The sequence below is a fragment of the Vibrio sp. 10N.222.52.B7 genome (assembly GCF_041474275.1).
GTDB classification, from domain to species: domain Bacteria; phylum Pseudomonadota; class Gammaproteobacteria; order Enterobacterales; family Vibrionaceae; genus Vibrio; species Vibrio crassostreae_C.
The window spans coordinates 1-56410 of record NZ_JBFRTU010000070.1 but is presented as its reverse complement, the minus strand read 5'-3'; the positions used below and the strand labels follow the sequence as shown (position 1 = coordinate 56410).

At 44.3% G+C, this 56410-nt stretch carries 43 protein-coding genes, 5 pseudogenes and 1 riboswitch; of the genes and pseudogenes, 28 read left to right on the top strand and 20 right to left on the bottom strand.

Annotation, left to right across the window (positions count from 1 at the left end; all coding sequences use genetic code 11):
• Positions 1 to 134: 134 nt before the first annotated feature.
• Both AB4512_RS17675 and AB4512_RS17670 read right to left on the bottom strand, forming a co-directional pair.
• A complete protein-coding gene (locus AB4512_RS17675; protein WP_372175273.1) occupies positions 135 to 2567 on the bottom strand; it encodes a putative bifunctional diguanylate cyclase/phosphodiesterase in 2433 nt (810 codons plus the stop codon).
• Positions 2568 to 2570: 3 nt separating this feature from the next.
• The gene (locus AB4512_RS17670; RefSeq protein WP_017060025.1) at positions 2571 to 3602 is read right to left on the bottom strand and encodes a PotD/PotF family extracellular solute-binding protein; all 1032 of its coding nucleotides are present in this window, start codon (positions 3600 to 3602) and stop codon (positions 2571 to 2573) included.
• Between the two features lie 575 nt (positions 3603 to 4177).
• Between AB4512_RS17670 and AB4512_RS17665 the strand changes: the two genes are divergently transcribed.
• From AB4512_RS17665 to AB4512_RS17640, 6 genes and pseudogenes are all read left to right on the top strand, one after another.
• A complete protein-coding gene (locus AB4512_RS17665; protein ID WP_372175272.1) occupies positions 4178 to 4978 on the top strand; it encodes a PhzF family phenazine biosynthesis protein in 801 nt (266 codons plus the stop codon).
• Between the two features lie 142 nt (positions 4979 to 5120).
• Entirely contained in the window at positions 5121 to 5624 is a 504-nt protein-coding gene (locus AB4512_RS17660) for a YgjV family protein (protein ID WP_333912547.1), read from the top strand.
• A 71-nt stretch (positions 5625 to 5695) separates the two neighbouring features.
• Positions 5696 to 6010 (top strand): annotated as a pseudogene (locus tag AB4512_RS17655) (cupin domain-containing protein).
• Between the two features lie 98 nt (positions 6011 to 6108).
• The gene (locus AB4512_RS17650) at positions 6109 to 6591 is read left to right on the top strand and encodes a GNAT family N-acetyltransferase (protein ID WP_372148879.1); all 483 of its coding nucleotides are present in this window, start codon (positions 6109 to 6111) and stop codon (positions 6589 to 6591) included.
• A gap of 165 nt (positions 6592 to 6756) precedes the next feature.
• On the top strand, positions 6757 to 7014 hold the full coding sequence (locus AB4512_RS17645) for a hypothetical protein (RefSeq protein ID WP_017060020.1): 258 nt from the start codon (positions 6757 to 6759) through the stop codon (positions 7012 to 7014).
• Between the two features lie 131 nt (positions 7015 to 7145).
• Positions 7146 to 7442, top strand: coding sequence for a hypothetical protein (locus AB4512_RS17640; protein WP_017064710.1), 297 nt, complete (start codon positions 7146 to 7148; stop codon positions 7440 to 7442).
• Positions 7443 to 7569: 127 nt separating this feature from the next.
• Here AB4512_RS17640 and AB4512_RS17635 read toward each other — a convergent pair whose 3' ends face one another.
• Positions 7570 to 8067, bottom strand: a complete 498-nt coding sequence (locus tag AB4512_RS17635) for a fasciclin domain-containing protein (protein ID WP_372175271.1) — start codon at positions 8065 to 8067, stop codon at positions 7570 to 7572.
• A 238-nt stretch (positions 8068 to 8305) separates the two neighbouring features.
• Here AB4512_RS17635 and AB4512_RS17630 point away from each other — a divergent pair, with 238 nt between their 5' ends.
• The 3 genes from AB4512_RS17630 to AB4512_RS17620 all read left to right on the top strand — a co-directional run bounded on the left by AB4512_RS17630 (position 8306) and on the right by AB4512_RS17620 (position 11238).
• Complete coding sequence (locus tag AB4512_RS17630; protein ID WP_372175270.1) at positions 8306 to 9289, top strand: DUF2860 family protein; 984 nt, start codon at positions 8306 to 8308, stop codon at positions 9287 to 9289.
• A gap of 166 nt (positions 9290 to 9455) precedes the next feature.
• The gene (locus tag AB4512_RS17625; RefSeq protein WP_372133041.1) at positions 9456 to 9950 is read left to right on the top strand and encodes a GNAT family N-acetyltransferase; all 495 of its coding nucleotides are present in this window, start codon (positions 9456 to 9458) and stop codon (positions 9948 to 9950) included.
• Between the two features lie 75 nt (positions 9951 to 10025).
• A riboswitch (purine riboswitch) is annotated at positions 10026 to 10125 on the top strand.
• Positions 10126 to 10215: 90 nt separating this feature from the next.
• A complete protein-coding gene (locus tag AB4512_RS17620) occupies positions 10216 to 11238 on the top strand; it encodes an adenosine deaminase (protein ID WP_136979512.1) in 1023 nt (340 codons plus the stop codon).
• 179 nt (positions 11239 to 11417) lie between these two features.
• Here AB4512_RS17620 and AB4512_RS17615 read toward each other — a convergent pair whose 3' ends face one another.
• Together AB4512_RS17615 and AB4512_RS17610 are read right to left on the bottom strand one after the other, a co-directional pair.
• Positions 11418 to 12080 (bottom strand): DUF2057 family protein, encoded by a 663-nt coding sequence (locus AB4512_RS17615; RefSeq protein ID WP_136979510.1) that lies wholly within the window; start codon positions 12078 to 12080, stop codon positions 11418 to 11420.
• A gap of 293 nt (positions 12081 to 12373) precedes the next feature.
• Positions 12374 to 13936: an arylsulfatase gene (locus AB4512_RS17610; RefSeq protein WP_017064704.1), complete on the bottom strand. Its 1563-nt coding sequence runs from the start codon at positions 13934 to 13936 to the stop codon at positions 12374 to 12376.
• Positions 13937 to 14282: 346 nt separating this feature from the next.
• On the opposite strand from AB4512_RS17610, the gene AB4512_RS17605 reads away from it, so the two are divergent.
• From AB4512_RS17605 to AB4512_RS17530, 16 genes and pseudogenes are all read left to right on the top strand, one after another.
• On the top strand, positions 14283 to 15830 hold the full coding sequence (locus tag AB4512_RS17605) for an arylsulfatase (protein ID WP_372175269.1): 1548 nt from the start codon (positions 14283 to 14285) through the stop codon (positions 15828 to 15830).
• A gap of 192 nt (positions 15831 to 16022) precedes the next feature.
• A complete protein-coding gene (locus tag AB4512_RS17600; RefSeq protein ID WP_372175268.1) occupies positions 16023 to 18431 on the top strand; it encodes a tetratricopeptide repeat protein in 2409 nt (802 codons plus the stop codon).
• 149 nt (positions 18432 to 18580) lie between these two features.
• A complete protein-coding gene (locus AB4512_RS17595) occupies positions 18581 to 19564 on the top strand; it encodes a MoxR family ATPase (RefSeq protein ID WP_017060007.1) in 984 nt (327 codons plus the stop codon).
• Between the two features lie 12 nt (positions 19565 to 19576).
• Positions 19577 to 20539 (top strand): DUF58 domain-containing protein, encoded by a 963-nt coding sequence (locus AB4512_RS17590; protein WP_372123008.1) that lies wholly within the window; start codon positions 19577 to 19579, stop codon positions 20537 to 20539.
• The gene (locus AB4512_RS17585) at positions 20540 to 21100 is read left to right on the top strand and encodes a DUF4381 domain-containing protein (RefSeq protein WP_372175267.1); all 561 of its coding nucleotides are present in this window, start codon (positions 20540 to 20542) and stop codon (positions 21098 to 21100) included. It begins immediately after the preceding gene.
• Complete coding sequence (locus AB4512_RS17580; RefSeq protein ID WP_372175266.1) at positions 21093 to 22172, top strand: VWA domain-containing protein; 1080 nt, start codon at positions 21093 to 21095, stop codon at positions 22170 to 22172. Before AB4512_RS17585 ends, AB4512_RS17580 begins: the two co-directional genes overlap by 8 nt.
• Positions 22165 to 23871 (top strand): VWA domain-containing protein, encoded by a 1707-nt coding sequence (locus AB4512_RS17575; RefSeq protein ID WP_372175265.1) that lies wholly within the window; start codon positions 22165 to 22167, stop codon positions 23869 to 23871. Before AB4512_RS17580 ends, AB4512_RS17575 begins: the two co-directional genes overlap by 8 nt.
• On the top strand, positions 23868 to 25250 hold the full coding sequence (locus tag AB4512_RS17570; RefSeq protein ID WP_372175264.1) for a BatD family protein: 1383 nt from the start codon (positions 23868 to 23870) through the stop codon (positions 25248 to 25250). Before AB4512_RS17575 ends, AB4512_RS17570 begins: the two co-directional genes overlap by 4 nt.
• 78 nt (positions 25251 to 25328) lie before the next feature.
• Complete coding sequence (locus AB4512_RS17565) at positions 25329 to 26234, top strand: LysR family transcriptional regulator (RefSeq protein ID WP_372112947.1); 906 nt, start codon at positions 25329 to 25331, stop codon at positions 26232 to 26234.
• A gap of 19 nt (positions 26235 to 26253) precedes the next feature.
• Positions 26254 to 26994 (top strand): lipid kinase YegS, encoded by a 741-nt coding sequence (yegS, locus tag AB4512_RS17560; RefSeq protein WP_108111935.1) that lies wholly within the window; start codon positions 26254 to 26256, stop codon positions 26992 to 26994.
• A pseudogene (tnpC, locus tag AB4512_RS17555) lies at positions 26895 to 27854 on the top strand (IS66 family transposase); the annotation flags it as partial. The gene yegS and the pseudogene tnpC, both read left to right, overlap by 100 nt.
• A 377-nt stretch (positions 27855 to 28231) precedes the next feature.
• A complete protein-coding gene (locus AB4512_RS17550) occupies positions 28232 to 28516 on the top strand; it encodes a hypothetical protein (RefSeq protein WP_017062010.1) in 285 nt (94 codons plus the stop codon).
• A 44-nt stretch (positions 28517 to 28560) separates the two neighbouring features.
• A pseudogene (locus AB4512_RS17545) lies at positions 28561 to 28683 on the top strand (carboxylesterase family protein); the annotation flags it as partial.
• Positions 28643 to 29278, top strand: a complete 636-nt coding sequence (locus tag AB4512_RS17540; protein ID WP_372175263.1) for a hypothetical protein — start codon at positions 28643 to 28645, stop codon at positions 29276 to 29278. The pseudogene AB4512_RS17545 and the gene AB4512_RS17540, both read left to right, overlap by 41 nt.
• 109 nt (positions 29279 to 29387) lie before the next feature.
• Positions 29388 to 31064 (top strand): amidohydrolase family protein, encoded by a 1677-nt coding sequence (locus AB4512_RS17535; RefSeq protein WP_102319826.1) that lies wholly within the window; start codon positions 29388 to 29390, stop codon positions 31062 to 31064.
• A gap of 92 nt (positions 31065 to 31156) precedes the next feature.
• Positions 31157 to 32140: a GTP-binding protein gene (locus tag AB4512_RS17530; protein ID WP_372175261.1), complete on the top strand. Its 984-nt coding sequence runs from the start codon at positions 31157 to 31159 to the stop codon at positions 32138 to 32140.
• 312 nt (positions 32141 to 32452) lie between these two features.
• Here AB4512_RS17530 and AB4512_RS17525 read toward each other — a convergent pair whose 3' ends face one another.
• The 3 genes from AB4512_RS17525 to AB4512_RS17515 form a co-directional block, all read right to left on the bottom strand.
• Positions 32453 to 33628 carry a threonine/serine exporter family protein gene (locus tag AB4512_RS17525; protein WP_372175260.1) on the bottom strand — a complete coding sequence of 392 codons (1176 nt, stop codon included), beginning with the start codon at positions 33626 to 33628 and terminating at the stop codon, positions 32453 to 32455.
• 754 nt (positions 33629 to 34382) lie between these two features.
• The gene (locus tag AB4512_RS17520) at positions 34383 to 36065 is read right to left on the bottom strand and encodes an alkaline phosphatase family protein (protein WP_017069461.1); all 1683 of its coding nucleotides are present in this window, start codon (positions 36063 to 36065) and stop codon (positions 34383 to 34385) included.
• A 165-nt stretch (positions 36066 to 36230) separates the two neighbouring features.
• On the bottom strand, positions 36231 to 37019 hold the full coding sequence (locus tag AB4512_RS17515; protein ID WP_017060470.1) for an SUMF1/EgtB/PvdO family nonheme iron enzyme: 789 nt from the start codon (positions 37017 to 37019) through the stop codon (positions 36231 to 36233).
• 137 nt (positions 37020 to 37156) lie between these two features.
• Here AB4512_RS17515 and AB4512_RS17510 point away from each other — a divergent pair, with 137 nt between their 5' ends.
• Positions 37157 to 38488, top strand: coding sequence for an anaerobic sulfatase maturase (locus AB4512_RS17510; protein WP_372175259.1), 1332 nt, complete (start codon positions 37157 to 37159; stop codon positions 38486 to 38488).
• A gap of 87 nt (positions 38489 to 38575) precedes the next feature.
• Positions 38576 to 39634, top strand: coding sequence for a HEAT repeat domain-containing protein (locus AB4512_RS17505; protein ID WP_017060468.1), 1059 nt, complete (start codon positions 38576 to 38578; stop codon positions 39632 to 39634).
• A 147-nt stretch (positions 39635 to 39781) separates the two neighbouring features.
• On the opposite strand, the pseudogene AB4512_RS17500 reads toward AB4512_RS17505, so the two are convergent.
• From AB4512_RS17500 to AB4512_RS17445, 12 genes and pseudogenes are all read right to left on the bottom strand, one after another.
• A pseudogene (locus tag AB4512_RS17500) lies at positions 39782 to 39994 on the bottom strand (gamma-glutamyltransferase); the annotation flags it as partial.
• Positions 39990 to 40267: pseudogene (locus tag AB4512_RS17495) on the bottom strand (gamma-glutamyltransferase); the annotation flags it as partial. The pseudogenes AB4512_RS17500 and AB4512_RS17495, both read right to left, overlap by 5 nt.
• A gap of 261 nt (positions 40268 to 40528) precedes the next feature.
• Complete coding sequence (locus AB4512_RS17490; RefSeq protein ID WP_372175258.1) at positions 40529 to 41620, bottom strand: sulfate ABC transporter permease; 1092 nt, start codon at positions 41618 to 41620, stop codon at positions 40529 to 40531.
• A gap of 1 nt (position 41621) precedes the next feature.
• A complete protein-coding gene (locus AB4512_RS17485) occupies positions 41622 to 42098 on the bottom strand; it encodes a hypothetical protein (protein WP_017060466.1) in 477 nt (158 codons plus the stop codon).
• Between the two features lie 10 nt (positions 42099 to 42108).
• Complete coding sequence (locus AB4512_RS17480; RefSeq protein WP_372175257.1) at positions 42109 to 45312, bottom strand: response regulator; 3204 nt, start codon at positions 45310 to 45312, stop codon at positions 42109 to 42111.
• 213 nt (positions 45313 to 45525) lie between these two features.
• On the bottom strand, positions 45526 to 45900 hold the full coding sequence (locus AB4512_RS17475; protein WP_017060464.1) for a hypothetical protein: 375 nt from the start codon (positions 45898 to 45900) through the stop codon (positions 45526 to 45528).
• Positions 45901 to 46008: 108 nt separating this feature from the next.
• Positions 46009 to 48147 (bottom strand): ATP-binding cassette domain-containing protein, encoded by a 2139-nt coding sequence (locus tag AB4512_RS17470; protein WP_102393126.1) that lies wholly within the window; start codon positions 48145 to 48147, stop codon positions 46009 to 46011.
• Positions 48144 to 49730: an ABC transporter transmembrane domain-containing protein gene (locus tag AB4512_RS17465; RefSeq protein WP_372154628.1), complete on the bottom strand. Its 1587-nt coding sequence runs from the start codon at positions 49728 to 49730 to the stop codon at positions 48144 to 48146. Before AB4512_RS17465 ends, AB4512_RS17470 begins: the two co-directional genes overlap by 4 nt.
• Positions 49720 to 51147, bottom strand: a complete 1428-nt coding sequence (locus AB4512_RS17460; protein WP_372175256.1) for a TolC family protein — start codon at positions 51145 to 51147, stop codon at positions 49720 to 49722. Before AB4512_RS17460 ends, AB4512_RS17465 begins: the two co-directional genes overlap by 11 nt.
• Positions 51122 to 53353, bottom strand: a complete 2232-nt coding sequence (locus AB4512_RS17455; protein ID WP_372175255.1) for a response regulator — start codon at positions 53351 to 53353, stop codon at positions 51122 to 51124. Before AB4512_RS17455 ends, AB4512_RS17460 begins: the two co-directional genes overlap by 26 nt.
• Positions 53354 to 53356: 3 nt before the next feature.
• A complete protein-coding gene (locus AB4512_RS17450; protein ID WP_017060459.1) occupies positions 53357 to 54706 on the bottom strand; it encodes an HlyD family type I secretion periplasmic adaptor subunit in 1350 nt (449 codons plus the stop codon).
• Between the two features lie 12 nt (positions 54707 to 54718).
• Complete coding sequence (locus AB4512_RS17445; protein ID WP_017060458.1) at positions 54719 to 55069, bottom strand: hypothetical protein; 351 nt, start codon at positions 55067 to 55069, stop codon at positions 54719 to 54721.
• A 190-nt stretch (positions 55070 to 55259) separates the two neighbouring features.
• Here AB4512_RS17445 and AB4512_RS17440 point away from each other — a divergent pair.
• Positions 55260 to 56410 (top strand): cadherin-like domain-containing protein (locus AB4512_RS17440; protein WP_372153484.1); only part of this gene is annotated, 1151 nt, incomplete at its 3' end.

Here is a 56410-nt window from a genome sequence, read left to right as displayed (position 1 = left end):
GCCCGATATCGATGCACTCCTGCCTTGGAACTTCAAACATTAGTAATATCGCCCTGTAGGTTCATGGGGCGTTTACGCTATAGTGGCTTTCCGCGCTTGAATAGGAAGAGAGGCTTTGAGGTTTAGGTTTAAGGTTACTGCTTTTGAGTGAGTGCAACGATTCGCTCGTTAGATCTCGAACTGCTAACAGACTGCGGGTTTAAAATTGCTTGCGGGTTATGGTTTCGAACAAACTCGATGAATTCCAGATAAGTGAGTGGCTGACTGAAGAAGTAGCCTTGTATTAGGTCACAGTTGGCTTTTCTGAGGTAATGATACTGTTCTATCGACTCAACACCTTCTCCGACGACTAGCGTGTCACAAGAGTGGCCTAAGTTAACCATAGATTCGACCATCTTGCGGTCGGCCTTGTCGTCTACCATGTTATCGATAAAGCTCTTATCAATTTTGAGCTCATCCACAGGGTAGTGGAGAAGTTGGTTAAACGCTGTGTAGCCCGTACCAAAATCGTCAAGGGAGACCTTTAAACCTAAGCTTCTGAGGCTCTCGATAGTCTGCACCGTAAGCTTGGTACTTTTCACGTAACTGGTCTCGGTAATCTCTATAATAATGTTGCCAGGTGGCACTTGATAACGTTCGAGTACTTTACGGATGTTGTCGGCAAAATTACGGTTGTAGAGCTCCATCGCCGAGATATTAATTGACAGAGTGCCCTTGTATTTATGAAGTTCTGAAAGCTCTTTATAGCTTTTGATCGCGGTGCCAATGACCCACATGTCGAGCCTGGCAATAAGGTTACTCTTTTCTGCAACTGGGATAAATTCTTCTGGTCCCGCATCGATATCGAATAAGGCTGGGCAACGAATCAGGCACTCCGCGCCATCTATCTCAAGTGTCTTGGCGTTAAAAATAGGCATAAAGCGAAGTTCAAAGTTGTCACTTTCGCAGCACTCTAAGAGTCTTTTCTCTACAACGTCATGGCGTTCCAAGGTATGTAACAACTCTTCGCCATAAACAATACGACTTTCGCCATCACTATGAGACTTCGCATTAGCTAACATTTCATCGATGCATCGGTGCCAAATCTCATCGAACTTTGGCGTGTCGAGCGGTAAAACACCTGTTGCGAGTGATAATCGAAACCCATAGTAGTCAAGGAAGGTGGTGCCGGTCAGCGTATTGTTGATGTTCTCAATTTCTTCGTTTATCACTTGGTTCTTACCCATCTCCAAGATCGCGATAAACTGATTCCCTCCCAGTCTGGCTAAAGAGTAATCACTGCAACTAAAGCCCAAAGAGGCTTGTTGGTTTTGTAGTGTCTCTTTCAGTGCTTTAGCTAAGCTTATCAGTACATTATCACCAACTTTTGCCCCGTAGAGATCGTTAATTTTACGAAAATCGATGATGTCCCAACAAACCACATAGCAGTGTGGGCTCATCGAGCTTTTTAGTCGTACATCAAGGTGTCTGATGAAAGAGCGTCGGTTAGCTAGCTTGGTGAGTTGGTCGAATTCGGCTTCGAACTTCAACTCTGTTAATGAGTCTATGTACGCGTTCTTTAAACCATCAATTTCACTTTGCCCTGATGAGCGTTTGAAGTATCTAAGTTTGAGCCCGCCGATCGATATCTCTTGAAGTAAGTCTTTAAGCGGGCGCACAAGTTGGTAACGCACCACTAAATGCACGATCAACATGATCGTAAAGAGAGTGCCAAAGCCACCTAACAAGGTTTGTTTAGTGATGATGGCTTTCTCATGGTTGAACTTTTGTTCTCGAATATTTACTTGCGCGATGAGATTTCGGCTGGTCATCTGCACATTGATATTATCTTGGGTTTGCTCAATTGATTTGATAACGAATTGGGTATTTCCGATGTTGGCAGCGTCAGAGGATGGCTCGATTAAGAACTGAATATTGTCATCGTCATTGTATTTGATTAATAAGCTAGAGAGTTGTATCAGAGGTCCGTCAGCAATCAAGATGTAGCGATTTAAACTGTTACTTGCACGTTTGTCTTGAGGAAGGAGGTAAGGGTCAATTGCTGCAACATACGAGTATCTGAGCTCTCCACTGATCGAGATATAAGAGAAGCCTTCGTAGGAGAGTTCCTTCTTGCTGATTAACGAGGTGTATATGTCGAAGACTCTTTCATAAATCTTGTCAGGGATTTTTAGCCCCTCGAAAGGATCGGCTCTGAGAGTCGAAAGCGTTAATTTGAACTTAGGGTCCACGATATAAACATTGCGTTGCCCAAATTGATTGACGTGATTCTGGCTTAATACTCGGAGTACTCGTTTTTCCAATAGCGATAGAGTCGTGTAGTCGCCAGGATTTTGAATGTAGCGGAGGAACTGCAACGAAGAACCGATATCTTTAACTAGTAAGGACAAGCCGAGCTGCTCGTATTCCGCCGCGACTAAAGCGGTGTTCACATCAGATTGCACCTTGTCCAAATACATGTGCTTAGCATGATTTGATGCGAAGTTGTACATCACGATTCCTGCTATCAGGAGCACAAATGTCAGCGTTGGTAAAAGTACAAAATAGAGCTTCTTCAATACTGGCATGAGTTATCTCAAACTGTCGACAATACGATTGCGAATTTGAATGCTACTCGGTTCTAACGGCTGATAAAGGTAGCTGCGATCTAATACTTCTTTATTCGGGAAAAGCTCGGGATCGTTTTGATACTCCTGAGAAGTGAGTGCTTTTGCTTTTGAACTTGGCGTTGCAAACCATGAATCCATTGCGTTTTGAGCGGCGATTTCGGGTTGCGATAAGAAGGAGAGAATCGTGGTTGCCTGTGGAGATCGCTCTCCGTTGTTAATTGCAGCCATACACTCTAACCATAAGGTTGTTCCTTCTAGAGGCACTGTGTAGGCCCAAGATGCCTCAGGTTCGGCATCATTAAGCACATAGCTGTCACCTGAGTATCCGTAGGCGAGGTCGATGTTGGCTAAGTGTTCGGGATGACGAATATAATCGACAACGTATTCATTACTTTCAAGGTGAGGCTTCTGTGCTTGTAGCGTTTTGTAAGCGACTCGAAGTTCTTGTTCGTTGTTGGTAAACGGCTCAAATTGATTCATCAGAAGCGCAGCACTCACCAAATCCGTAGGCTCATAATACATGCTGATTCGGCCGCTGGTTTTGGTTTCAGGGTCTAGAAGAGCGCCCCAAGACTTGGGAGTCTCAACTTTTCCGCTTCGGTATAAGATGCCGGATGTCCCCCAAGCGTAGGGGATTCCATATTCGCCACACCCATCCACCCATCTTGAGTCAAAGTTGCTTGAAAGGGATTGCTGCAAGTCGCTCAGGTTGTGGAATAAGTTCTGTTTAGCCAGCGCTTTCAGTTTCATACTTTCAATGACAACCAATTCAAACGCACCTCGTCGTTCACTCAATAGCACTTCATCACGAATGGACTCGTCAGAAAAATATTGCTGCTTTAGTGAGATGCCGTAGGTATCACTCAACTGGGTAACGACGCTGTCAGATAAAAATTCATCCCAATTGTAGAGATAAATATCATGCTGCTGGCCAAATACAGGGCTAGCCAAAAAGGATGTTGACGCAAGTATTGATACGCAAAACGCTTTCACTGACGGATTCCCTTTCGTACGTGATAACTAAATCGTAGCCCAAAATTTGCGACATGATTCAAATTTAGGCACTTAATTTAACTTCAACTTCATGCATTTCATGCAAATAGCAACTTGCTACTCCTACTTGATACCGAACCTTTATCGTGTGAGGCAAGGATGACTCCGTCGTATCGTATTCAACACAAGTACGTATTCCAGTTTATTGTCCGTGAATGGATTATTTAAATTAATATTCATCATAATATCCATTCTTACAAGTTATTATGCAAATATTAAGCATTAAATAATGATGCGGTGATTACCTTTTTCGGGTTTTCGCTCGCATTAATCGTCGTTATTCCTTTGTTTTGCCATCGCGATTTACTCTTATGTTCAATGTTCTTTTATCCCTAAAAACACTTCTATAACGTTTTGTTTATCATTTGTTTCGTTTCTCAATAAGTATCGATAAAGTTGTTGCTAAAGACTTGTAGCACAAGGTGATTGTGCTTATTGTGGGCAGCAATATCTAGGTTATGTCCCAACGAGCCATGATTGCCGGTTTGGGAAATGTTGTGCATTTAGGAGCCATTGTGGATTTAGAGATATATCAAGTAGATTCGTTTACAACTCAAGCGTTTAAAGGGAACCCTGCCGGGGTCTGTATCTCCAAAGAGTCGTTGGATGAGTCGTTAATGTTTTCAATCGCTGAAGAGATGGCGGTATCTGAAACGGCTTTTCTCGCGCTTAACACTATGACGCTTAAATGGTTCACTCCCGAAGTCGAAGTGAAGCTGTGTGGACATGGCACACTGGCAACGGTTCATGTGATGAAAGAACAAGGACTGCTTGAGACAGGTGATAAGGTCGTGTTTAACACCTTATCTGGGGAATTATCTGCCGCCGTTTGTGAATCGTCTATCGAGCTTGATTTTCCTAGTACACAGCTATCATTGCGTTCTGAACCCAACCTCACGCTGCTTGAACACCTAGGTATAGATCCGCATCAAGTAGTTTCATTCAGAGAATTTGACTCTAAGCAGTTAATCGAAGTTTCCAACGAACAAGTGTTATTGGAGCTTTCACCAAACTTTGATGCGTTAAAAGGCATTCAAGGTCGCGGTGTTGTGGTCACAGCATTGGCAGCAAATACGGAACTTGATTTTGTTTCTCGTTACTTTGCACCCTGGGTTGGGGTTAATGAAGATCCTGTGACTGGTTCGGCGCATTGCGCATTGACGCAGCACTGGGCAGAAAAGCTCAACAAAAGCAGTTTCAGTGCTTATCAGGCGTCTCGTCGTGGTGGTTATATGTCGACAGAGCTCTTAGCTAATGGGCGAATAAAGTTAATCGGTTCTGCGACCACTGTGATTAGTGGCGTGTTGAAGCTTTAGATCTCTATAGAAGCTTTAGGTCTCTATAGAAGTTTTAGAGCGCTGTTTGACCTGTATCGTTGGAACCGCCTAGTACGTTTTATTCGACTGTTCACAGTTAAAAGAGGCGGCTAGGGCGTAATGTATTATTGAAGGAATCACCGTGTCTGCCTTTTACCTTTCTCAAGTATTAGTCGCGATAGCCATTTGTTTTGATCTTCTGTCATTCCAATTCAAGGAAAGGAAGAAAATCGTCACTTGTCTGTTCTTTGCTGGCGTTCTTATTTCGAGTCACTTTATCCTGCTTGAACAATGGACAGCGGCGAGCTTAATGACGATTGCTACGATTCGCTATTTGACGAGCGTATTTTCTACCGCATCCAAATTCAAATATTTGTTCTGTTCGATGTCGGTGGTCGCAACCGCAGTGACTTACTCAGGACTGACTAGCATATTGAGTTGCTTTGCCTCCGTATTTCAAACCTTTGCTGCCTTCAATAAAGATGACCGTCGATTAAGAGAATTGATGATCATCGGAACCAGCTTTTGGTTGGTTCACAATTACTTAGTTGGCTCGCCAACAGCGGTTGTTATGGAGGCGCTGTTTATCTGCAGTAACTTGGTGGGTTATTACCGTTTTTATTTCAGAAAGAGTGCCGCTGCTTAGGTTTACAACTGAAGTTAAGGCCCAAATTATTAATCAATTCAATTCAATTCAATACTAGCTAGGAGAGCTTGATGCCAAACATTTACAATGATGTTCCTTCATCACTACCTAATGAGATATTCAATGACCTGATTGCCAACGACAGTGTTCGAATCGAAAGAATATTGTCGCATGGACACAGTTCACCAGACGAGGGTTAGTATGATCAAGATGAGAATGAATGGGTGATGGTGATCGATGGGCAAGGGGTGATTGAGTTTGAAGATGGTCGCATTGTTACCTTGTCTAAAGGGGATTATCTCAATATTTCCGCAGGTGAAAAACACAAGGTGCTGAGGGCGGATAAAGATGCGGTGACGATCTGGCTCGCTGTGTTTTATCGTTGATATCTTGCTCTAAAGCTGAGGCTGTTAGGTTATAAAGCTTGCTGATTCAGCTGTTTATTTTCACCTCAGAAAGGACTTAAGACAAAAAGGAGTATGTTGTGATTAGAATTCGAAACTATCAAGCGAATGATGACAAAGCACTGTGGGAGATCTTCTTTCATACCGTACGTAACGTGAATGTTCGAGATTATTCTCAACAGCAAGTCGAAGCTTGGGCACCCAGTAGCTTTGACTTTGCGTTATGGCAAAAGCGTATGAATGGGTTACAACCCTTTGTGGCTGAGCTCGATGGCTGCGTTGTTGGCTATACTGACCTGCAACCTAACGGCTTGATTGATCACTTTTTCTGTCACCACGAATATCAAGGGAAGGGTGTCGGGAAAGCGTTGATGGAACATGTTTTCACTGTGGGTCGAGTTCGTGGCGTATCGAGATATTTCTCTGAAGTAAGTATTACCGCAAGGCCTTTTTATGAGCACCTTGGCTTTAAGGTAGTAAATGAACAGGAAGTCGAAATGCGTGGCGTAAAGCTGACCAATTACGTGATGGAAAAGATAGTTGAAGATGGACAAGGCAGCTGAATAGGCGGACTCGTGTTCTTAGGGATACAGAAACCGAGTTTGAAATATTAATGAACCTTATTAAGGATAACTTTTCCTGATCTATTGATATTGTCGATGAGTTCAAATTGTGTGCAAGATAATTTGTCTAATCTAAACATTGAATGAATACAAGGAGTGTTGTTCATGAGTCATGTGAGTAGATCTAAACTATATACATTGGTGTCGATGTTGTCCTTCGCTGTTGGCGTTCTTGCCTTAGATGCTGGGGTGTCGGGGCTATTTCCTCTCTTTGTTGTCGTCATCTCATTCTTTTCATTTGTCATCAACTCGTTTCTTTGTTTGTTCGGAGGTAAACGCGAAGATGGCTTTGATGCCTATCAAAAAGCAAATCAGACTCGGTCGCGAGCACTGGTCAAAGGCTTAGAAGACTCGAACAAATAAACCTATGCCTTCAGACGAACGGTAATCTCATTTTTGACACAGTTTTCACCTGCTTTTTGTTCTCTTATTCAAGAAAAATCATCTCTTTAGAGATAATATTCACTTCAACTAATATCAGTGAAGGAAGTAAAGTGGGTATTGAAGCTTTAGCGTTTGTGATGGACGCATTAATCACCGCATGTTGTATGTACATCGCCTCTAAAATGTCTTTCGTGGTCGCAGATTTTAAATCCCTTCTTACTATTGCTGTTATCGTTGCTCTGGTGTCATTGATTCCAACAGTAGGTTGGGTGTTAGGGTTGATTCTGTTTGTGTTCCTACTCGGGAAAGCGACGCACTCTAGTATTGGTGACTGCATCTGGGTAGTGGTCTTCACGAAGGTGGTATCGATGGCGGCCTTTCTGATATTCGGGCGCTTGTTTATGTAATCCGGGTTCTTGCTTATATAAAGGCAGGTTCGGCTAGTTTGATACCGATCTTAACTTGGTATTTAAACGTCAAAAGGGTGTGAGCCTGTCACACCCTCTAAGAACCTTTGATTTGTGTTCATCTTTATTATTTAGGCAGTAATACAGCATCAATCACATGGATAACACCATTGCTTGCTTCAATATCTGCCATCACGACCTGCGCTTTGTTGACCATCACGTTGCCGTGATCAATTCCTACCATTACCGCTTCGCCTTGCACTGTTACGGCACTATCAAGTTTCATCACTTCAGACGCCATTATTTTCCCTGGCACCACATGATAGGTCAGTACTGCAATCAGCTTGTCTTTGTTTTCTGGCTTCAACAGCATATCAACCGTTCCTTCTGGTAGCGCAGCGAACGCTTCATCCGTTGGCGCAAACACAGTGAAGGGACCGTCACCTTTCAATGTTTCAACTAAGCCTGCCGCTTTTACCGCTGCTACCAAGGTGTTGAAAGAGCCGTTTTCAGCCGCCACGTCAACGATATCTTTCTTCATTCCGTGGTGGTCAGCGTGAGCAAAAGCCGTAAAAAGAAGCGTCGCAACTAGCACTGACATGGTTTTGATTAATTTATTAAACATATTGTCTTCCTTTGAGTTTTGTCCGTTATTTTCGAGAGGTATTACGAAAGCCCAATCGTGATAGATCAATTTGTTGTGTCTTTGAGTGAATGGTTAGCGATATCGACAGCGCCAAGCGAATAAACTTATATTGTTAAATGCTTGTTACAATTCCATTTTGATGCTTATAGTTATTTGATGCTTATAGTTATTTGATGCTTATAGTTATTTGGTGATTATTCAAGTAATGGATGTGAATATGAGGTTTGTTTTACCAGTAGTCTTTTCTGCATTGGCTTCAATGCCTGCATACAGTGGCCTTGCTCCAAGTGAAGGCTTCAGCGGTAACTTCAGTGTATTGGCCGGTTTCTACTCTGACAGTAGTAATTTGAGTACTGAACAAGATTCGAATCAAGCCACCAACACCCAGGAAGGGGAGAGTGAAAACCAAGGGCTACTCGGCTTTTTGGGTACTGTTCAATATACTTTTGGCGAATCGCTGACTCACCAAGTGTATGCGGGTACGACACGAGAGGATATTGCAACAGGTACCATTGCGTTTGAGATCGGTTATCGATATCAACTTTCTGGTGGCACCATATTGGATTTTTCTGTTCTTCCTACGCTTATCTCGGGTAAGGCTTGGACGGATCCGTATGCTGTTGGCGTTAATCGAAATGAAACGGATGTGAAAGGTAATGTAGGACGACTGCAGCTCACTAATATCGGTGGAACTGGTTTTCGAACGGATCTCGCATTTGGGCAATCAGATGTTGATGAAGAGCTATCTGGTAGCCAAGGCTTATCTCCGGAAGATACTGTGCTGCTGGAAAGGGAAAGAACCTATGTGTACGCCAAAGCAGGATACCGCTTTATCTTACCAAACCACGCAGGTCTATTTGTTCCTTCAATGGTGTATTTCCACTCAGACGCAGAAGGAGGAGCACTCAGCTTCGATAGTTATGGTATTGAATTAAACTACGCGAAGAGAATCGGTCGTCATGGTTTTGTTGTCACCCTAGATGCAAGTGATCGAGAATATGATGAGTCGAATCCAATTTACGGGCAAGTACGTGAAGAGAATGAATTCGGTGCATTCTTAGCTTATGAGTTTGGTGGTTTGATGGGCTATAAAGATTGGGCGTTCATTACTTTACTGGGTTTAAGAAGCATAGATTCTAATATCGATTTCTATAACTCCGAGCAAGTATTAGCGAGTGTGGGTGTGGATTATAAATTCTGATATTCACACTATTTTAAAAATACTCATCAAAGCAGAAGTTTAAGTTCAGTCTTACTATTTGTTTAATTATTTCGGGCACTTACACCTTTAAAGGTTGTAGGTTCCCGTTGCTATCCGTAATATGAAAATTAGCTTATGGATAGAAATAATAGGATAAGGAAGCGCTTTGGAAATACAAATTAGACATTTAGAAGCAACGGATAGCCAAGATATTTTCGATATTTATCGCCGCCCTTCAGTTTCAGAAAACACCTCACAAAAGCCTTATCTTAGTTCTGAACAAGTGGAGCGACTGTTTGGTCATTCAGACCATTTCACTCTGGTTGCGGAAGTCTCCGGCAAAGTAGTGGGTCACATTACTTTATTCATGACCACCAAGGTAAGAGACAGGCACTGCGCTGGTTTTGGTATTGCTATTCACCCGGATATGCATGGTAAAGGGGTCGGTAAGGCGTTAATGCAAGAAGCGATCAATCAGGCGGATAACTGGCTTAATCTCGTGCGTCTTGAGTTAGAGGTTCATGCCGATAACCACGCCGCTATTGCTTTGTATGAACGTGTAGGCTTTCAGTTAGAAGGCACAAAAAGACTCAGTACGTTCAAAGCGGGTAAGTACATCGATATGTTGCTGATGTCGAGAATACGACCAGATTACCGTTGAGATCGAACCAAACAGGTTCCTGCTTTAGAAATCGGTTAATGAGCAATTGATTAGTGAAATTCCCATTAAACTCTGTATAGTAGCAACCGTTTGCTTCGTATAACCCCAATGATATGGTTTGGGGGTCTCTACCAGCTCCCGCAAAGTGCTGATTACGAAGGGTTTAGATCACAATTGTGTTCTTACTCTTTGTAATGGCGTTCAAGAAAACCTCCTGTCTATTATTCAGAGTAAGTGCACACCTAAAATCCATAGTAGGTGAAATATGAACGCATTTATTCAAGGGCTCCCAAAAGTAGAGTTGCATTTACACATTGAAGGTTCGCTCGAACCTGAGTTACTTTTCCAGCTTGCTCAACGCAATGGCATTGAGCTGCCTTATTCATCCCCAGAGCAACTAAGACGCGCATACGAATTTGATGATTTACAGTCATTTCTGGATATCTATTATCAAGGTGCTGATGCACTGCGCACAGAACAGGATTTCTACGACTTAACATGGGCTTATCTAGAACGCTGTAAAGCCGACAATGTTATCCATACTGAGATTTTCTTTGATCCTCAGACACATACCGATCGTGGCATTGCATTCGACACCGCTATTAACGGCATTCATCGTGCGCTTGAACAGGGTCATAAAGAGTTGGGCATTACCTCTCAAATCATCGCATGTTTTCTGCGCCATTTATCTGAAGAGAGCGCCATTCAAACGTTCGCAGAGGTATTGAAGCATCAAGATAAGATCGTCGGGGTTGGACTGGACTCTTCTGAATTAGGACACCCACCAGAGAAGTTCAAGCGTGTATTCCAACAAGCAAAACAAGCGGGCTTCTTGACGGTGGCGCATGCAGGAGAAGAAGGGCCGGCTCAAAACATTGTCGATGCGATTGAAATGCTCAGCGTGAGTCGAGTGGATCATGGTGTCCAGTGCATGACAGACGAAGCTCTAATCGAAGAGCTGATTGAAACCAAAATGCCACTGACGGTGTGCCCACTGTCGAATATTAAATTGCGTGTATTCGATGTGATGGAAGACCACAACATTGTCGAACTGCTCAGAAAGGGTGTGGCTGTAACGATTAACTCGGATGACCCTGCTTATTTTGGTGGTTACATGTCGGATAACTTTAATGCGGTGAGCAAAGCTCATGAGATGACGCATCAGGAGTTAGCGCTGTTTAGTTTGAATGCGATAGACGCGAGCTTTATTGAAGCGCCATTGAAGCAGCAATATCGAGAGCTTGTTCAAGGTTACTTAGCTAAAGCTGATTTTGACCAGAATTTCTAGCCGCTGTGCCCATTTACTAGCAGCTGAATACAAAGCGCTAGGGTGGCCAACAAAAGTAGATGGAAAAGTGTTATCGACTGAGTCTGCTTAATCTATATAAGCCTAAATCATCTAGATGAAGACAAAAAAGAAGTTGGCAGTGCGCCAGCTTCTTTCGTTTTTAAATTAAGACCATTGAGCTACTTGTTCACGTAGTCTTTGAATTTCTGCTTCGTTTCAGCATCCGCTTTTTCGTACCAGAAATACAACATTTCTTCAGCTGTATTCGCCGCATTTCCGTCAATCTTTGCTGGAAGCGTTACGGGTTGTGCTACAACTGCTGCGCCCGCGCTAGCACCTACTGTAAGTGCTGCGATGCCGCCTTTCTGGTTGTACTCCTTCGCTTCTTGCGGGTACTTACGACCAATCTGCATGCCATCTTTGATAAGTTTGTCTTGCTTAACACTGATTGCATTTTGGTTTTCATCAACCAGTTTCCAATCTAAGTTTTGAAGGCCTTTTTTCGCTTCGTTGGTGTTACGGAACTTAGGCATGTCAAACGTCAATGCTGTGTCTGTCGCATCAAAAGTAGCAATAATGGTATCGCTATCGACAAACTCTCGGTCGTTACCTTGGCTGAAAGCCAGTTGATATTTGAAAACGATTTGGTTTACGCCATCTGGAACGGTGATCGTTTTGCTCGAAGAGAAGAAACCACCGTCGAGATCAGGTTTAGCCTCATTAACAGCTAAGACTTCGACTAAAGCATCTGCGCTAGAAGGAACTTCAATTGTTACGTCAGCTAACACTTGTGGCGCTGCGATAATTGTGGAAAGCAGCGCGATGGATTTTAATGTTTTCATAATCATACAGTTGTTTATGGGCAGTTGAACTACAATCGCATGGTAAGAACTCCAATTCAAGTCATGTCATAAGGATTTGAAAAAATTTGCGAAATCTTAACGCAACGGTCATATATTAAGGTTCACATTGACTAGTGTGAGTTTTTATTTTTGAAAAATGAGAGGGTAGGTTGGGTGTGAATTGTACTAGTTGGCGGTTCGCGTCTTATGTTATTTGTATTGGATACTAAAAAGCCGCGGTCACTGCATTCAGTCACCACGGCTTCGTTATTACATTTTTAATCTAGAGTAGCTTATTTAGCTTGTGCTGCGGCTGCTTCTAGTTGCTTAAGTTTACCTTGAAGCATGTAAGCATTCTGGTTGAAGTTACCTGGGTTCAGTACTTGGCTATTCTGCATAGGGTAATCTGGTAGCGTCGTCATAAACTCTTGAACCTGATTTCCTACTGGAACGAATAACCACATGTTGTCTGCCATCCAGCGTAGGTACATACCAGACTCGTGCGGTGCTTTCTCGAATGGGTCAGCACGTAGGTGAACAACTTGAGGCCAGTTTGGTTGGAAACGAACTGCATCCACAATGTTACCATCCATCACAGCAAACGAAATCTTGAAGTCATTCCAACGTACTGCGTTTAGCTCAGCGTTAGCAGAGAAGTAAAGCATGCTGTCACGAGGGCCTTTCTCTTCTTTACCTTGGAAGTAAGGCAGGAAGTTGTAACCATCTAGGTGTACGCGCCAGTTTTTACCGTTGTAAGTTGCACCTTTGTCAGATGCTAGCTTCTCAACCACTTTATCATCACCAGCGGCTGCTAGTAGAGTAGGAATCCAGTCTTGGTGGCCCATGATATCGTTGATTTTAGTTCCAGGTTTGATAGTCCCAGGCCAGCGAACTAGCTGAGGCACACGCATACCACCTTCGTAAGTTGTACCTTTCTCACCGTGGAAGTAAGTTGCGCCGCCATCAGGCCAAGAAACCGTTTCAGCACCGTTATCGGTAGAGTAAATTACGATAGTGTTGTCAGCGATTTTTAGTTCATCCAGCTTGTCTAGAAGCACACCAACATGGTCATCATGCTCTAACATACCATCAGCATAAATACTGATACCTGACTTACCTTGGTATTTCTCTTGTAGGCGAGTCCACACGTGCATACGAGTGGTGTTGTGCCAGATGAAGAATGGTTTGTCAGCTTTTACCGCTTTTTCCATGAATGCTAGAGATTCTTCTAGGAACTCTTCATCCGCATGCTCCATACGCTTACGCGTCATTGGGCCAGTATCTTCAATCTTACCGTCAGCAGTAGACTTGATTACACCACGAGGGCCGTAGTTCTTACGGAACTCTGGGTCTTTAGGGTAGTAATATGTTTCAGGCTCTTCTTCTGCATTTAAGTGGTATAGGTTACCGAAGAACTGGTCAAAGCCGTGGTTCGTTGGAAGGTGTTTGTCTTGGTCACCCATATGATTCTTACCAAACTGAGCGGTCATGTAGCCCTGTTCTTTCAGAAGGTCTGCAATCGTTGGAGCCCAATCAGGGATACCGTGGTCCGAACCTGGCATACCGATAGTCAATAGACCAGTACGGAAAGGTTCTTGACCGGTTAGGAATGCAGCACGACCAGCAGTACACGATTGTTGACCGTAGTGGTCAGTAAATAGTGCGCCTTCATTCGCAATACGGTCAATGTTTGGCGTTTCGTAACCCATCATACCGTTGTTGTATGCACTGATGTTGAAAACACCAATGTCATCACCCCAGATAGCAAGAATATTCGGTTTTTCCGCTGCTGTTGCCGCTGAAGAAGCTGCTAATAAGCCAACACCTAATGCTAGTTTATTAATTTTAGTACCCATAAGGACTCCGATTCACTTTTAAGATTAATGCGTTAGAACAACGCATCGATGAGCAAATGTTATTCTCAAAATTCCGTTACGTCCTTTTATAGTGCTTATAACCAATCGTTATGATGCTTAGGTAACCTATTGATTAATATCAGCTCCAGTGGGTACGTAGAATAAAGCCTTAGTTTGTATGTGTGATCCTTATCATGTTTGTTGGCGTAAACCTTATCGATGATTTCTGTATCCGTATCTCAATAAAAATGACAAAAAGATTAATAGCTTAGGGAATCTCGCGCATGTGTAAAAAATGGACTATACGTTGTAGGGCAGGATGCAAATAACTTACGAAGAGGTTTCTATGACAGCGAAATATGGCGCTAAACGTCGATTAGCGATTTTGGGTACAGCGATGATGGCCGCGTCCAGCGCCACTTTTGCGGCTGAAAAGCCAAATATATTGGTTATTTGGGGGGACGATATTGGTCAATCCAATGTGAGTGCATACACCTTCGGTCTCATGGGTTACAAAACCCCGAATATTGATAGCATCGCGAAAGAAGGGATGATGTTTACGGACTATTACGCAGAGCAATCTTGTACTGCGGGTCGCTCTACCTTTATCACGGGACAAAGTGTGTTACGAACGGGTTTGAGTAAAGTAGGTTTGCCGGGCGCAGACATTGGCCTACAAGCAGAAGACGCGACAATCGCAGAAATGCTGAAACCTATGGGTTACATGACAGGTCAATTTGGTAAAAACCACCTTGGCGATAAAGATGAATTCCTTCCAACAGCACACGGGTTTGACGAATTTTTTGGCAACCTTTACCACCTAAATGCTGAAGAAGAACCAGAGAATGAAGATTACCCAACCGATCCTGAGTTTCGTAAGAAATTTGGCCCTCGTGGTGTCATTAAGTCATTCGCTGATGGCAAGATTGAAGATACCGGTCCACTGACGCGTAAGCGTATGGAAACGGTTGATGAAGAAACACTAGACGCGGCACTTGATTTTATGGATCGCGCAGTGAAAGCGGACAAACCATTCTTCGTGTGGTGGAACGCGACACGTATGCACTTTAGAACGCACGTGAAAGCCGACAGTAAAGGCGTAACCGGTGTCGGTAACTACGCTGATGGTATGGTTGAGCACGATCGACACGTTGGGCAACTATTGAAGCAAGTGGATGAGTTGGGTATCAAAGACAATACGATTGTTTTCTACTCAACGGATAATGGTCCACACATGAACTCTTGGCCTGATGCGGGCACAACCCCGTTCCGTGGTGAGAAAAACACCAACTGGGAAGGCGCATACCGTGTACCAGCAATGGTTCGTTGGCCTGGTAAGATTGAACCGGGCAGTGTCTCTAACGAAATTATGCATCACATGGACTGGATGCCAACCTTCGTAGCAGCCGCAGGTGATGATCAAATCAAAGAGAAACTGCTCAAAGGCCATACTGCAGGTGATAAAACGTTTAAGCTTCACCTAGATGGTTATAACTTTCTTCCTTATCTAACGGGTGAAGAAGAGAAAGGCCGTCGTTCGGAGATCTTCTACTTTACCGATGATGGTGATTTAGCGGCGCTTCGTTACAACCAATGGAAAGCGGTGTTCATGGAGCAGCGTGCAACGGGTACCATGCAAATTTGGGCTGAACCGTTCGTGACGTTACGTCTTCCTAAGCTGTTTAACCTGCGTATGGACCCATACGAAAACGCAGACATTACCTCGAATACATACTACGATTGGTTGTTAGACCATGCTTATATGTTCGTTCCAGCACAGGCGTATGTCGGCAAGTTCCTAGAAACCTTTGCTGAATACCCGCCACGCCAAAAAGCCGCGAGCTTTAGCTTGGATCAGGTAATGGAAAAACTTCAGGAATCTCATAACAAGTAAGTGATTGTTTGAGTGAAACTGAACAGATTGAAGAGCTCTTAGGAGCTCTTTTTTTATGCGCATACCGATGAGTAAATCCCGGTCGTGAATATGAGTCACAACTATCGAGCTCATTGCCACTAAATAATTGTAAATTCGTTGTTTTTACGTCTACCTTATTAAGCATAAGGATGTATAAAAACAAGGAATGTTATGTCTGCATGGTTGTGCTCACTGGTAAACGGATTGAAACACCAGCGAGTCGCAGTATTATCCGCAATCTTGTCTTCACTGATGTTGTCGCTGTTCAGTCTGAACGCCTATGCCAACGAGCAAGACCCTAATATCAACTCTGATATTTCAAAGGCCAACTTTGTAGCTTCGCACGTTAGCTCTGATGCTTTACCTATCGGCTCTAAAGCCACGTATGTCGGTTCGGAAGCGTGTGTTGATTGTCATAGTGCAGAAGTCGAAGCGTGGGAGGGCTCTCATCATGATATGGCGATGAAGCACGCTACAGACGAATCTGTATTAGGTGATTTCAACGATCAAACGGTCACTCATGACGGAAAACCCAACCGATTTTTCCGCAAGGGCGAAGAGTTCTGGGTCAATATTGAAGGGCAAGACGGCCACTTTAAAGATTACAAAATCAGCTATACCTTTGCCTTTGAACCACTACAACAATACATGGTTGAATTTGAAGACGGCCGTGTACAGTTGATTCCTTTCGCTTGGGATTCTCGCACTGAGGGCGAAGGCGGTCAACGCTGGTTTCACCTCTATCCTGATACCACCAACACCGATGAATTCTACTGGACCAATAGCGGTCAAAACTGGAACTTCATGTGTGCTGATTGCCATTCAACGAACCTAGAGAAAAACTACGACAGCGCGAGTAATACCTACAACACTACTTGGTCTGAGATTAATGTCGGTTGTGAAGCGTGTCATGGCCCTGCGAGTGAGCACGTTGAAAAGGCTCAGCTAGCAAAAGCTAACGGTGGAAAGGATGCTCCAGTCTCGGCGCATTATGGTTTTGACCGCGACTTGTCGAAGTCGGTCAAAGAGTGGATCTATCAAGAGGGTAATTCAACCCTGCAACCAAAAGACATCATCCATACCAATCAAGTTCAAACCTGTGCTCAATGCCACAGCCGTCGTACTCAGTTAAATGAAACGGGTGATCACGTTAACGGGTCTTTCTTTGATAAGTATCGCTTGAGCTTGATTACCCCAGAGCTTTACCACAACGATGGTCAAATCTACGATGAAGATTACGTTTACGGATCTTTCCTTCAATCCGTGATGGCTGAAAAAGGCGTCACATGTACTAACTGCCACGATCCTCATACCGCTGAACTAAAAATTGCCGAAGAAGCCGTGTGTAGCCAATGTCATATTGCATCAGAATACACGCCTGAAAAGCACACATTCCACGAAGCGAATACTGTAGCTTCACAATGCACGACTTGTCACATGCCAGAGACGACTTACATGGAGGTCGACCCAAGGCGTGACCACAGTTGGCATATCCCACGTCCTGATATTAGCCAACACATTAAAACGCCGAACGTGTGCACTAGCTGTCATGCAGATCAAGCCGACCAGTGGGCAGATAAGCAAATCGGTGAGTGGTTCCCAGATTCTAAGTATCGTAATCAGCAGCACTTTGCCGTTGCCTTTTATGCTGACTCGATAGGGCACAGAGGTGCAGAGGATGCGTTGGCATACTCGGCTCAGGACTCTAGCTTAAGCAATATCATTCGTGCATCGAGCTTAGAACGTTTGGGCGGTAATACGGGTAAGAATACGCTTATTTCGCTGGCAAGAGCGGTGAAACATGATGATGAAATGATCCGTTTGGGTGTGGTACAAGGCTCGTCTGGTTTCCCATTCACTGACCGTTGGCAAATTCTAGAGCCGCTACTGAAAGACCCTGTATTGTCGATTCGTTCAGAAACCGCAGGCGCATTAGTGCGTTATTGGGGAGAAATGAACCCTCTGCAGAAAGACCAAATCAAGCCTGCATTAGAAGAGTACATTGAAATACAGCAATTTAATGCCGACAGAGGATTTGGACGTACTAACCTAGGCAACGTTTACCGAGATTTAGGCCAGCACGACAAAGCGATTGAGTTTTATCTAGGCGCTATCGAGATTGAGCCTTATTTCGAAAACAGTTACGCCAATTTAGCGGATTTGTATCGAGCGCAAGGTAACGAGGCAAAAGCGTTGTCGACCTTGAAGCAAGGTATTGAAGCTCAGCCTAAATCGAGTGTTTTGCCATACAGCACAGGATTGTCTCTGCTTCGTGTGAAAGATTACAAACAAGCAACGGACTACCTTAAACAAGCCGCTGAAACTGCGCAAACCGACCCTCAATATTGGTATGTGTACGGATTGGCTTTGGAAAAATCGGATGTGCTTGCGGCAAGTCAATCACTGCATAAGGCTTACCAATTTAGCCGCAACCCACAGCACCTGTATGCCCAGTGTGAAGTGTTGGCGCGAAACAGTCATATACCGGGCGTACCAAAGGCGTTTGAGCAATGTATTTCATCATTGAGCAAAGTGGCACCGCCGGAAGCCATTAACCAATTGAAAGCTAGGTTTAAATAAAGCGATGAGGTGAGCTTGGCTATCGAGCTTGCTGCTTATTCCGCTTGTAACCAATTATCGCGTTTATAACTGTTTATCATGTGTATAACTAATAGTTATGGAGCTTGTGAGTAGGATGTACGCAGCCAGATTGAATTAAGGGAAGACCTATGAACCATGCGCAACAAGCAATAAACCAACTGATTGAACAAACAGAGAAAAGTGTTATCGGTCAGAGCCACGTCGTTCGGGCTCTGGTGATAGGGTTATTGACTAATGGACATGTGCTTCTTGAGGGGCTTCCCGGTACTGCGAAAACTCGCTCAGTAAAATCGCTGGCGAATCTACTGAACACCAGTTTTGGTCGAATTCAGTTTACTCCTGACCTGCTGCCGTCAGATGTGACGGGTACGGAGGTGTATCAAGAGCTTGATGGCAAGCCGCAACTGCATTTCCAACCGGGTCCTATTTTCAACAGCATTGTTTTAGCCGATGAAGTGAACCGTGCGCCTGCAAAGGTACAAGCGGCTCTGCTTGAAGCTATGGCGGAAGGCACGATAACCGTGGGCGGCCAAACTCACATCCTTCCTGACTTGTTCATGGTATTGGCCACTCAAAACCCAGTTGAACAAGAAGGTACTTATCCGCTACCTGAGGCGCAAATGGACCGTTTCATTATGAAAGTGACGGTCGACTACCCAGAAGACGAAGCGGAACGTGACATCATTCGACTTGTGCGCAGTGAGGAACTCGGTAGCGAGACCAGTTCAGAATTAGTCACGCCACAACATATTGAACCTGAGTTGGTACTTGAAGCTCGGCGCCAACTTCCAGACATTGCCGTTTCTGATTTAGTTGAGAACTACATTGTGGCCTTGGTGATGGCAACTCGTAAGCCAGAGCGTTACCCAGAATCAAACTTGTCTAAATGGATTGAGATTGGTTCAAGTCCGCGTGCTTCCATCGCGTTGGATAAATGTGCTCGCGCTTATGCATGGTTGCAAGGACGTGACCATGTCACGTTGGACGATGTGCGTGCCATGTTACCAACCGTATTAGGTCACCGATTCTCGTTGTCTTACGACGCATTGGCCGATGGTGTTGACCATCAAAGAGTGGTTGAAGAACTGCTCGATAATGTTGAGATTGGATAACTAGGGGGCGTCATGGCGAAGCCAACACAAGCTCCCAAATCGCAAGGCCTTGATCCACGACTGTATTGTGATTATTCAAGGTTAGTGCGAATTCAGGCTCAAGCTGAGTCGTTTTCACTGTTACCTCATTTAAAAGCGGGCAGCGTACTTTCGGGCAGACATAACTCTTTGTTCCGTGGTCGTGGTTTGAACTTCGAAGAATTACGTCATTACCAATTGGGTGATGATATCCGTAATCTCGATTGGAAAGTTACGATGCGAACGGGTAAGCCTCATGTTCGTAGCTATACCGAAGAGAAAGACCGTAATGTGATGATCTGTGTCGATCAGCGCAGTTCGATGTTCTTTGCGTCTCAAAACACCATGAAATCTGTTGTGGCTGCCGAAGTGGCGGCATTGTGTGGATGGCGAGTGCTGAAAGATGGTGATCGAGTTGGTTTCGTTTTGGCGTCGCACCAAAAGCTCTTTCATACCAAAGCGCAGCGTTCTCAATCGGACTTATTGGCTCAGTTAAAACATCTTACCAAGGCTAATCAAAGCTTAGGTGTCAGTGTGAGCGATAGCGAAGGTGTTGGATTTAGCCAGTGGATTGAACTGATAAAACGAATGAGATTAAAGCAATCGACCTTAATCTTTATTAGTGATTGGCGAGATTGCCAAGAGCAACATCTTGACCGACTAAAGCAACTGCAGCAACACAACGACATCTTAGCCATTATGGTCACCGATCCATTAGAACAATCATTGCCTCAAGATCTGGCAAGCGCAAACTGGGTGGTGGGTGATGGTCGCTTTCAACTTAATCTGGATAGCCAATCTAAGGTTAACCTCGCAAGTAAAAGCCTTGCCCAAAAAGCGGCACTTCAGAAACTGTCCCTTGCTAAATTGATGGCGATGAAAAACCTCCCTTATATAGAATTAGACACGTCGGGCAATCACATATCACAGCTGCAGAAACTAGTGGGAGGGCGCTAAATGGCTGTTGAACATACGCCTCCAAGTACTTATATCCTTCGCGACCTACATGATGTCGCCATTCCTGACAGTGTGAGCTGGGCTCCTCAAACGATCGGCTGGAAGATCCTTGGCGTTATTCTGTTATTGGTCGCTATCTATCTGGCTTATCGCTTGGCGTTAAGGTGGTGGAATAACCGTTATCGCAAAGAAGCGCTTCAAGAACTCATGGTACTGGATGCAAGAGACAAGAACTCAACCGAACGAACCTTTAAAGTCCTCAAAGTGGTGCTTCGTTACCTAGACAGCAGTAATGCCAAGTTGTTTGGCCAAGCTTATGTGAACCGTTTGAACGCTTATCTGCCTGTTAGCGCCAACACGAGTGAAAACAGCAATGCGTTCTTTGCCGATGAAGTTTCGGAATTATGGATGCAGAGCTTAATTGACCCTAATGTGCGTTTGAGCTTTGAACAGCGTTTAGAGGTGATTCAAACTGCGATGATGTGGTTAAAGCTTCATAAACCCGATGTACAAACAAAACCGAATGTACAGGTAATGGCTGAGGGGCAAGACAATGTTTGATGTTTTATCTTCCAGCTTTGAATTTGCGCATCCGCTGTGGTTTATTGCGTTACCTCTGCCTTTGTTGGTCTACTTCGCTGTGCCAGCTTATCGAACCAAGCAAATGGCCATCAAGGTGCCATTTTTCAGTGAATTGGTTGAAGCGATTGGTGAAGCGCCGTCAGAAGGTGCAAGCCAGTTAACTCCAAGCTGGTGGCAACGAACCACGCTCATTATTACTTGGGCATTAGTGGTGTGCGCGCTCGCTAAACCAACCATTCTTGGTGAGCCGCAAGTTCGCGAACAATTAGGTCGTGATGTGATGGTAGTGGTCGATTTATCTGGCTCAATGGCAGAACAAGACTTTACCTCTAAGCGGGGCGATAAAATATCTCGTTTGGACGCGACCAAAGAAGTGCTGGCTGATTTTGCGACTACCCGAAAAGGGGATCGACTCGGTTTGATTCTTTTTGGTGATGCAGCGTTTGTACAAACACCGTTTACAGCTGACCAAGATGTCTGGCTTGAACTGCTTAATCAAACCGATGTCGCTATGGCAGGGCAAAGCACGCACTTAGGTGATGCAATTGGCTTGGCGATTAAGGTGTTTGAACAAAGCGAAAAGCAGAGTGCTGCCGTTCAAGATTCAAGTGTTGATGCCAACGAAAAAGAGAAGGTCGTGATCGTACTAACCGACGGTAATGATACGGGAAGCTTTGTTGAACCGATTGATGCCGCCAAAGTGGCGAAGGCGAAAGGCGTTCGTATTCACGTGATCGCCATGGGTGACCCACAAACCGTTGGTGAAGTGGCTTTGGATATGGAAACCATCAAACGAGTGGCTCAAGAGTCTGGTGGCGAAGCCTTTGAGGCGCTTAACCGCGACGAACTAACCAAAGCCTACGCTCAAATCGGTGAACTAGAGCCACAATTATATGAAAGTACCACTTATCGCCCTAAACAGGGGCTGCACCACTATTTGATGGCGATTGTTGTAGTGATGTATTTGACCGCATTCAGCTTAGCAACGATACGCCGAAGATCGCTGCTCGCTTCTTCTGTTAAGAATTTGAAAGGAGAGAGTGATGCCTGATTCTCTCACGATACAACAGTTCTTTACCCAGTTTCATTTTATCCGACCTTTGTGGTTGTTGGCCTTTATTCCGATGTTCTTCCTGTTATGGGTTCGTTGGAGAGAAGAGACCAAACCAACGTGGAAAGACATTTTACCTACACATTTACGTGATGCATTGACGATTGGCGAAACTGGCTGGCGTAAGCAGCTGCCATTGAAGCTATTGGTGGTGATTGTAACTATCGCCATCATTATCTGTTCTGGCCCAACATGGCAGCGTGAGGCTTCGCCTTTTGGTGAAGACAAAGCGTCGATGTTGGTTGTGCTTGATAACAGTGAATCTATGCTCGCTAAAGACTTACCACCGAGTCGCTTGGAACGATCTAAGCAGAAGATTAGAGACTTATTAGCAGCTCGGAAAGGCGGTAATACGGGCTTAGTGGTTTACGCAGGCAGCGCACACGTCGCGATGCCCGTTACTCAAGACAGCAAGGTATTCGAACCGTTTCTAGCGGCTATCACACCCGATATCATGCCGGTATCAGGTAAGTCAGCAGAAGAAGCACTGCCATTGATTAATCAACAACTGTCTGGTGAGTTAGGCTCTTCTGTACTGCTGGTATCAGATGGTGTAAACCCAAGCACCATTAGGGCGTACGAGAGTTTCTTTAACGACAATCCGTATCAGTTGCTCATTCTCGCCGCAGGAAACAGTAATGTGGTGAGCGATAACCCTGTCGACCTAGATTCACTGCGTAACTTAGCGAGTAAGACGGGTGGACGAGTGATTGAAGTGACCGTTGATGATTCGGATATCCAACAACTGAACAGAGCGGTTGAAAGAAACATGCAGCTCAACGGCGAATCTTCAATGCCTTGGAAAGACATGGGCTATGGCTTGCTTATCCCAATGGCGATTATCATGTTGTTGTGGTTCAGAAAAGGCTGGTTGGTGCAGTGGTGTGTCGTTGGTTTGATGATCACAAGCAGCATGTATTCACCAGACACTTTGGCGAAAACGGTCAACTTAACCGCTGAGAAACCCGTTGTGGTGGAGTCGGTTACTACTTGGGACAAAACAGCTCAATGGTGGTGGGACTTATGGTTAACGCCCGATCAGCAAGGTCAACGCCTGTTGAATCAGAAAGAATATCTTCAAGCTGCCAAACATTTTACTGACCCAATGCGAAAGGGCGCGGCTTATTACTATGCTCGTGATTTTAAGCTCGCTCACAGTGCGTTTTTGCAAACCAAAACTGACCTTGGTTTGTACAATGCAGCGAGTGCGTTAGCTAGGCAGCGTGAATACCTTGCCGCACGAGACCTCTTGAAATCATTAAGTGAGAAAGAGGATCTGTCACCAGAACTAAGAACGGATGTGGAGAACAATCTTGCTGTGCTTAGTGGAATTGTCGAAGAGGTAAACCGAACCAGTGAAAGCCAGTCTGGAACCACAGATGGCCCTGAAGAATCTTTAGAACTCGAAGACGATCAGCCGCGAACGGGTGATGGCGCTGAAGAAGAAACGGTAGCGGAATTGATGCTTAAGGAAACACTTAACGCGAATGAGATTTTGGGCAGCCAAGAGCTTGCCGACAAGTGGTTAAAGCGAGTAGAAGCCGATCCTAAGTTCTTCTTGAAATCCAAATTCCAAATTCAGTTAAGAGATCCTGCGCCTTCCATCGAACAAGCGTCAAAACAGGAGCAAACGCAATGAGTCGATATGATTTAGCTCTTGAAGCGATTCAATCAAAGAGAGTGCGATTCAGATCCCATAAGTGGCTACTGTCGATGATTCTTATATTGAGTTGGTTTTTTCCTGCTGTTGCTTCTGCTGCCGATATCTTCGATCTGCAAAAAAGTGGTGACGTTGAGCTTATCGCTTGGATTGGCGAGAAACCCAAGTCAGGCGACAAAATAACGCCGGGCAAAGTCAGCGTAAATGAGCAGGTCATTCTGAACATTGAGGTGGCGACACCGCGCTGGTTAACGGGCGGCACTCGAATCGGCAGTATCGAAATCCCTAACGTTATCGCTAAGCAGCGTAACCAACTCGCGATGAACTACACAGAAAGAGTCGGTGGTACTACATGGTCACGTCAGCGTTGGGAAGTGACGCTTTATCCGATGACTTCCGGTGAGTTTGTTATTCCAACCGTACCGGTTCGTATCCAAGTTTCTGCTCCTGATGGTTCAAACGTGGGCGGTACGCTTTACACGCAGCCGATTAAGTTTGAAGCTTCGTTGCCTTCAGGTTTACTCGATAATGAAACGCCTTGGTTTTCTGCGACAGAAGTAGATATAGAGCAGCAATGGCAACGCTCAAGTGAAGAGCTAAAAGTTGGCGATGCTATTACTCGAACTATCACGATTAAGGCAAAAGACAGCTTTTCTGTTTTGCTGCCAGATGTGCTAACCAATAAGTCCACTAAGCAGTTCCAAGCTTACCCACAGCCCAACCGTTTGGATGACACTCAAGAACGTGGTGATTATCGCTCAAGCCGAGTTGAACAGACTGTATATGTGATTCAGCAGGGTGGTGAGTTTACGCTGCCAGAGTTTTCATTTCAGTGGTGGGACAGCAAAAATCAACGCCTTGAAAACGTGGTGATAAAAGGCGAAGTGTTTGAAGCCAAACACACAGTCCAATCTTTCATCAAAGCCTACATGTCGGTGTTTATTAGTGTTGGTTTGGTGTTGTTAGTCTGCATTGCGTTGATTGTTTCGGTTAAGCGTTACTACGCAAACCGCCCAACACCGAGTTGGCTGGTACTACGTCGTTTAGTTAAGCAAGGTAATTGGGCTGCATTAAGAACCTTTATCTACCGTCAATTGCGAAACCAAACCTCTCAGTTAGAACTGAATAAAGTGCAACTGGATAAAGCGCAACATGGTAAATCAAATGGACAAAAGCGTTGGCTAGAAGATAGCGAAGCCCTTCAACAAGGATGTGAAGATAAAAACGTATTCACTCGTTTATGGAAAGGGTTACGTAACTTGCCCAGTGACACATCAAACTCAAGCAATTCTCGTTCAATTGCCGCTCGCTTGAAAATCCCTAAAGCCTTGCCAAACTTAAAAGATAGAACTAAGTAGCAAACTTTAGTTATTCGCATCGAACATAATCGGCAGGTTCTCTACTATGGGGAACCTGCTTCTTTAATATGGAACTGTATGAAAAGTACCGAACTAAATCTAATTCCTATATTTGTTGCTATCTATGAAGAGCAGAACTTATCTAGAGCTGCTAATCGCATGGATATAAGCCAACCAGCAGTGAGTAAAGCACTTGCAAGGTTGAGAGATATCTATGATGAGCCACTGTTTCATCGCACCACATCAGGCGTAGAGCCAACCACATTCGCTATTGATATCTATCCTGCAATGGCCGCTGCACTTAAAAACTTTACTTCTACCTTATCCGCATCAAGAGACTTCGATCCTAAAACCTCAGGCCGCGTGTTTTCCATTGCCTGCGTCTCGGCGGCGAGCTACGAAATGATGCCAAAAGTCATGCGGTTAATCAGCCAAGTCGCACCAGGTATCGCGTTAGAGGTTCATCCTCTGTTTACCGAAGACTATGAGTCTGATTTAAGGCTGCAAAGACACGACGTGATTGTTGATATGACGCCTAAAGGAAGAACCATGCTTAAGCACGAGGTGATTTCTACAGAAGAGCTGGTGGTGGTGTGTAGTAGTGATCATCCTACGGTTGGCGATACCATCGATATGGAACAGTTCTTAGCACTCGAGCATGTGGTGGTCTCTAGGTGGCATGCGCGCAAAAGCTTATTAAGCTCTGAGCACTATAGTGACCTTGAGAAACGTAGAATCGTGTATCGCGCAGCGGGCGTTGTAGAGATGCTTCCTGTTATCGAAGGCTCTGAGTACATCGGAGTAATGCCTGTTTCATCAGTGCGTTGTTTTGCTGAAAAGTACGCGGTAAAAACACTACCATTACCCTTCGAGTTGGAAGACCTCGATATGTGTATGATTTGGCATCCAAGCCGTACTAATGAACCAAGCCATAAGTGGTTACGAGCTAAGATCAAAGCGGCAGCAAAAGAGTTATCAAGTTAGCCTATACAAGGACATAGCCATGGACAGCATTCGCGTGATTTTAAACGGAAAGAAAGCCAATATCCCGGAATTAAGGCAAGCCATCTTTGCGGCGAGGGACAATGATATTGACCTGCAAGTTAGAGTGACTTGGGAATCGTCGGACATGTTTCGTTTGGTAAGCGAGGCAATATGCGATGGTGTTAAGCGTCTGATTGTTGTCGGTGGCGATGGAACGGTGAATGAAGCCGTTAACGCGCTCAACCAGTTCCGTGCCAGTGAAAGACCACAACTGGCGCTTATCCCAATGGGCACTGCGAATGATTTTGCTACCGCAACGGGAATACCTAACGATATTTCGGGTGCTTTTGAACTAGCTCTGGAAGGCAAGGCGTTTGCGGTGGATAGCGCGCGTGCGAATGACCGCTATTTTATGAATGTCGCTGCGGCGGGTTTTGGTGCTGAAGTCACAGCTGAAACGCCAGTCGAGCTTAAAGATTTTCTCGGTGGCGGTGCGTATACACTAACAGGTGTGGTGAAAGCACTTGGCTTTAAGCCCTACAGTGGCACGTTGCCCATAGACAAAGGCAGCTTTACCGGCGAGATCCTTGTTGGTGCTTTTTGTAATGGTCGCTTAGCGGGTGGAGGACAAGAGTTAGCACCCAATGCATTGATTGATGATCGCTGTTTACCCAGTCGGGTATCGAGCTATCACGCGCCACCATGGCAAGGTGGGTTATCCAAGTCAGTGAGAAGTTCGCCCCGCTGTATGTGGCCTTGAAGGAGAACCTACTTCAACAAGTGGTGGTTCAGGCGGATGAAACGCCGCTCAATGTGCTCAAAGAAGAGAAGCAGTGTTATATGTGGCTTTACTGCTCAGGCGCTGACTCGCCCGAAGCGGCACTGCCGAATGTGAAAAAATCGCCTTGTACGACTATCAAAACAGTCGCGCGAGGGTGTGCCCCGTGGACTTTTTAGGTGACTACAACGCTTATCTACAAACCGATGGCTACACGGCTTATCATGGTCTGCATCACGTCACTAATGTGGGGTGCTTAACGCAAGTTCATGGACGCGAAGAAGCTTCAAGGGGAAGGTAAATCGGGCAAGGCTGATAAAGTGCTGGCTAACCCCCAAAAGCTCTACGGGATAGAATCACGCTTAAAAGGTGCGCCTGCCGAAGAACGCAAAGCAGAGCGTTAAGCGTATGCCAAGCCGATACTGGATGAGCTTTACCAATGGATGACAACCCAGAAGGTGATAGGCTCTAGCCCACTAGGCAAAGCAATAAAGTACTAGCTCGGGCAATGGCCTAAACTCATTCGTTATATCGACGATGGTCACTTATCTATCGATAATAATCGCGCTGAACGCGCAATTAAACCGCTGGTTATTGGCAGGAAAAATTGGCTATTCTCCAACACACCAAACGGTGCTGAGGCGAGCGCGATGCTTTACAGTATCGTCGAGACTGCAAAAGCCAACGGTCTTATCCTCTAAGACTACATGGTCAAGTGCATGAAAGAGCTCGCGAAAGCAGAGCCTGATATCGACGCACTTCTACCTTGGACCTCTTCGGGTCAAGTCAAAACAGACCTCAACAATATTGGCTTTGGCCTCGAAACTTACGTTTGGTGCTAACTATGCCATCGGACTCTAATAACATATTTGGGTTCTTTGGTGAGTTTGAAGCTTCAGAAGGAGAGTCACAGCAACCCCCTATAGAGCTGTTTCAAGAACCCGTTGAAATTTTATCAACCCTAGATAGTCAGCCAAAGAAGGTACAACAAGAAGTCTTTGTGATAAATAAAAAGCGACATCCACTCACGGTAGTGAATATATGTAGGATCACGTCCTGCATAAGCGATTTATTCAAATTTAAAGAGTGAATTAATATCGCACCATAAAGAAAAAATACTTCAAATACTCCAGAAATGAGCATGGCTGAGCATAGGGATTCTCAGGTTTGATGATACCAATATCAGGTCAGATGGCCGAACACATTTATGGGTACAACCATGAATTTAACGCATCGCTCACTCATGGTTATCGCTATCACTGTTGCTCTTTCTGCGTGGGGTAGTGATGAAACCAGCTCACGTCCTATTAAGCCAGAACCGCTTCAGACATTACCAACAGAGCAGGTTTCAGTATCCATCGGGGACGCGACTCTTTTCGCAAATAGAGAGTCTGTTGTGATCAATACCTTAGCAGGTGACGAGCAACGCGTATCCATTGAAGCGTTTAAAGGAATCACTTACGCCGATCAACAACGTTTTCAGCACAGTCACTCCGTCAATTAGAACACAATGCTGATAGCGCTATAGATGCGACACAATTTGGCGCCGTGTGCCCACAGCTTAAAATAACCCAGCAAGAGCAATCTGAAGATTGCTTGAATCTTAATTTTTGGCGTCCTTCGGAGATCAATGGTTCAGAGTCATTACCCGTGTATGTCTTTATTCATGGTGGGGACTTTGAATATGGCGCAGGTTCTGATACCGACATTAACGGTGATACCGTCGTGGCTAAAAGATACCATTCGATATACGGGTGGCGTTGGCGCTGGAAAGGCGAACCTCGATATTTTCAAAGAGTTCAGTATAGGTGCGTCGTACAACAAAACGATTCAATTCGGCACAAAAAACTCGGGAGTCGCTGCGCTTCAGCAGCTCCAGTTTCGAGTGGCAAACACACCATTGATGCTGGGTGTGAAACAGATTATTGGCCAGAGCTCGGTAGAGTTTGAGACCAGTAATGAAGGTGTGAATAACGCTATCAATGGCGTTATTCAATATTTTATGGGCGAAAGCTCGGTGACCTCTGGGCTGGGTGTTGTCGCGGAATACGATAATGCGATTGATAATCGTTGGACCGTTTCTGCGTTTTATGGCCTGGATAAAGCGACAGTAGAGGGCAGTCTGTCAGACGATGAAAGTGTCGATGCGTATGGTGCTGGATTTCGCTATCAGATAGCTTGCCGATATGGGTTACACATGGGGGTAGACCTCGCTTTTAGTGACGTTGACAGCGCGTTTTATATAACGGTTGGCAGTGGATTCTAATGATGGAAAGGTGGGTGTTAGTCAATCGATTGATTTTTCTACATGCAGCATAGTTTTCATAACAATCATGAACTAATATTCTTTTACAACAAACATAACAGGTATCAATATGAAAAATTACGACCCAAATGAATTGGACGCTACGCAAGTATTACTTGATGGTGTCGATACAGATAAACGTTCGACTTTGACTAAGTTAGCGGTTGGGGCTGCGGCACTGCCTTTTGCCTCTGTTTTACATGCAGCCCCTGAAAAACTGGTTGGCCAAAACATCAAACTGATGCCTAACGAGAAAGGGCCATTTGATATCGTTATCGAAAATGGCCGTGTTGTTGATCCTGAAACTGGACTCGACGCAATTCGTCACGTCGGTATTAAAGGTAAGCGTATTGCTGCAATCTCAGACAAAAAGCTGCAAGGCAAAACAATCATCGATGCTGAAGGTCTCGTGGTTGCACCTGGCTTTATAGATATGCACGCTCACGGACAACAACTTCCTGCTGCCCGTGCTCAAGCATTCGATGGCGTAACCACCGCTCTTGAGATGGAATCTGGTCTATTCCCAATCGGAACGTACTACGATATTACTGCTGCTGAAGGTCGCCCGATTAATTACGGCGCTTCTGTAGCATGGACTTACGCTCGTATTCAAGCAAAAGAACCTACGATGCCTGCTCCTGATGGTACGATTGTTTGGTTCCAGAAAGCTTTTTCTAAAAACAATTGGCAAAATACCCTAGCAACCCCAGATGAATTAAAACAAATTCTGGGCTCGGTTGAGCAAGGTCTTAAAGAGGGGGGCTTAGGCATTGGTATTAACGCGGGTTACGCACCAGGTTATGGCCACAAAGAGTACTATGATCTTGCTAAACTAGCAAAACGCTATGAAGTACCAACTTACACTCACGTTCGTTACCTAAACAGCGCAGAGCCAAAATCAAGCTTTGAAGCATACCAAGAACTCATTAGCCTGTCGGCGACAACGGGTGCACACATGCACATTTGTCACCTCAACAGCACGTCAGTACAAGATATCGAAGATTGTGCCGATTTAGTTCAATCCGCCATTGATCAAGGTTTAGCCGTTACTACTGAAGCTTATCCTTATGGTGCTGGCTCTTCCGTTATTGGCGCAGAAGTTTTCCGTGGTGACGATTGGTTACAACGTTGGGGTGTACCAAGCGCTAGCTACATGGAAGCGAATGGTAAAGCACTAAACCAAGAAAAAGTCACTGAACTACAAGCATCAGCGCCCGGTACCGTGGTTGTCATGCACTTCTTAAAACCCGATGAGAACAAAGAAGATCGCGCTAAAATGGACCGTTCAGTATTGTTCCCAGGTGCAGCTATCGCTTCAGATGCAATGCCTTGGATGGATGATAAAGGCGTATTAATTGAAGGTGATGTATGGCCACTTCCAAGCAACGCAATAGCTCACCCTCGCTCACTTGCTTGTTTCTCTCGTTTTATTGAAAAATATGTAGAGGAATACAAAGCGGTAACACTAGTAGAAGCGATGGAAAGAACTAGCTTAAACGCATGTCGTATTCTTGAGGATGCTGTGCCACAAATGGCAAATAAAGGTCGTATTCAAGTAGGTAAAGATGCTGATTTAGCTATTTTCAAACTTGATGAAGTAAAAGCCGTTGCAACATTTGATAAACCAAATGCCCTTTCTACAGGCATGAAATACGTACTTGTAAACGGGACACCTATCATTGAAGCTGGTGAAATGTTGTTAGATTCAAACCCAGGTGAAGCGGTTCGCAACAAAGTTACGGGCTAAGTTATCCTGACTTAAAAGGTTGGGCATTAGCTCAACCTTTTTTATTGCTTACCGAGTAAATATAGACAACGAAAATCGAAAGAGAGCATGCTATGAGCAAGAAGCCTATTCCAGTAACAATTTTAGCCGGATTTTTAGGAGCAGGGAAAACGACCCTACTAAACCATATATTAACCAATGCAAATGGAATGCGCATGGCTGTGATCGTCAATGATTTTGGATCAATCAATGTTGATGCGGAGTTAGTTAAATCTGAAAGTGAAAATATGATCAGCCTAGAGAATGGCTGTATCTGTTGTAACCTTGCAGAAGGACTAGTCGTTTCGGTAATGCGTTTACTCGCATTAGAGGAACGCCCAGACCATATTATTGTTGAAACTTCAGGTATCGCAGAACCCAAAGAAGTGGCACTTCAATTTGAAGATCCGGAACTGCAAGCACACGCACCTTTAAATGCAATCGTGACGACGATCGATGCGGAAAACATTTTAGGGCTAGAAGGCCCAATGGAGACGTTGTCGAAGCAGCAAATTCAAGTGGCTGACATTGTTCTGGTTAATAAAGTTGACCTAGTCGATGCTGATAAACTAGAGCAAGTCAAAGCATGGTGCCGAGTACAAGCTCCGTTTGCTAAATTGATTGATATTTCATTCGGCGAAGTGGATTTACCTATCTTATTTGATGCCCCTGAAAGTACGCGCTTTGTCACTAACAAAATAGCGGCTGATCAAAAGGAATGCCAGCACCATGATTGTCATGATGAGCACTGTCATCACGTGAACCATGATTTCGAAACATTCAGCTTTGAAACTGATAAACCGCTTAATCTACAAAGTTTGTATCCTCTACTGCAACAGTTTTCAATTGATGCTTATCGCATGAAAGGTATTTTAAATTTAACCGATCGTCCTGATCATCGCTGTGTATTTCAGTGCACGGGTCAGCGAGCCAATGTGACGGTTGGAGATGCATGGGAAGATGATGAATCTCGTTCGTCACGGTTAGTCTTCATTGGACCTAAAGGTGGCCTTGATAAAGAGAGTATGCGTAAAAAACTGAACGCACTGGTGGCGTAGTTAGAACGGAAATGGAGTAGATGGCAAGCCTATCAACCTAGCGCTTGCCTATCCCTAGCTTACCTCTGCCTACTTTGCATTGACTCATCCTAAGCATCCTTATCTTATTGAATTATTGGCTAATTTCGATTCTATTCGGTTTTTCCAAATCCATATTGCTCATTCCCCTCGCCATCTGAAACAAAATAGTCTTATCGATTTTCGAGACTCTGTTCATCAGTACCTTCTCAGAATCGTTTAACGTCAAAAAGCAGATAAAGACTCAATCGTGGGTTATTGGGGCGTGTTGATCAGCGATTGTTAGCTCGATGGTTAGTCCTCAATGATGGAATCAAAATGACGACTAAATATAGAATAAACCATGATTTGTCCCGCCATAATCGCGCCAAACATCAGCAAGGCGGACAGACCAATATTCGGAATGGGTAAAATGGAGGTCGCAAAGAAGGACTCACTTGCTCCGACAATGATTCGACTACCGGGGACAAGAATGATGATCCCTTGAATAATGTATATGAGTGGTGGAACGTGACGCAATTTTCCCATCCCCAACCCGTAAAGCGTAATGAGTATTGTGCTTACCCATGTACCTACAACCCAATCGGAAGTAAACCAATGTGGCCCCCACATGCCAATTGCCGCGACAGGAAGGCCTAAGAGAATTTCTGTCATACTTGCGTTGAAAATAAGGCCAATAGCGACAGAAATCCCGATCAGTGCGGTGACATGAAGAACGAATGGGATTTCATCAATAAATACCGGTACCGATAATGGTTGATTGATTATGTTGGCTAAGCCTAACCCCATAACAATGCCGATGAATATTTTCATTACTATGAGTGCGCTTTGTGCAAGCAGTTCGATACCTGACCGAAAGTCATTGAGAGCAAGACTGGCTAAGCCGTTGGTGACGGTTAACCCAGGAATAAAAAGGACAATGGAAGAAATGCACAGTGCCAATGTTGGTAAGCCGGGAACCTGTGCCGCTATCATACCGGTTAAAAAACTGGCTACTAAGGCGACAAAGAACTCGACAAGAATGCTTCTTGGCCCAGTCAGGAAAATTTGTGCTAGCCAGGCTATAGCGCCCAGAATAATGGATAAACCGACCGCCAGATAAGTACTGCCAACTAACATTAAATAACATGGCGGAAGCAATAAATTGGCAAAGCACAAGGTACGATTCGAGTAGGTTTCTGAACCTTCGTAATGGGAATGAGTCGAAAACCCTTTAAGCGTTGCGACTAAATCACGTAAGTTAACCGAGGGTGGTTTTTTGTTTTCCATCACGACTTTTTGCGTGGGTTGATCAAAAATAGTGATGACTTTTGTCGGGGTCACATCAATAGAGACATCAATGTTCTGGCGTTTTGCATAAGCTTGAGTGTATTGAGCTACCGAGTAAGGCGCACAACCAGATTGATGTAATCGGTCCGAAAAGCTCAAAATTTCTTGCTGGCATTGTTCGATATGATTTGTTTGTTTCATTCTGTTTGTTTCTCAATAACCAAGGCGATATATGTTTGAGGGGCATTCTAATTCAATAGTATCCTCATTCAAGCGTAACCAATAGTCGTGTATAGAGGACGGGCTCCTACAAACGAACAAGGCAATGGTTAAAAAGATAGGATTCATTGAATGAGAGGTTATCAGTTTATCGTTGAGGTAAATCAGTCATTGTTGAAGCTGCAACCTCAAAAATAGATCCGCTCACGCAGCTATTTGAAGGCGTAAAACTCCAAATCCATGAGGTGATTGATTTAACTCTGAGGCTTTTAGAAAAGCTCGGTAATGAGTAAAGGAAACTAATATTTAGGAAATGGAAGCCTAAATAAGATTGATGATGAGCGTTAGAATCACAACTAGAATGGAACCGACATAAGCAATTTCAATAATGTTTGAATCAATCCAGTTGCAGTATGCTTGAATTGCTAAACTCAGTTTGTTTTTCATAATGGCCTTTGGAAAATTAACCGAAATCTACTGTAAATAATAGCTTATTATGAGTGAGCTTTGATGACGGTTTCAAAGGTTCCTTAGCGCTAACAGTGTGATTGCGGCGCTCACGTATTAACAATATCGTCCCGTGGGTTCATGGGGCGGATACAGTCGATAAGGTTTAAGAGCAGAAAGTTGGGCTAAAAAAGAGGTTCGACCTAGTGAGTCAGAAACAGATAAACGGCTCTTTTATTGAGTGGGTGCTGGATTCGAAATCTAGCTCACGAAACCTTAGAGATTGAGTCTACTCAGTGATCTCTTGCAGCACTTCTCCGATTGACCCGCTTGGTTGGGTGATACCCAGTTTGTTCGAAAGCGTTGGCGCAATGTCATATGGCGTCACTGGTCGCGATACCTTCTTAGCTTCAACGTCGTAGCCTGCAAAGATCACAGGCACATGAGTGTCGTATTTCCACGGAGAACCATGTGTAGAGGCAATTTGGAGGCCTTCCATGTCGTTAATGTAGCTGCGCGGTGCAAATACTACGTACACGTCGCCAGAACGAGCAGGGTGGTAGTTGTTTTTAATTAGCTGCATCACATGCGTATCCGGTACTCGGTTAGCCGCAATGTCACTACTTGATACAGCAAACGCAACACCTTTCACTTTTGCAATTTCATCCGCAATAGCTTCTTGGACCTTAGCCAGATCAAGCTTCTTCTCAGCGATCAGATCATGATTCAGATAGATGTAAGGTTGTGCGTACAAGCGAATCGCGTCTTTGGTTAAACCAAATTCATCCTTCAATCGTTTCTCAACACCACTCGAGAGTAGTGTGTCTTTATTGAAGTATTGAGCTTGATTGAAACCAAGCGCATTTGCCGCAGGTGAAGATTCAGGTACACCGTGGTCGGCAGACAGCACAATCAATGTGTTTTCTAGCCCGACTTGGTTATCCACGGTTTTGAAAAGCTTAGCGAGAGTCTTATCAAGTCGGATAAGGTTGTCTTCTGTTTCTAGGCTTTCAGGGCCGTAAAGGTGCACCACGTAGTCATTTGATGAGAAACTCACTGACAGATAATCGGTCACGTCGCCTTGGCCAAGCTTCTCTTGCATCAACAAGGTGCTAGCGAAGTTTTCCGTGATTTCGTCACCAGCAGGGCTGACGGTTAGCGTTGTGCTGTAGTACTTGTAACTTGCCGGGCCATAAGGATGAGGGAAGGTGCGTTGGAAGTCACCGAGTTTCACTTTGTGTTCGGTATCGTGTTCTTGCAACGTGTACTTATCACGCGGTAATGAGAGCTCCCATTTCTGTTTGGAATACTGAGCAGCAATCGCTTTCTCGTTCCAGCGTGATACCCAATCTGGATACTCGTCATAGTAATAGTTACTGGTGACAAACTCCGATTGTGCTTTGGAGAACCAGAAGGCTTTACCACTGTGTCCTGCCAATGAGATTGCGCCGCGGTCTTTCACTGATACACCGAATACTTTTGATTTGCCACTATTGGAAATCGTCAGTTCGTCACCAAACGTGGTGGAGAGTATTGGCTCTGGAGAGCGGCCATCGCCTTGTGCTGTCTTCTGCGTTGGGTCGATCTCTGTTGCTTTATCGACACCTGCACCAGAGGTCAGCATTTGGTAGTTACCGTCTTCTACGTTATACACCAAACGTTCTTCGCTACGGTCATACCAAACGTTACCTACCATGCCGTGTACGCTCGGTGGAGCACCTGTTGCAAGCGACACATGGCCCACGATCGTTTCCGTGTTGCCATGTTGGTAGTTTGCGTTGGTGTAGTAGGTACCATCATCCATTAAGTACCGGAAACCGCCTTCACCGAAGTTGTGCTTATATCGTTCGATTAGATCTGCGCGCAGGCCATCTACCGTGATTTGAAGGACTAGATTTGGCTTTTCCTCAGCTGAAGCTGGGAGAGCGCAGAGTAACGCGAGGGTTAGTCCTGAAAGCTTGGTGTATTGCATAGAGTTTCCTTATTCACTGTTGCCGCTGAGTTCTAATGTTTGGTCAGGTTTCCAACGTTTGGCCAGATTTGTAACGTGTGTGCAGTGCGAATCGTATTTTTAGTATTGTTGGTGACGATTAGTGAACCATAACCTTCGGCATCTTTAGTTAGTTCGCTTCGTTAGCTAGTTCACATCCTTAACTAAACGCAGCCCCATATCTGACATAGTGATCGATTGGCTTGCGAAGTCACGACGGTAACTTTCAGATTCATTTTCGTCATAAGCAAAGCTGCCACCGCGAACCGATTTGTGTGATAAACCGACGTCGCTGTGTTTTGCGTTGTTAGGGTTGTCTGTTGGACCGAATCGGTAGAAGGTGTCATCGAAGGCATCGATAACAAACTCGCCCACGTTTCCTGTCATGTCATATAAGCCTAGTTCATTTGGTTTCTTTAGCCCGACTGGATGTGCGCTATTTTTAGAATTTGCTGAGTACCACGCAACATCATCTAAGTTATTGGAACCACTGTAAGTATAGCCTTTACTTTTATTGCCACCTTTGGCTGCAAATTCCCATTCAGCTTCAGTAGGCAGACGGTATTCTTCACCCGTTAATTCATTCAACTGCTCAACAAAATAGTTTGCTTGCTGCCAACTAAGGTTATTGACCGGAACTTGTGGGTTTTGGAAATAACTGAGAGATGAACCCATCACCGATTCGAACAATTCTTGAGTCACCTCAAACTTCGCAATATAGAAACTATCTACAGTTACATTACGTGCAGGACGCTCTGCTTTGGTCGCTTCTGGACCGTTCGACCCCATGGTGAATGTGCCGCCTTCAACCAACACCATCTCTTGGTCAATTTGTTGGGCGATGGGGTGTGTAGGCACGCTTGCACAGCCACTCAGAAGGATAGTCATGGTGACGCTGCTAATTGTTGCTAACTGTTTGTAATTAAGAAATTTCATCACGTGCCTCAGATGTTCGAAATAGGGTCTAATTCTAACGTTTAAGGTCATTCCTATTGGTTATAAAGGGTATAACATGTCACCTGTTCGAATAGGAATTATGATGGGTCCAGAATACTAAAATAGGTAGGTAAATCATGCATATTACTCAAGGTACACAATATAACGGTAAAGCGTCTAAGCGCTTGCATGTCATGGCTAAGCCGATTGGCGCAGCATGCAACATTGACTGTAAATATTGTTACTACCTAAGTAAGCAAGATTTGTTGGAGTACAAGAAAGGCAGTTCTCCAAGAATGGATGATGAAACGTTAGAGACGTATATCCGACAATACATCGAAGGCCAGAATACGCCGGAAATTATCTTCTCATGGCAGGGTGGTGAACCTACCATGCTTGGTTTGGCCTATTTTGAACGTGTGGTTGAACTACAGAAGAAGTACCAACCTGAAGGTGTATTGATTTCAAACGACTTACAAACCAATGGCACGTTACTGAATGACGATTGGGGACAGTTCTTAGCAAAGAATAACTTCTTGGTCGGCTTAAGTATTGATGGCCCAGAGATGCTGCATAACGCCTACCGTACTAACCGAGCCGGTCGTGGTACGTTCAAACAAGTGATGGCGGCTGTTGAGCTGTTGCACAAGCACCAAGTGAAATTCGCGACGTTAACCTGCGTGAACAACCTGACCAGTCAAAATGCACTAGAAGTGTACCGATTCTTACGTGATGTGGTGAAGTCGCCACAAATGCAGTTTATCCCTATCGTTGAGCAAAAAACCTTTAGAACGGTTGCACCGCAAACCTCTCAAGTGAGCGAGCAATTGAAGCAGGGTGACAAGCGCCTGATCCCGGGTCATAAAGATTCAATCATGGAATCATGGTGTGTGTCAGATCTGGCGTGGGGTAACTTCCTGATTGCTGTGTTTGATGAGTGGGCGAAACACGATATCGGAAAAGTGTTCGTTCAATATTTCGAAGCAAGTTTAGAAACGTGGATTGGGCGTCCGAACCCATTGTGTACCTTGAACGAGATATGCGGAAAGGGTTTGGCAATGGAGCCAAATGGCGATGTTTTCTCATGCGACCACTATGTTTACCCTGAGTACAAAATTGGCAATATTCATCACGAGAAACTTGATGATTTGGCGTACAGCGCACCACAGCAAAAGTTTGGTTTTGCTAAATCCCGCACACTGACCAGTCAATGTCAGCAGTGTGATTACAAGTTCGCTTGTCATGGTGAGTGCCCTAAGAACCGCTTTATCAAAACTCGTGCAGGCGAACCGGGCTTGAACTACTTATGTGCAGGTTGGCATAAGTTCTTTTCTCATGTCGATAAGTCGATGGCGTACATCGCTCGCGCGATGGGGCATCCGGTTGCTCATGGTAAATTCAGCGACTCAGTATTGATGGCGCATCGAGCAAAACAGGCGCAACAAGCTACGTTCGAGACCAAGTTTTAACTCGTTCTTTGGATCAACAGGTCCAAGATAAATTTAATCAGATACGAGTCTAAGGACAGGCTAAGTTCTCCAGTTTAAGGTAATACTATGATGAAGAAGAGTTTAGCGACGGCTGTTGCTTTATTGATTTCAACGTCCGCATTAATTTCAACGTCTGCGATGGCTGCGAATAGCGTTCAACAAACGGTTGACGCGCCAGCACAAAATATCAATCAAGTGCTTGAAATGACGGACACTCAAACCCGCATTCAACAGTTGTCTTACATGGCACAAGATCAGAATCAATCTGTTGAAAATCGTACTGGTGCACTGCAAGAGCTTGCTTCATATCCAAGCCAAAATGCGCTGGTGGCGGTGGCAAGAGGCTTAAAAGATCAAAACCCTGAAGTTCGTGAAGCGGCGGTTATCGGTTCTGAACCTTACCAACTTGAACATCGCTGGGCGTTAGTTTCCCCCTTGCTAAAAGACAGCGATACCATGGTTCGCCATACGGCAACGTCAAACCTAGTCCGTGACTTCAATGCATTGGATGACGAGCAGAAAGCACAAATTGAACCACCAGTCATAGAGCTTATTAGCTTCTTGGAAACGCAAGAATCTGAAAAGTACCAATTACTGTTTGCTGATGTGCTTCGTTGGCACAATGACTGGGATAAGGCGGAAACGGTTTATCTAGAGCTGATCAATACGCATCCAAAAGAAGCGCAAGTTTGGTTGAGCTACGCAGATAATTTTCGAGCTCAGAACAAAGATAAGCAAGCAGTCGAAGTATTAGATCGTGGTTTGGAGAGCGTGCCAAACAACGCCGCTCTGCATTATTCGAAATCGTTGACTCTGGTTCGCCTTGAAGACAAAACTGCGGCAGCCAAAGAGATTGAAGTGGCTGCGAAGCTAGCGAAAGATAACAGCTACTACTGGTACCTAAATGGGGTATTACAAGAAGAGTTGGATATCGACAAGTCGACTAAATCGTTCGAGAAAGCATATTTGATCTCTGGTTCTCCAGAGCAGCTATACGCGGTATGCGATATCTATGTGCGCTACGGAAATGAAAAGACCGATGATTGCTTAGGTGAGCTAGGTAAAGTAGCTCCTGACTATGTTATTGATCAGTTGAAAGATAAACGAGTAGCGCCAAGCTCATAATATCCTAATGAGTAATTAGCGAAGCCTATAATGAAAAGCCAGTCGACACGTTCGACTGGCTTTTTCGCATCCATGAACTGCTTAGACGAGGTTCAAGCAACTAAAGACAAAATAAGGGCAAGCCTGTTACTTGCCCATTTCGTTTTATTATTCACCCATAGAGCTTGATGCACGGCGTCTGTCGGTCGCGCCATAGATCTTGCCATCTTTGACTTCAATGGCATTCAAGCCACTGACGACTGGAATGACATGCACCGGATAACCGAGCTGCATGAACTTTGGTACTAACATTTCGGCGTAGGTTTTCTTTTCGACGAGCAAACCCGTTGGGTCGTAAGGTTTGGTGCGATCAATCTTGGTCTTTGTCTTTTTGGTAAAACAGCGCAAAAGTACCGCCGCCAATCCCAGTCATATCCGTTCAACCACCGACATTGTCATCTGCATCGCCACCATTGCATCGACTGCATTACCGCCTTTTTTGAGTATCGAATACCCAGTGCTGCTTACGTATGGATTTGTTGCACTTACCATAAACTCTTCGCCAGTTTCGTCTGGCGTAATTGGAAAAGGATTTGGCTCAGCCGCGAAACCGACCGCTGAAACCAAACTTAAAGATAAAGTAGCTATTCGCATGCGTTCTCCGTTTAAGGTATCTGTTTATTCGCTTTTAGGTTGACCAAATTAAGGTAGTGAAGTTCGTGAGTTTGCAGCCTTCTTACACAATATTGACGGCTCTGACATTAATCGCCAAATCACCTAAATGTTTCTGTATTAAAGGATAGTTAAGACCAATGTTATGGCTTGTTAAGCATGACAATTCAAAGACATAAAAAAGCCCAGACTGTTTGATTAGTTTGGGCTTTTAATTCTATTGACGATGATTTTTACGCATTATTAGAAAACGAAACTCAACATGATGGTGTAAAGCACGGCGTCTTTATCATCAAAGGTGCCCTGTGGATAGAAGTCTTCGACAAACGCCCCGTTTGCTTTACGAGCTTCAAAATATTGCACTTCACCATTGATAGAAACGTTTGGCAGCACATCGTAATCAACTCCGACTAAATAACTGTTTCCGTTTAAATGCTCATGGTCGTCAAATTGTGCACCATAAACGACATAAGGAGTGAATGACCCTAAGTGGTAACCAAGACTTGCGTACATAGATGAAGAAACGTCACTGATTTGTCCTTCACTGGCAAGTACAACCTGACCAAATTCATACTCGGCACCTAACGACCAAAGTTGGATGTGCTGGTTCTCTTTTTCTTGTCGGTAGGGAACCAAAATAGGAATTCCAGGGACCGAAGTAAGGCCGGAAGCTGTCTGATCGAAATTTGAATCTAAGAAAGATAAATTCCAACGATAATCCTCTCCACTTAATTGTAAGTTGGCACCGAACATTCGATTGGTTTCAAATTCCAGTTTTGTAGTCGAGTCGAAATCTACGTCATTTTTATCTTTTATGCCGATAAACGGAGTAAGTAAAAGAGTAGCTTCGTCACTGACATCGTGAGTCCAGCTCACTTTTATGCCATTGAAAGCTGTGATTCCGAGAACGCTGTTATACACCTCTGTAGGTGGCCTCGCGGTCATATAGGCTTGGCCTACATAGTAGTACTCAGAGGCAAGGAACAGTGGCAGTCGTAATCGACCAATGCTGACATCAAAGTCATTAAATTCATAACCTAAGTAAGCCCACTCTAGCTGCGGCTCACTCCAATCATATTGGGGTGGCTTGACAACTTGCACGGAAGCTTTGAATGAGTTGTAGAAGTAATCGAGTTGAACACCAAATGTGGTATCACAGTCGTAACAGCTCTCATCAGTAAAACCGCGGTTGATGATTAATGGATTATCGTTATCCGATGTTGCCCAAGACGTTGAGCCAAAGCCACTCAAGGATAAATTATCGGTAAGTTCGATATTCGCAAAAGCCGGAGAGGCCATTGAGGCACATAACACTGACGTAATTATTCTTTTCATATTATTTCTCCGAACTTATAACGTAGAGAACGTTGGCATTTTGAGGAACCGAAGAGAGTGGGGAGTAACCAATACGGTTTGGTTTGTCATCAAGCCAGTCGACTAAGCTGTCGGTTGACGCCGTTTTGATTTCTCTTGGATAACGCGCTTTTCCTGAAAAAGATAAACCAGCCCAGTGTGCATTCATTTGAGCGGCATTTTTTCCAAGCAAAAGCTGATAAAAGTCCTCTCTTTCGGCACTGTTCTCAGGCCAATCAGACAGTTCAACACGTTTGCCATTGAGGTGCTTAGTTTTCCCTCTATAGAGCTTTCGCGCTTTGTTTATTGATATCTCTTCAAATCCGGAGTCTAAAGAAAATATGGCATAATCTTCAGCGGCGTGAGCAGGGCTTAGAAAAAGCAAGCTTCCTAATAGCCCTACCGCGACTGGCAACATGACTCTGCGGGGAAGTGTTTTTATTGTTCTAATCCAATCCATGAGGTATCTCCTAACAAGTCGCACTTTCTATTTGATGGAATAGCTTTTCTTTTCTTACGGGCTTCGCTACGTATCCATCCATTCCGGAATCAAAGCACTTTTGAATATCATCATCGATAACACTAGCGGTTAACGCGATAATAGGAGTTTTGCTTAAGCCTTGGTTTTTCTCGTGTTCTCGAATCTCCTTAGTTGCCGTGAAACCGTCCATAACAGGCATCATGCAATCCATCAAAATAATGTCGAAGCTACTGTCGTTCTGGTACATATCAACGGCAATTTGTCCGTTGTCTGCAATTTCAAAGGCATATCCGGCCTTCTTCAGCATGATAGAAGCTACTTTTTGATTGACGCGGTTGTCTTCGACTAGCAAGATTCTCTCTGATTTGCTCGGAATTGCGTTTTGTTCCGCTTCTTCAGGCAAAGTACGTTTGGTCGCAGCCCCGTTGATAATTGGAGTGACAGTTGCAGGTTGTTTCTTAGGTTGAGCTTTATAGGAAGCTGGTAGTGGCATAGCTTCTACCGCGGTGAGTACTTTCTCTTTAAGCATTTCGAACTTGAATGGTTTTGGTACATAGTCATCCATACCAACGTCGAAACACCTCTGAATATCGTCATCGATGACACTGGCGGTCAATGCAATGATAGGGATGCGTCGCGTCGCTTCTGTTTCTTTTTCAATTCTTCGGATGTTGCTTGTTGCATCAAAGCCATCCATAACCGGCATCATGCAGTCCATGAGTATCACCGCGTAATGAGGATTAGCGGTGAACATGTCCACAGCTTCTTGACCATTATTAGCGAACTCGAATTCAAAACCACTTTTACCGACATGAAGACCAGCAATTTTTTGGTTGATCTTGTTGTCTTCAACGATGAGGATTTTGTGTTGGATCTCGACTGATGTCTGGCTTGCTTCTGATAGTTCCGCCAAACCTCGTGTATCACAAAGCTCAATAGCTTTAATTAAACGCAAGCCGAGTAGGGGCTGTGCGACTTGTGCAGTAACGCTGTCACCAAGATCCGCTGGCTCACTTAAGAAGGAACGTATCAAACAGATAGTGATGCCGTTTTGGTGCAGCTTTTCTAAGTTATCTGCGTGGGTATTAGCTAGGAATGCGTCATCTTCGGCGAAAACAACAGTAATAGGTTTAGTGTGTTTTTGAGTGGAGAGCTGCTCTGTAATTGCCGTTATATCATTCGTTTTATCGGTAACCTTCAAACCATAAAGGTTAAGGTCGGACTCTATTCGCTCGGAGAGCATGTTTTCGTTACCCAGCACATAAATATCAGCCGTTGCTGTACTTGGTTTTGGCAGTATCAAGTCAACAGGCAATACCAAGTCGAAGTAGAAACAGCTTCCTTCACCTTTGACGGAGTCGAGTTGAATTTGACCACCCATCAGCTCTACCAACTGTGTACTGATGGCTAGGCCAAGACCGGTACCACCGAATTGTCTGGTTGTTGAATCATCCTCTTGAGCGAAGGGTTCAAATATTTGTTTTTGTTGCTTTGAATCGATACCAATACCTGTGTCGCGAACGGCAAATCGAATGGTGACATTATCGTCAGATTGTTCGAGCGTTTGGATTGATAATGTGACGCCACCTTCTGCCGTAAACTTCACTGCATTCGACATAAAGTTCATTAGGATTTGTCTTAAGCGGTGATCGTCGATCATCACGCGAGCTGGTGTGTCTGGGCTGATATCAACGTTAACCGATATTTTTTGTTCTTTCGCTTTTGGTGCCACAATAGAGGCGATGTCGTATATCGATTCTCTAATCGATGCAGAATGCGGGCTGATTAATAGCATGCCAGACTCAATTTTAGAGAAGTCTAAGATATCGTTGATTAAGCTAAGGAGCAGTTGGGATGAAGTTTCAATCGTATCCACATAATCACGCTGTGTGGGTGTGAGCGGCGTATCTGCGAGGATTTCCGAAATACCAATAACACCATTGAGCGGGGTGCGAATTTCATGAGACATGTTGGCCAAGAAGCTACTTTTTGCTTTGCTGGCTTGTATTGCGTTGTCTTTCGCGTGTTCGGCATCCTCTTTGGCTCTCTCTGCGTCTTCTTTTGCTACCGTCAATCTCTCTTTCGCGAGCTCTCGTTCGATGGTCAATCGTTCAACTTGCTGAGCAAACAGACTGAGTTCATCTTTACCTTGGATTAATTTATCTAAAGAAGGGCGCGTGTCATCATTTTCGCTTTTTAAGAAAGCTAACACCAAATTAAGGTTGTTAGTGACTTGTCTCGCCAAGCTAAGAGTTAAACCCATAACAATCGCTGCCAGCAAAGCGACGATTGAAATAAACAGGGTTCGTTGTATTTGCGCGTCATAGATGGCTTGCTCAACTTCTTGTTGAAACTCTTGCTTGATTACGCCGCCAAGGCTTTGTAATAAGTTGAGCCGTGCGCTCATCGCTTCTAAGCCGACAGACACTTCTTGTGGCGTCAGTTGGCTGATTGTATTTAGGTCGAGTAGCGCGCTTCTTATCTCTTGGCTTTGAGCGAACACATCATTTCGAAACACTTCAACCATCAAAGAAACTTGATGTTCGTTGGCGTTCAATGAAACAAAGCGCTCTAAGAACAATTGCTGTCTTTCACTCAAGGTTTTGATCTGTTCGGCGAGTTCTGGGTCGTACTCTTGGCTGATTTGGAAGATCTCAATCAGTGAACTACCAAGCTTGAACTCTTCGTTCGACCAAAACATCAACCACTCAAGTTGTTGAAGGGCAGTGAGGTGCTGTTGAATTTCACGTTTAGTGTTTTCAAAAGGGACTTTCTCTACTTCAAGTAACAGTTGCTTGTATAAATCGCTCTGCCATTCGAGGGCATCCAATTTATCGTAAGTGTCAGTCACTTGCATCGTCGATAAGGTCGCTTCGCTGAAATCGGCAACAAGTTGATTCATTTCACCAGATGCGTCTAAAAAAATGATGGGAGACAGGTTTTTAAGTTCTGCCTTTACTTGGTTGCTTTGAGTAGCAAACTCTTCAGGGCTAGAGGCTAAGGTACTTCTATACAAAATAGAAATATCTTGAAGATAGACAGATAACTGATTGGTTCGTTCAAAATCGGTTAACTGAGTCGTTAATATATAAGCCTGTCTACCTGCTAGGAAGAGTAATAATGAAATGGGAAGTAGAACTAAGCCAAAGAGTTTATGTTTGACTGAAAGGTTATTCCAAACCGTAATCGCCATATAAGGATCCATCCAACTGTCGTTATATAAAAACAGTAGAATAAAAATGCCGATATGGAAACTTTGAAACGGTAAATTTTACGTAAGTGTGGGAGAGGTATAAGTTCTTGTGATTCCAGAGCTTATTTTGAAATGCGTTCTTTTATTAGTAATTTATAGCGTTTGGCAGTTTGTTTAATTTTATGCTTATTGATGAATCACTTAAAAAGCTTACTAATGAGGACGATTGTTATCGAGGCTTAATTCGAAAAGAAGTTGCTCTAATACGGTTTTTGCAGAGGGTTCTAATGTCCAAATACCGAGCATTCTGTTAAGTGCGGCGCGATACACTCTGTTTTTTAGTAGGAAGGCGAGTGTGCTCGTATCATTGCTGAATACGTGCATTTGTACGATGGTGAGCTCTGCTTTGTTCTCAATGTCTATTTTCTGAAGATTGAAAGCGGGTAGGAAGGCAGACTCATACCAAACCTCAACGATCTCTCGAAGCTCCATCTCTTCTTCAGGTACATCGCACTCCTGAAGTTGGTGGTTTTCAGGAATTGCGGATAAGTAAGCTACATCAAGCTTGTCTGCAACGAATGTGTACATATTCTTCCTTGTTACCTGTGGTATTGGGGCGAATCATCCCTCTCGCTTATGAATTTGTCAATTATATCCATTTCCCTAAATAGCGAATTGTGATTAAGCGTTGAGGTTTTAGCTTAAGCTGTTTAAGTATTTGTCTGTTAAGCCAAAATATTTCAAATTTCCATCCGGCTCTAACACTAAACTCATGTTTGATGTTGCGATCAAACCAGGGTCGTTAGTCGAAAAAATCACGGTCTTATTCAACAATTTATCGGAGAACAGGCGATTAAAGTATTGAGCGTTTTCTTGCTCTGCACCGTTGAACGGTTCATCAATAATAATCAGAGATTGCTCACAGTTACCTAGGCCAAGTACCAGACGCAGTTTTTGTTGAATTCCATTCGGAAGACTTTTGCATTTATCCACGCTTAACTGAGTAGCCAAGCCTTCCGGAAGCCATTCATCTAATTCGAAGAAGCTGATCATCTCTTGCATCTTGTCTGTTGGAATCAGTCCGTTGTGTAAAATGAAGTTGGTCTCAAGTGAGCCTTCAAAAATATGCAAATTGAAAGGGATGTAGTTAATCGACGTGCGATAACGGTAGCTATTGAACTGTTTAATGTTGTAACCATCGACAGATACAGCGCCTTGATAGCGGTCTTCTAACCCAGCAATGATTGAAATTAAGGTGGTTTTACCGCAGCCCGTAGGGCCACAAATGACCACTTTGGCACTGGGTGGGATTTTGAACCCCAAGTTAGTTAAACCCGTTGCGGCTCCTGCATATCGGTGACTGACTCCGCTGCCCACAATGCTTCCTTGGAACAGGCGAATAGGTGGGCTTTTTTCTAAGGTCAATTTGTCGTCATTCATCGACATCAGGTTGTTTATCTGTGCTGATGAAGCCTTGATCGATTGGAACTTGGAAATTGAGTTATAGATACCCATGATTGGGCCTAACGCTTTCCAAACCAAAATAACGGTTGCGAGCATGGCACCCGCATCAGAAGTACCTTCCATCACGCCGATTACCGCGGTCACGATACTTGCTGTACCAATCACTTGAATCAAACTGCCACCAGCGGCCTGAATCTTACTGTTAGTCACGGCAACGTTCTCTGCATCGCTGGTGCTTTGCATATGCGATGCGCTGAATCGAGATTGAACGACACGAAGTAAAGGCAGGCCTTGGATAGTCTTGATACCACGAAGAATTTCATTCCATTGATACGAAACCATCGCATTGGCACGCGAACTTTTGGATGTGGCTTGCGAGTAGATATAGCGCGAGTAAATACAGAACACTAACATCAGTATTAAGCCGCCCATCACCACCAATGCCGCTGTACCAGACATCAGAGCAATGGCGATGATAAATACAATCACAAACGGCATATCAAAATAGCTAAGCGTTGATTCTGCGGTCACCAAGCGTCGGAAGGTATCGATATCTTTCAAACGCGCTAACTGAGAAGAGACCCCAGCTGTAGATGTCATCGCATAAGGTAGCCAAAGCAATTTAGATATAACGGCTTGCGAGATGTGCACGGCGAGGTCTTTACCGGAGGTCGCAATAATGTTGACCCGCATTTTCTTAAAAAAGTATTCAGAGAAGCCGACAATAATGGCGAATAAGGTTAGCCAATAGAGTGTGGCTTCGGAGCTCGAAGTCAGTGCGAAGTTATATACACTCATAATAAAGAATGGCTGCAATGCACCGAGAATACTGATGACGAAGCTGAGAATGATCAGGCTTTTAAGTTCATTGTTATAACGATAGAAAGCGTATTTAATCCAATTACTTCTGTCTTGCGATTCCGGAGGTGGTTCGCGGAACAGACGAGAATATTCGCTAATCGCAATCAGCAAGCAGGGCTTTTTACACATTGGGTATTCAATGGTGTTGTTGTTCGTGTAATCAAACAGCAGCAACTTTCCATCTTTGGTGCCTAAGAAAATCGCACTTAGATTCTCTATTTCAATAAAGCATGGGTGTGGGTGCTTATCGATATTCTCGAGTGTCTTTAGTTTAGTAACATCACAGCGATATCCAAGGCGCTCTATGGTTGCTGTAAAGCTGTCGCCATCTTTGGGTTTTGGAATAAAAGCATCGCTGAGTATTGCGGGTGTGCCTTCCCATTCGAGTGCTATCAGGGTGTAGGCCAAACCACGAATAAGTGGCGATTGACTGTAACGTTCGTCGTATCCACTAGATTCAAAATCCAAGACACGTTGCGGCACATTATTGAAGTCAACTAGGATACTCATTGGTCACCTCCGGTAAGTTTTACGCGTTTGAGGCGGTGATTAAGTTTGTCCATTTTATTGCTGGCGATGATCAATATTTTGTCATTGGCGCGATAAGCCGTACTGGTGAGAACGACTCTCGCAAATTCCTCATCAAACACACAGTCGATGTCATCGAATATCAATACACGCTTACTGGCGAGCAGGGCACGAACTAATAATAAGGCGTAGCCAACTTGGCGAGAGAATGGGTTACGCATATGGCCTTTGAGTTCTGTATAAAACCCGGCAGGAAGCCCATCAATTTGCGCTTTGATGTTCATGGTTTCACACAGTGCAAACGCCGTGTTATTCAAGCTTGGTCGGAAACAGGTCAGGTTATCGATAATCGTCCCTTCTACGAACGAACTGGTCTTATCAACCATCAGAACACTGTTACGCCAAACGTTGTAATTGACGTCATCCAAAGGCGTGTCGTTAATCATGATATCGAGTTTGCTATCACTGTTCTGACGCGTAATACAGTTAGCGAGGTGGGTCTTACCTGAACCACTTTTCCCTGTCAGCAAATAGGCTTGTCCGAGTTCGAACTCGATACGCTGCTTTTCAGAATACTTAACCGAAATACGTTCAACTTCTGTTGTTTCATGTTGGTGTTCAACAGAGGCGGCCAATTCAAGGAGGTCAGCGATACGTTGGATATGGAGTTTGTTTAACTCCCAGCGGCTCGCGGTTCTCATTACCTGTTGATATGGCGCAAAGTAACGGTTGGTTAGCATGATGATCGCGGCCATGATGCCTTGACTCGATTCCATATTGATTACGGCAGTCGCCAAGACCACAACAACGCAAGCAATGGATAGCTGTTGGATGAGCGCCAAAATCAAGCCAAAGTTCGACTCGATTTGCTCATATTTGATGTTCTCCACTTCACGCTCTTCGACCATTTGTGTCATCAGGCTTTCAACGCGGTATTCCATATTTCGAGCTTTGATATCAAGCGGGCTAGAGATGATCTCAATGATTTTGGAGGTAGTTAACCCTTCGATGTCTGACTTATTCTGCAAACTACCAATCTTTTGTTTGGAAAGGCTCCACGCAAAAATAGCCAAGATGACAGAGGCAATCAGAAGGGTAATGCCAGCCCATATGTTGATGAGTCCTATGATGAGGATAGTGATCACGCTGACGGCAAGGTTGATAAGCGCTCGAACCGATTCGCCACCAAAGAAGGTTTTCAATTCAGGAATGGTTGAGATTCGTTCTAGGTATTCGCCTGGCTCCAAACGTCGGAACTTAGAGATTTCCGCCAAACAGATGGATTGAAATACCTTATTGGTTAAGTTGGTCTCAAACTGCCTCATGATGACAGAGGAAATCTTCTCTTCCTGATTTTTTAAGTGATAGTCGAGGAAGATAGAAATCAAGATAATCGCGAACAATAAGAACAGAGTATCTTGTGCTTGGTTGGGTAACACTCGGTCAAAAATGATCAGAATGGAGAAGGGCAGTACCAAACCAAACAGGGTCGATATTATCGTTGAGAAAGTCAGATAACACTTATCTGCCATGTTGATCTTTTGCGAAAACTGCTCAGTTTGCATTGCGACCTCCTTTCCTCAACGACTCCGTTGAGAGAAGATGTTTAGGCACCAAATCTTGATTGTCTCGTCCCTCAATATCGCTCATTAATTGCATCACGCTTTCGATAGATTGAATTGAGAGTATTCCCTTAATTTGCTCAAGCTTGATGGTCTCGATGATGTAGTCGTATCGTGCGCTTTCGTAGTCTCTTAAGGCGCTGAATAGTTTACTTTCCGCCGCCAGCAAGTCGGTGATAGTACGCGTGCCCAATTGGTAGGCTCTTTGGATCCCTTTATAAGACGCGTAGTTGGCGCGAATGATGTTTTCGTAACTGCTTATAGACTGCGAGAAATCGTTAATGTTGAGCACGGAGGTATTCACACTGTTACGTGTGGTGTAAAGCGAATCTTGGTAAAGCAGCTCAGTACGTTCAATCGCCGTCGATGATTTTTGATAGCCGTAGTAATCAGAGCCACCTGACAAGATAGGCACGGCGAGGTTTAAGCCAACACTGGTTGAGTTACTTTCGCCAGTTTGGGTTGGATCACTCGCCGTGCTGTAGTTATTGGTGTCATCATGTCGATAGCTGGCAGAAAGCGACACGGTCGGTAAGAAGTTCGAACCGCTCTCTTTTAAGCTTCTGCGGCTTCTCTCTACGTTTTTCTTTGCCACCAACAAGTCGTTATTCAGCTTTAACGCCTGATCCATGATCTTCCGTTGCTCGGTTTCGTTTATCTCTTTTAGCGGTACGCTTTCGTATATGTCTTGCGACGGAGTGATAGGGTATTGAACTTGAATAGAGAGCCCGTTGAGAATGACACGTCGATCTTTTTGCAAGGTTCTTAATCGGTTCGACACACCTTCTTTCTGAGCAATTACTTCGTACAGCTCACTGGCTGCGGTGTTACCTAGCTCTACATTACGTCGCATTTGATGTTCACGCGTTTCAGACGATTTGAGCTCTACCTTGGTCGCTTTAATTTGTGCGTTGTTTTTCAAATACTCAAAGTATTGAGAGCCGATTTCTGAAATAGTGCTTTGGATTTTGTTCTCGTGTTTAATCTCTTCGATATTGAAGTCGAGCTTTGCTGTCCCATATTTGAAAATGTCACCAAGGTTGAATATGGATTGCGATAACGAAAGGCTGTAGCTGTTTGAGTTATAGCTAGAGGTTTCATCGGGTACGCTCGATAGCAAGGTTTCATTCTCGTTCCATGTGGTATCGGCAGCACCATTGAGTGAAGGCAGAAACTTAGAGCGACTGATACCAATGTTGTACTCGTTTTCTTCCACGCCCTTATCACTAGCGCGAAGAGACAGGCTGTTTTGCAGGCCGAGCTCTACCGCTTCAAGCAGGGTAGTCGCCGATGCTGAAGGTGTCGTGCTTAATACAAGCGCAGCCATGATGCTGCTAGTTAAGTTTTTGTACCGCCACATACTTGTTGATCACCTTGATGATTTGGTCGCTTTTATAAGGTTTGCTGATCACGTAATCCATTCCGGCCTCAATACAAGCCTGGTGTTCGTTACTGCTGGTCAATGCGGTTGCACCTATGATGGTACAAGGGTTTTTCTCGTTTTGTTGTTCGAATTGGCGAATACGTTTTGTTGCTTCGATGCCGCCCATCCCCGGCATGATGCAATCCATGAAGATGATGTCAGAGCGCTTATTCATGAAGTGCTTCACAGCATCGGCGCCATCGCCAACCATGTCGGGTTCGTATTCTTGCTTGGTCAAGATTCGTTTCAGTAAAATCTGCTGAACTCGGTCATCCTCTACGATCAGGAATGAGCTGTTCTCCATCTGTTCTTCCGATGCTTCCGCTTCCATAATGGTGAGTAGGTTTGGAATGAACTCATAAGGGATAGCAGGGGCGTTGATGATTTTGTCGACGAAGCTATGACACTCTTGTGCTTGCTGAGTGTTGGTCACTGACAACAGTAACTTGGTATTTGGGTGGTTCTTAAGCTGAGATTTCACAGTCTTACTTAGTGAGGGCAGTTTGTTGGGTTCAAAGGTATCGGTGAGCATAATCGCATCGTAATCACCGAACGTTTTCGCCGCTGAGAAAAGCTCATTTGCAGTGCGAATCTCGGTGATATCAAGCCCCAAGTTACTGAGCATTTTCTTCATCACATCGATGCGAACTTGAGTATTAGCACACAAGAGTAAACGCTTGCCATCAAAGCGAGTTTTCTCTGTGTGGAAGTTCTTAGCCTTAAGATCAAGCTCGATCTGAAAACGTTCCTGAGCCCCTGACTGGAACCAGTGGCTCTCGTAATATCCGTAATCCTTCAGAACGCTTTTCGCTAAGTCATCTGTGCTGGCTGTATGGTCTTTGTGTGCGCTCCAATGGAGTTTGTTGAGCTTGGCAACAGAAACATCCAGTGTTGATAAGAAGTTGAGGTTGATGGTGACACGGGTATTTTCCATGTCTGAAGCCGCACCCGATTCAATCGTTACAAACAGTTTCTTATTTGATTTGAGTTGAATAGCGTTAGAAAGTTGAAGGAACAGTATCCAGAATAAGCTGGTGGATTGGCCTGCAACACGATTCGGTAAGTTGTCAGAGATAAAACAGTCAAGTTGGCTTTCATTACGTTGTACTTTGGCACTGATATGAATCATTAATTCAGATAACACGCTCAGTAAAGAGAACTCTTTCGACTTGCTTTCCGTACCCTGTGATATCAAGCGATTATAGTTTTCTGCTAACTCAGATAGTGTGCTACACGCAGAGGTAATATCGTTCGCCATCAACACGCCGTTTTCATCGGTTTCTTGAACCAGATATTGGACACCACCGTTGATGGTGTTTGTAATTCCGCGAATCTCATAACCGATCAGCGCATACAACTGTTTGTAGAGATCGTTATTGCGCTTTTGGTCTTCTAATTTACTGAAAATAAGTTTGAGATGAGAGTAAATCTGACGCTGCTTGGGGTTGATGCTAACTTCATTAAGAAGCTCTTCAAGACGTTGTAAATCTAGCTGCTTCAGCTCTTGATACAGGGCATCGAATTCATAGTCGATTTCGCGTTCGTTAGAACTGGATTTCTTTAGCTTCAACATAGCAACTGAGTTGGATAGAATCGTAATCACAGCCAATATCACGACCACCATAAACAACCAGATAAAGAACTCGTTTTTTTCTGACATTAAGTCATTTGCATGGTTGTTAAACATGGTGCGATAGTTGTCGTCCATCTGCAGATAGTTATTGGTCAATGAAAGGTACAAGCCTAATACGTCGTTACGTGTTTTTGCGCTATCGGAGAAACGATTAATCGCCAATTCCAGTTGTGTGTATTCAGTTGCCCCAACCAAGCTGAACTCGGTTTTGTTCAACGAGGCTAAAGAGCGAAATTCATCAATTTCAAGCTTCAAGTTAACCAGGTTGAATTCGTTAGTGCCGCAAGTGTTGGTACTTAAACACTGTTGCAGAGTTTGAATATCTTGTTCTATGGTCTGATTAAGCTTCTGGGCTTGTATGAGCAGTGGGGCGCTTTGCACTTGTGCGACTGAATCTATTTTTGACCAAGAAAAGTATAAATAGAAAGCGAGCGCAGCCAATACCACGCTAAATAGTATGCTTAGACGTAGGGCGGGTATGGAAATATTGTACGAAGGTTTACCGCTCATTGATTATCTCTCATCGAAAGCATCCTCGATGGCTGACATCACCGGTTTCGCAGCGTATTCGATCACGCGACGCGAGCCTGTTTTCACATCAGCGGTAAACTCCATGTAAGGTGATAACTTGTATTGAGTGCCTCCTCGTTCAAGAAAGTTTCGGTCAATTTCAATCTCAGCTAAATAGAATTCAGCGTCTTCTTCTTCGTATGATGAACGGCTGATTGAGGCGATGGTTCCCTCAACAAACCCGTATTTTGCAAAGTTATAGGTATCCATTTTTACTTTCACTGCCTGACCAATTTCGACAAATCCCATGTCTTTACGTGGGATCTTCGCTTCACCGTGTAACGAATTATTTATTGGGGCAATATCGGCGATACTTTCTCCTGGCGGAATCACAGCAGAACGGAAATTGAAGTGAAGTTTATCGACCACACCATCGACTGGCGAGTAGACGACTAGGCGATCAACCTTGTCGGAATGCTGCGGTTGTAAGATTCGCTTTAGCTTGAGGTCTTTGTTCGCTTGAATGATTTGTGCTTGGTACTCAGAGTTTCGATTCTCAACCAAGTCACGGTGTTGCTTTTCCAGTTTGTCGAGTTGGAAACGCTCATTCATCACAGATTCGTCAAGGTTCTCAATCTCACGCACCATATTCGACTCTTGTACTTTCATGTTAAGAACGTCGACATAAGACGCCATCTCTTCTTTATAGAGGGTGTTTTTGATGTTGAGCTGCTTACGTATCAGAGAGAGTTGATTCTCTGAACTTTTGCGACGCTTTAACATTGAACTGATCAACGAGTTCTTGTGCTTAATATCGTGTGTAATGAGTTCTTCATTTGAACGGTTTTTAGAGAATTCTTGTCTCCAGGTATTCATGTTGACCTGAACTTGCTCAGGGTATTTCTCAATGAAAGCATCGAAGTTAGGCTCTATCATGTCGCGTAAGCTTTCATAACGAATCTTATCGAGCTCTATCTGAATAATTTCAGTATTGACGGTATCAAGTTGAGTGTTACGGTCAAGTGAGCGTATTCGAGCGATAGGTTGGCCCTCATAAACGACTTCCCCTTTTCTGACTAACAATTCTTCTAATATCCCGCCTTCTAAATGTTGAACTTTCTCAACATCCGATTCCAATAGCAGTTCTCCACGTACAGAAACAACAATGTCAATACGTGCTTGTGACGCCACGGCGATAGCGACCAAAGCGAGCAAGAATATAATGAGCAACGTTTTGTGAACGCTGGTCATGGCACTAGCAAGCACAATAGTGTCATCAGCTGTGACCTTAGAAGCCTCGTTATTGGAAACAAGTGCTTTTCTGAGGTGATGTTCTATTTGGTTATTGCTCATGACTGACCTCGGTTACTTGCCATCTATTACTTCCTTAATATCCAACAAGTGGTTGATTTGTCGATTGACGTTGTGCAATTCAGTTTTTACATCCTCTATTAGATCTTCCGGCGCAGGAAACTCGTGTCTACTCAAGTGTTCCAATTTGGCCATTTTTGGCGGAAGGTCTTGGTCGCAAAGCAACGTTAAGATGGTCTTCAATCGTTTTGAGTAACTATTGAGTTCATCAAAATGATTACCGTTATGAAGCGCTTCTATATTTAGGGCTGCGTCAGAAAAGTCATTGTAAAAGTCGCCTAATAGCAATTGCAGCCCTTTGTGGTTGTTGTCGACCGAGCGCAACAAATTCGTCATGTCTATCATCGCTCCACTGCCTTAATTGCTTTAATCACAATAACTAAGGATCTTTAAAGGCAGTTTTCAAATTTTTTTTGATTCTTTCTCTTTAAAAAGAAATTATGAAAAATGTTGTATAAAAAATTGGTTTTTCAAAATGATGTCCTTTAATGCCTCTATAAATACGATCAGTTAGCTAGTAGCAACGGAGGCTGTAATGGCAGGTGAAAATAACCAAAACAACCAAAATGAAGATCTAAATGACGCGGTAGAACAAACGGACACGAACGACGCGGGTACGCCCTCCCAACAGCAGAATCAACAAAATCAACAAAACACGATTGCGTCGACAATAGCGACGGGTGCTGAAAATGCGGATGCGGCAGACGAAGTTAACCAGGCTTTAGACGAAAATCCGAGTGGTGCAGGTAATGCTGAAGATGCCTCTGCTTCTGGTGCGGCTGTGCAAGAAGAGACGCCAGAAAGTGATGGAGATTCAGACGCTGCACAATCCAATGTAGTTGGTGGAGCCGCTTCTGAAGCTGGCTCGGATAACGCTGCTGGCAGTGGTGGCGGTGCTGGAGCGGGCGCACAAGCTGTAGGTGGTGATATCGCAGAGGCTGCGACAGGTGGTGTAGACGCTGAAGGTAATGAAGAACAAGGCCAAGCTGCGCGTACTTCAGCAGCGCCGAGTGCGACATCTTCAGAGTCGGGTGACCAACAAGTTGGTGATGAGCTAGATTCACAAACAGTAGAAGAGACGTTTGCAGTTGATGTTCAAGCTTCTGACGAAGAGACCATTAGCGAAGTAGAGGATGACTTTGATTCTGAAACGGTAAGCGAAACGTTTAAAATCAAAGTGGAAAGTGAAAATGATGCGCCAGAAGCTGAACAAGATCTGGCTTACATCATGGATGAAGATGGCTCCATAACATTCACTCAAGAACAATTACTCGAATACGCAAGTGATGTAGATGGGGACGAGCTTGTTGCTTCTAACGTTCAAGTTGGTGATGATGCAACAGTTCAAGACAATGGTGATGGTACTTTCACCGTTGTTCCTTCAGCTGATTTTAATGGTGAACTTGACCTTACTTTCGACATCAGTGACGGCCAAGAAACGATTAGCAGCGCAATTGATTTAACGGTACGCCCGATTAATGACGCGCCTGTTCCTGAAGATAAAACGTTTGAAATCGAGGAAGACGGAACTCTTGTATTCACCGACGCTGACCTCCTTTCTGGTGCGACAGACATTGAAGGTGATAACCTAACGGTTGAAGGTGTGACCTACGATGGTGGCGACGGTATCCTTACTGACAATGGCAACGGTACGTACACCTTTGCGCCAAATGAAAACTTCAATGG

Excerpts from the sequence above, each read along its gene's own strand:
- AB4512_RS17675 (WP_372175273.1), bottom strand. The coding sequence starts at position 2,567 with ATGCCAGTATTGAAGAAGCTCTATTTTGTACTTTTACCAACGCTGACA.
- AB4512_RS17645 (WP_017060020.1), top strand. The coding sequence starts at position 6,757 with ATGAGTCATGTGAGTAGATCTAAACTATATACATTGGTGTCGATGTTG.
- AB4512_RS17635 (WP_372175271.1), bottom strand. The coding sequence starts at position 8,067 with ATGTTTAATAAATTAATCAAAACCATGTCAGTGCTAGTTGCGACGCTT.
- AB4512_RS17630 (WP_372175270.1), top strand. The coding sequence starts at position 8,306 with ATGAGGTTTGTTTTACCAGTAGTCTTTTCTGCATTGGCTTCAATGCCT.
- AB4512_RS17620 (WP_136979512.1), top strand. The coding sequence starts at position 10,216 with ATGAACGCATTTATTCAAGGGCTCCCAAAAGTAGAGTTGCATTTACAC.
- AB4512_RS17615 (WP_136979510.1), bottom strand. The coding sequence starts at position 12,080 with ATGAAAACATTAAAATCCATCGCGCTGCTTTCCACAATTATCGCAGCG.
- AB4512_RS17610 (WP_017064704.1), bottom strand. The coding sequence starts at position 13,936 with ATGGGTACTAAAATTAATAAACTAGCATTAGGTGTTGGCTTATTAGCA.
- AB4512_RS17605 (WP_372175269.1), top strand. The coding sequence starts at position 14,283 with ATGACAGCGAAATATGGCGCTAAACGTCGATTAGCGATTTTGGGTACA.
- AB4512_RS17600 (WP_372175268.1), top strand. The coding sequence starts at position 16,023 with ATGTCTGCATGGTTGTGCTCACTGGTAAACGGATTGAAACACCAGCGA.
- AB4512_RS17595 (WP_017060007.1), top strand. The coding sequence starts at position 18,581 with ATGAACCATGCGCAACAAGCAATAAACCAACTGATTGAACAAACAGAG.
- AB4512_RS17590 (WP_372123008.1), top strand. The coding sequence starts at position 19,577 with ATGGCGAAGCCAACACAAGCTCCCAAATCGCAAGGCCTTGATCCACGA.
- AB4512_RS17585 (WP_372175267.1), top strand. The coding sequence starts at position 20,540 with ATGGCTGTTGAACATACGCCTCCAAGTACTTATATCCTTCGCGACCTA.
- AB4512_RS17580 (WP_372175266.1), top strand. The coding sequence starts at position 21,093 with ATGTTTGATGTTTTATCTTCCAGCTTTGAATTTGCGCATCCGCTGTGG.
- AB4512_RS17575 (WP_372175265.1), top strand. The coding sequence starts at position 22,165 with ATGCCTGATTCTCTCACGATACAACAGTTCTTTACCCAGTTTCATTTT.
- AB4512_RS17570 (WP_372175264.1), top strand. The coding sequence starts at position 23,868 with ATGAGTCGATATGATTTAGCTCTTGAAGCGATTCAATCAAAGAGAGTG.
- AB4512_RS17565 (WP_372112947.1), top strand. The coding sequence starts at position 25,329 with ATGAAAAGTACCGAACTAAATCTAATTCCTATATTTGTTGCTATCTAT.
- yegS (WP_108111935.1), top strand. The coding sequence starts at position 26,254 with ATGGACAGCATTCGCGTGATTTTAAACGGAAAGAAAGCCAATATCCCG.
- AB4512_RS17550 (WP_017062010.1), top strand. The coding sequence starts at position 28,232 with ATGAATTTAACGCATCGCTCACTCATGGTTATCGCTATCACTGTTGCT.
- AB4512_RS17540 (WP_372175263.1), top strand. The coding sequence starts at position 28,643 with ATGGTTCAGAGTCATTACCCGTGTATGTCTTTATTCATGGTGGGGACT.
- AB4512_RS17535 (WP_102319826.1), top strand. The coding sequence starts at position 29,388 with ATGAAAAATTACGACCCAAATGAATTGGACGCTACGCAAGTATTACTT.
- AB4512_RS17530 (WP_372175261.1), top strand. The coding sequence starts at position 31,157 with ATGAGCAAGAAGCCTATTCCAGTAACAATTTTAGCCGGATTTTTAGGA.
- AB4512_RS17525 (WP_372175260.1), bottom strand. The coding sequence starts at position 33,628 with ATGAAACAAACAAATCATATCGAACAATGCCAGCAAGAAATTTTGAGC.
- AB4512_RS17520 (WP_017069461.1), bottom strand. The coding sequence starts at position 36,065 with ATGCAATACACCAAGCTTTCAGGACTAACCCTCGCGTTACTCTGCGCT.
- AB4512_RS17515 (WP_017060470.1), bottom strand. The coding sequence starts at position 37,019 with ATGAAATTTCTTAATTACAAACAGTTAGCAACAATTAGCAGCGTCACC.
- AB4512_RS17510 (WP_372175259.1), top strand. The coding sequence starts at position 37,157 with ATGCATATTACTCAAGGTACACAATATAACGGTAAAGCGTCTAAGCGC.
- AB4512_RS17505 (WP_017060468.1), top strand. The coding sequence starts at position 38,576 with ATGATGAAGAAGAGTTTAGCGACGGCTGTTGCTTTATTGATTTCAACG.
- AB4512_RS17490 (WP_372175258.1), bottom strand. The coding sequence starts at position 41,620 with ATGAAAAGAATAATTACGTCAGTGTTATGTGCCTCAATGGCCTCTCCG.
- AB4512_RS17485 (WP_017060466.1), bottom strand. The coding sequence starts at position 42,098 with ATGGATTGGATTAGAACAATAAAAACACTTCCCCGCAGAGTCATGTTG.
- AB4512_RS17480 (WP_372175257.1), bottom strand. The coding sequence starts at position 45,312 with ATGGCGATTACGGTTTGGAATAACCTTTCAGTCAAACATAAACTCTTT.
- AB4512_RS17475 (WP_017060464.1), bottom strand. The coding sequence starts at position 45,900 with ATGTACACATTCGTTGCAGACAAGCTTGATGTAGCTTACTTATCCGCA.
- AB4512_RS17470 (WP_102393126.1), bottom strand. The coding sequence starts at position 48,147 with ATGAGTATCCTAGTTGACTTCAATAATGTGCCGCAACGTGTCTTGGAT.
- AB4512_RS17465 (WP_372154628.1), bottom strand. The coding sequence starts at position 49,730 with ATGCAAACTGAGCAGTTTTCGCAAAAGATCAACATGGCAGATAAGTGT.
- AB4512_RS17460 (WP_372175256.1), bottom strand. The coding sequence starts at position 51,147 with ATGTGGCGGTACAAAAACTTAACTAGCAGCATCATGGCTGCGCTTGTA.
- AB4512_RS17455 (WP_372175255.1), bottom strand. The coding sequence starts at position 53,353 with ATGAGCGGTAAACCTTCGTACAATATTTCCATACCCGCCCTACGTCTA.
- AB4512_RS17450 (WP_017060459.1), bottom strand. The coding sequence starts at position 54,706 with ATGAGCAATAACCAAATAGAACATCACCTCAGAAAAGCACTTGTTTCC.
- AB4512_RS17445 (WP_017060458.1), bottom strand. The coding sequence starts at position 55,069 with ATGATAGACATGACGAATTTGTTGCGCTCGGTCGACAACAACCACAAA.